This window comes from Pseudomonas citrullilanati (assembly GCF_030580855.1).
Taxonomy (GTDB): domain Bacteria; phylum Pseudomonadota; class Gammaproteobacteria; order Pseudomonadales; family Pseudomonadaceae; genus Aquipseudomonas; species Aquipseudomonas citrulli.
On sequence record NZ_JAUQOP010000037.1, the window covers coordinates 1 to 49,813 of the forward strand.

Annotated in this window: 49 protein-coding genes; 27 read left to right on the plus strand and 22 right to left on the minus strand. The window is 61.5% G+C overall.

The window, feature by feature from the left end:
• Window positions 1–702: 702 nt before the first annotated feature.
• Window positions 703–1,506, minus strand: a complete 804-nt coding sequence (locus Q6A48_RS20700; protein ID WP_304556098.1) for a SirB1 family protein — start codon at window positions 1,504–1,506, stop codon at window positions 703–705.
• 186 nt (window positions 1,507–1,692) lie between these two features.
• On the opposite strand from Q6A48_RS20700, the gene Q6A48_RS20705 reads away from it, so the two are divergent.
• Complete coding sequence (locus Q6A48_RS20705; RefSeq protein WP_304556099.1) at window positions 1,693–2,712, plus strand: Glu/Leu/Phe/Val dehydrogenase family protein; 1,020 nt, start codon at window positions 1,693–1,695, stop codon at window positions 2,710–2,712.
• 21 nt (window positions 2,713–2,733) lie between these two features.
• Here the strand turns inward: Q6A48_RS20705 and Q6A48_RS20710 are convergent, their stop codons facing one another.
• Window positions 2,734–3,939, minus strand: a complete 1,206-nt coding sequence (locus tag Q6A48_RS20710) for a benzoate/H(+) symporter BenE family transporter (RefSeq protein WP_304556100.1) — start codon at window positions 3,937–3,939, stop codon at window positions 2,734–2,736.
• A 334-nt stretch (window positions 3,940–4,273) separates the two neighbouring features.
• Here Q6A48_RS20710 and Q6A48_RS20715 point away from each other — a divergent pair, with 334 nt between their 5' ends.
• Window positions 4,274–5,662 carry an aminotransferase-like domain-containing protein gene (locus Q6A48_RS20715; protein ID WP_304556101.1) on the plus strand — a complete coding sequence of 463 codons (1,389 nt, stop codon included), beginning with the start codon at window positions 4,274–4,276 and terminating at the stop codon, window positions 5,660–5,662.
• A 72-nt stretch (window positions 5,663–5,734) separates the two neighbouring features.
• On the opposite strand, the gene Q6A48_RS20720 is transcribed toward Q6A48_RS20715, so the two are convergent.
• Window positions 5,735–5,995, minus strand: coding sequence for a YebG family protein (locus tag Q6A48_RS20720; RefSeq protein ID WP_304556102.1), 261 nt, complete (start codon window positions 5,993–5,995; stop codon window positions 5,735–5,737).
• Between the two features lie 277 nt (window positions 5,996–6,272).
• Here Q6A48_RS20720 and Q6A48_RS20725 point away from each other — a divergent pair, with 277 nt between their 5' ends.
• On the plus strand, window positions 6,273–6,773 hold the full coding sequence (locus Q6A48_RS20725; protein WP_042728243.1) for a phosphate-starvation-inducible protein PsiE: 501 nt from the start codon (window positions 6,273–6,275) through the stop codon (window positions 6,771–6,773).
• Between the two features lie 125 nt (window positions 6,774–6,898).
• On the opposite strand, the gene Q6A48_RS20730 is transcribed toward Q6A48_RS20725, so the two are convergent.
• Window positions 6,899–7,219: a DUF3509 domain-containing protein gene (locus tag Q6A48_RS20730; RefSeq protein ID WP_304556103.1), complete on the minus strand. Its 321-nt coding sequence runs from the start codon at window positions 7,217–7,219 to the stop codon at window positions 6,899–6,901.
• 490 nt (window positions 7,220–7,709) lie between these two features.
• Here Q6A48_RS20730 and Q6A48_RS20735 point away from each other — a divergent pair, with 490 nt between their 5' ends.
• Window positions 7,710–8,120 (plus strand): HPF/RaiA family ribosome-associated protein, encoded by a 411-nt coding sequence (locus Q6A48_RS20735; protein ID WP_304556104.1) that lies wholly within the window; start codon window positions 7,710–7,712, stop codon window positions 8,118–8,120.
• 72 nt (window positions 8,121–8,192) lie between these two features.
• Here the strand turns inward: Q6A48_RS20735 and Q6A48_RS20740 are convergent, their stop codons facing one another.
• A complete protein-coding gene (locus Q6A48_RS20740) occupies window positions 8,193–9,071 on the minus strand; it encodes a helix-turn-helix domain-containing protein (RefSeq protein ID WP_304556105.1) in 879 nt (292 codons plus the stop codon).
• Between the two features lie 139 nt (window positions 9,072–9,210).
• Here Q6A48_RS20740 and Q6A48_RS20745 point away from each other — a divergent pair, with 139 nt between their 5' ends.
• Window positions 9,211–10,113: a DMT family transporter gene (locus Q6A48_RS20745; RefSeq protein WP_304556106.1), complete on the plus strand. Its 903-nt coding sequence runs from the start codon at window positions 9,211–9,213 to the stop codon at window positions 10,111–10,113.
• A 56-nt stretch (window positions 10,114–10,169) separates the two neighbouring features.
• Here the strand turns inward: Q6A48_RS20745 and Q6A48_RS20750 are convergent, their stop codons facing one another.
• The 5 genes from Q6A48_RS20750 to norR all read right to left on the minus strand — a co-directional run bounded on the left by Q6A48_RS20750 (window position 10,170) and on the right by norR (window position 15,353).
• Complete coding sequence (locus Q6A48_RS20750) at window positions 10,170–11,141, minus strand: 2-hydroxyacid dehydrogenase (RefSeq protein ID WP_304556107.1); 972 nt, start codon at window positions 11,139–11,141, stop codon at window positions 10,170–10,172.
• A gap of 234 nt (window positions 11,142–11,375) precedes the next feature.
• Entirely contained in the window at window positions 11,376–12,125 is a 750-nt protein-coding gene (locus Q6A48_RS20755; protein WP_304556108.1) for a YkgJ family cysteine cluster protein, read from the minus strand.
• Window positions 12,126–12,205: 80 nt separating this feature from the next.
• Window positions 12,206–12,532: a hypothetical protein gene (locus tag Q6A48_RS20760; RefSeq protein WP_304556109.1), complete on the minus strand. Its 327-nt coding sequence runs from the start codon at window positions 12,530–12,532 to the stop codon at window positions 12,206–12,208.
• 97 nt (window positions 12,533–12,629) lie between these two features.
• Window positions 12,630–13,532 (minus strand): chemotaxis protein CheV, encoded by a 903-nt coding sequence (locus Q6A48_RS20765; protein ID WP_304556110.1) that lies wholly within the window; start codon window positions 13,530–13,532, stop codon window positions 12,630–12,632.
• Between the two features lie 264 nt (window positions 13,533–13,796).
• Window positions 13,797–15,353, minus strand: a complete 1,557-nt coding sequence (gene norR / locus Q6A48_RS20770) for a nitric oxide reductase transcriptional regulator NorR (RefSeq protein ID WP_304556111.1) — start codon at window positions 15,351–15,353, stop codon at window positions 13,797–13,799.
• Between the two features lie 144 nt (window positions 15,354–15,497).
• Between norR and hmpA the strand changes: the two genes are divergently transcribed.
• From hmpA to Q6A48_RS20810, 8 genes are all read left to right on the plus strand, one after another.
• A complete protein-coding gene (hmpA, locus tag Q6A48_RS20775; protein WP_304556112.1) occupies window positions 15,498–16,679 on the plus strand; it encodes an NO-inducible flavohemoprotein in 1,182 nt (393 codons plus the stop codon).
• A gap of 297 nt (window positions 16,680–16,976) precedes the next feature.
• Window positions 16,977–17,486, plus strand: coding sequence for a disulfide bond formation protein B (locus Q6A48_RS20780; protein WP_304556113.1), 510 nt, complete (start codon window positions 16,977–16,979; stop codon window positions 17,484–17,486).
• A gap of 777 nt (window positions 17,487–18,263) precedes the next feature.
• Entirely contained in the window at window positions 18,264–19,211 is a 948-nt protein-coding gene (gene cyoA / locus Q6A48_RS20785; protein ID WP_304556114.1) for a ubiquinol oxidase subunit II, read from the plus strand.
• Window positions 19,212–19,214: 3 nt separating this feature from the next.
• Window positions 19,215–21,245: a cytochrome o ubiquinol oxidase subunit I gene (gene cyoB / locus Q6A48_RS20790; RefSeq protein ID WP_304556115.1), complete on the plus strand. Its 2,031-nt coding sequence runs from the start codon at window positions 19,215–19,217 to the stop codon at window positions 21,243–21,245.
• Between the two features lie 3 nt (window positions 21,246–21,248).
• Entirely contained in the window at window positions 21,249–21,875 is a 627-nt protein-coding gene (locus Q6A48_RS20795; protein ID WP_304556116.1) for a cytochrome o ubiquinol oxidase subunit III, read from the plus strand.
• Window positions 21,876–22,211: a cytochrome o ubiquinol oxidase subunit IV gene (gene cyoD / locus Q6A48_RS20800; RefSeq protein WP_014340102.1), complete on the plus strand. Its 336-nt coding sequence runs from the start codon at window positions 21,876–21,878 to the stop codon at window positions 22,209–22,211.
• 11 nt (window positions 22,212–22,222) lie between these two features.
• Window positions 22,223–23,110, plus strand: coding sequence for a heme o synthase (cyoE, locus tag Q6A48_RS20805; RefSeq protein ID WP_025211928.1), 888 nt, complete (start codon window positions 22,223–22,225; stop codon window positions 23,108–23,110).
• A 180-nt stretch (window positions 23,111–23,290) separates the two neighbouring features.
• Window positions 23,291–23,605: a helix-turn-helix domain-containing protein gene (locus Q6A48_RS20810; RefSeq protein WP_304556117.1), complete on the plus strand. Its 315-nt coding sequence runs from the start codon at window positions 23,291–23,293 to the stop codon at window positions 23,603–23,605.
• Between the two features lie 219 nt (window positions 23,606–23,824).
• Here the strand turns inward: Q6A48_RS20810 and Q6A48_RS20815 are convergent, their stop codons facing one another.
• From Q6A48_RS20815 to Q6A48_RS20830, 4 genes are all read right to left on the minus strand, one after another.
• A complete protein-coding gene (locus Q6A48_RS20815; RefSeq protein WP_304556118.1) occupies window positions 23,825–24,529 on the minus strand; it encodes a hypothetical protein in 705 nt (234 codons plus the stop codon).
• A 138-nt stretch (window positions 24,530–24,667) separates the two neighbouring features.
• A complete protein-coding gene (locus Q6A48_RS20820; RefSeq protein ID WP_304556119.1) occupies window positions 24,668–25,411 on the minus strand; it encodes a DUF72 domain-containing protein in 744 nt (247 codons plus the stop codon).
• 88 nt (window positions 25,412–25,499) lie between these two features.
• Window positions 25,500–26,513, minus strand: a complete 1,014-nt coding sequence (locus Q6A48_RS20825) for a sensor domain-containing diguanylate cyclase (protein WP_304556120.1) — start codon at window positions 26,511–26,513, stop codon at window positions 25,500–25,502.
• Window positions 26,514–26,627: 114 nt separating this feature from the next.
• Window positions 26,628–27,545 (minus strand): LysR family transcriptional regulator, encoded by a 918-nt coding sequence (locus Q6A48_RS20830; RefSeq protein ID WP_304556121.1) that lies wholly within the window; start codon window positions 27,543–27,545, stop codon window positions 26,628–26,630.
• 99 nt (window positions 27,546–27,644) lie between these two features.
• Here Q6A48_RS20830 and Q6A48_RS20835 point away from each other — a divergent pair, with 99 nt between their 5' ends.
• The gene (locus Q6A48_RS20835) at window positions 27,645–28,820 is read left to right on the plus strand and encodes an aspartate aminotransferase family protein (protein ID WP_304556122.1); all 1,176 of its coding nucleotides are present in this window, start codon (window positions 27,645–27,647) and stop codon (window positions 28,818–28,820) included.
• Here the strand turns inward: Q6A48_RS20835 and Q6A48_RS20840 are convergent.
• Window positions 28,786–30,015: an MFS transporter gene (locus Q6A48_RS20840; protein ID WP_304556123.1), complete on the minus strand. Its 1,230-nt coding sequence runs from the start codon at window positions 30,013–30,015 to the stop codon at window positions 28,786–28,788. The genes Q6A48_RS20835 and Q6A48_RS20840 overlap by 35 nt on opposite strands.
• Window positions 30,016–30,133: 118 nt before the next feature.
• On the opposite strand from Q6A48_RS20840, the gene Q6A48_RS20845 reads away from it, so the two are divergent.
• Window positions 30,134–30,583 carry a winged helix-turn-helix transcriptional regulator gene (locus Q6A48_RS20845; protein ID WP_304556125.1) on the plus strand — a complete coding sequence of 150 codons (450 nt, stop codon included), beginning with the start codon at window positions 30,134–30,136 and terminating at the stop codon, window positions 30,581–30,583.
• Window positions 30,584–30,720: 137 nt separating this feature from the next.
• A complete protein-coding gene (locus tag Q6A48_RS20850) occupies window positions 30,721–31,461 on the plus strand; it encodes a YiaD family glycine zipper/OmpA-like lipoprotein (protein ID WP_304556126.1) in 741 nt (246 codons plus the stop codon).
• A 174-nt stretch (window positions 31,462–31,635) separates the two neighbouring features.
• Here Q6A48_RS20850 and Q6A48_RS20855 read toward each other — a convergent pair whose 3' ends face one another.
• A complete protein-coding gene (locus tag Q6A48_RS20855; protein WP_042728264.1) occupies window positions 31,636–32,073 on the minus strand; it encodes a Z-ring associated ZapG family protein in 438 nt (145 codons plus the stop codon).
• Between the two features lie 147 nt (window positions 32,074–32,220).
• On the opposite strand from Q6A48_RS20855, the gene Q6A48_RS20860 reads away from it, so the two are divergent.
• The 3 genes from Q6A48_RS20860 (at window position 32,221) to zapE (ending at window position 35,426) form a co-directional block, all read left to right on the plus strand.
• Window positions 32,221–32,850 carry an alpha/beta hydrolase gene (locus tag Q6A48_RS20860; RefSeq protein WP_304556127.1) on the plus strand — a complete coding sequence of 210 codons (630 nt, stop codon included), beginning with the start codon at window positions 32,221–32,223 and terminating at the stop codon, window positions 32,848–32,850.
• 24 nt (window positions 32,851–32,874) lie between these two features.
• Window positions 32,875–34,230, plus strand: coding sequence for a tryptophan--tRNA ligase (locus Q6A48_RS20865; protein WP_304556128.1), 1,356 nt, complete (start codon window positions 32,875–32,877; stop codon window positions 34,228–34,230).
• A 101-nt stretch (window positions 34,231–34,331) separates the two neighbouring features.
• Window positions 34,332–35,426: a cell division protein ZapE gene (gene zapE, locus Q6A48_RS20870; RefSeq protein ID WP_304556129.1), complete on the plus strand. Its 1,095-nt coding sequence runs from the start codon at window positions 34,332–34,334 to the stop codon at window positions 35,424–35,426.
• 61 nt (window positions 35,427–35,487) lie between these two features.
• Here the strand turns inward: zapE and Q6A48_RS20875 are convergent, their stop codons facing one another.
• The 5 genes from Q6A48_RS20875 to Q6A48_RS20895 form a co-directional block, all read right to left on the minus strand.
• Window positions 35,488–36,483 carry an asparaginase gene (locus Q6A48_RS20875; protein WP_304556130.1) on the minus strand — a complete coding sequence of 332 codons (996 nt, stop codon included), beginning with the start codon at window positions 36,481–36,483 and terminating at the stop codon, window positions 35,488–35,490.
• Window positions 36,484–36,558: 75 nt separating this feature from the next.
• Complete coding sequence (locus tag Q6A48_RS20880) at window positions 36,559–37,770, minus strand: hypothetical protein (RefSeq protein ID WP_304556131.1); 1,212 nt, start codon at window positions 37,768–37,770, stop codon at window positions 36,559–36,561.
• 16 nt (window positions 37,771–37,786) lie between these two features.
• Window positions 37,787–38,674 (minus strand): nitrilase family protein, encoded by an 888-nt coding sequence (locus Q6A48_RS20885; RefSeq protein WP_304556132.1) that lies wholly within the window; start codon window positions 38,672–38,674, stop codon window positions 37,787–37,789.
• Between the two features lie 180 nt (window positions 38,675–38,854).
• A complete protein-coding gene (locus Q6A48_RS20890) occupies window positions 38,855–40,801 on the minus strand; it encodes a flavin monoamine oxidase family protein (protein WP_304556133.1) in 1,947 nt (648 codons plus the stop codon).
• A gap of 191 nt (window positions 40,802–40,992) precedes the next feature.
• A complete protein-coding gene (locus tag Q6A48_RS20895) occupies window positions 40,993–41,889 on the minus strand; it encodes a GlxA family transcriptional regulator (protein ID WP_304556140.1) in 897 nt (298 codons plus the stop codon).
• A gap of 244 nt (window positions 41,890–42,133) precedes the next feature.
• Between Q6A48_RS20895 and Q6A48_RS20900 the strand changes: the two genes are divergently transcribed.
• Complete coding sequence (locus tag Q6A48_RS20900; protein ID WP_304556134.1) at window positions 42,134–43,270, plus strand: acyl-CoA dehydrogenase family protein; 1,137 nt, start codon at window positions 42,134–42,136, stop codon at window positions 43,268–43,270.
• 131 nt (window positions 43,271–43,401) lie between these two features.
• Here the strand turns inward: Q6A48_RS20900 and Q6A48_RS20905 are convergent, their stop codons facing one another.
• A complete protein-coding gene (locus Q6A48_RS20905) occupies window positions 43,402–44,442 on the minus strand; it encodes an NADP(H)-dependent aldo-keto reductase (RefSeq protein WP_304556135.1) in 1,041 nt (346 codons plus the stop codon).
• A 245-nt stretch (window positions 44,443–44,687) separates the two neighbouring features.
• Between Q6A48_RS20905 and rplM the strand changes: the two genes are divergently transcribed.
• From rplM to Q6A48_RS20940, 7 genes are all read left to right on the plus strand, one after another.
• A complete protein-coding gene (gene rplM, locus Q6A48_RS20910; RefSeq protein ID WP_003205365.1) occupies window positions 44,688–45,116 on the plus strand; it encodes a 50S ribosomal protein L13 in 429 nt (142 codons plus the stop codon).
• A gap of 14 nt (window positions 45,117–45,130) precedes the next feature.
• The gene (gene rpsI, locus Q6A48_RS20915) at window positions 45,131–45,523 is read left to right on the plus strand and encodes a 30S ribosomal protein S9 (protein WP_003228056.1); all 393 of its coding nucleotides are present in this window, start codon (window positions 45,131–45,133) and stop codon (window positions 45,521–45,523) included.
• A 256-nt stretch (window positions 45,524–45,779) separates the two neighbouring features.
• Entirely contained in the window at window positions 45,780–46,373 is a 594-nt protein-coding gene (petA, locus tag Q6A48_RS20920; protein ID WP_003205363.1) for a ubiquinol-cytochrome c reductase iron-sulfur subunit, read from the plus strand.
• Complete coding sequence (locus Q6A48_RS20925) at window positions 46,373–47,584, plus strand: cytochrome b (RefSeq protein WP_304556136.1); 1,212 nt, start codon at window positions 46,373–46,375, stop codon at window positions 47,582–47,584. Before petA ends, Q6A48_RS20925 begins: the two co-directional genes overlap by 1 nt.
• Window positions 47,584–48,366, plus strand: coding sequence for a cytochrome c1 (locus Q6A48_RS20930; protein ID WP_304556137.1), 783 nt, complete (start codon window positions 47,584–47,586; stop codon window positions 48,364–48,366). Before Q6A48_RS20925 ends, Q6A48_RS20930 begins: the two co-directional genes overlap by 1 nt.
• Window positions 48,367–48,518: 152 nt before the next feature.
• Complete coding sequence (locus Q6A48_RS20935; protein ID WP_304556138.1) at window positions 48,519–49,136, plus strand: glutathione S-transferase N-terminal domain-containing protein; 618 nt, start codon at window positions 48,519–48,521, stop codon at window positions 49,134–49,136.
• Window positions 49,137–49,152: 16 nt separating this feature from the next.
• On the plus strand, window positions 49,153–49,563 hold the full coding sequence (locus Q6A48_RS20940) for a ClpXP protease specificity-enhancing factor (protein WP_304556139.1): 411 nt from the start codon (window positions 49,153–49,155) through the stop codon (window positions 49,561–49,563).
• The last annotated feature ends 250 nt before the right edge of the window (window positions 49,564–49,813 follow it).

The window sequence follows — 49,813 nt, forward strand, 5'->3', positions numbered from 1 at the left end:
AATGTGATCTTTGGTCCGGTGATCCTAGGCCACGTCAACGCCAGGGACGCTAAAAACGGCTATGTTTCAATCAAAGTGTCACCTATGTGAATGCACTTTTTTGTAACCCATGTGGTTGTCCCGTACATTGCCCCACCACTCGGCACCTCGCCTATGGCTCGGTGTGCCCGAACGCCGGCATTGCTCCGTGGGCCGCCGCGAAGGGCCATCCATGGCCCAGCGCGGCTAACCCGGCATCCATGCCGGGTTGCCCACTGCGCAACACCGTCGTTCGGCCAGCGTGGTTAATGGGGCGTTCAAGATCAAAAGCAAAGCAAAAGCAAAGCTGTGTTCCGGTGGGCCTGTGTCCTTTATTGTGGGAGCGAGCTTGCTCACGATGGCGGCCTGACAGCCAACCAGTCTCTTTCCTTTATCGCCAATCCCCTGTGGGAGCGAGCCTGCTCGCGATGGCGACCTGCCAGCCAACCAGTCTCTTTCCTTTATCGCCAATCCCCTGTGGGAGCGGGCTTGCTCGCGATGGCGGCCTGACAGCCAACCAGTCTCTTTCCTTTATCGCCAATCCCCTGTGGGAGCGAGCCTGCTCGCGATGGCGGCCTGACAGTCAACCAGTCTCTTTCTCTTTTATCGCCAATCCCCTGTGGGAGCGAGCTTGCTCGCGATAGCGGCTTGCCGCCCAGCTACGCTACCAACCCCCACACCCGCTCAATGCACCACTGAATTTGGCGGCAGGTGCCCCAGTCGTTCCGTCAGTCGGATTCGCTGGATCGGATCGTCGCTGAGCAGCAGGGCATGTTCCAGGTCGAAGCGTTCGGCGTTGGGGCAGTCGAGCCGTTGGTACAGGCTGGCGCGGGCCAGGTAGTCGGCGGCGCTGGCGTTGCCCAGTTCCAGCACGCGTTCGGCGTCGATCAGGGCGGCGATGTATTCGTCGTTCGCCAGGTGCAGTTGGCGCAGGTTGCGCGACAGTCGCTGGAGCATCTGCATCGGCTCGGCATTGACCAGGTGTTCGGCCTTGAGCGGCATGTTCGCGCCGTATTGGCGATGCAGCAGGTCCCGGCAGTCGTGAGGATACAGCCGGCGTCCGCCGCAGGGGTCGAGCAGGTGGTCGGCGCCGGGGACTTTCAACAGGAAGTGCCCGGGGAAGTTGACACCGACCATCGGAATCTCCAGGCCTCGCGCCAGTTCCAGGGCAATCAGGCCCAAGGCCAGGGGTTGCCCGCGCTTGCACGCCAGGACCTTGTCGAGCAGCGCCGCCCGCGGGCGTAGGGGGGTGGCGTCGTCCTGGGCGAATCCCAGGTCGTTGAGCCGTCGCAGCAAGGGTTGGGCCAGTTCGCTCACCGGCAGCATCGGCAGGCCATGGCTGACCCGTTGTTGCAGGTCCCTGAAATCGCGCAGCAAAGCCGGCACGTCCACGTCGCGATCGTGTTCGGCGGCGATCCACAGCGCGGCTTCGAACAGGGCCGGTGGCGAGCGGTGCAGGCAGGCAAAAAAGGCTTGGCGCGGTTTCATCGACACTCTCCGGGCTATGCCCCCGTTGTAGCCCCGCCATTGATTTTCGTCCAGTCGCGGGCCTGCACAGTCACCGGTTATGCCGAAAAGACTGGCGGCCCTGGGCACTTATGCCGGTGTGTTTCAGCAAATTTCGAGGGCGCGCCTATACTGGCGAAACGAACAAAGTGATTCGGGAGCCTTTCGATGTTCGCTCTCATGCAAAGCTCCCGCCTTGAATCGCTGCACTTAAGCGTAGACCCGATAACCGGGTTGAAGGCGGTGATTGCCATTCATTGCAGCCGTCCCGGGCCCGCCCTGGGGGGGTGTCGTTACCTTGCCTACCCTGATGACGAAAGTGCCGTGGCGGACGCCGTGCGCCTGGCCCAAGGCATGAGCTACAAGGCCGCGCTGGCCGGCTTGCCGGTGGGTGGCGGGGTGGCGGTGATCATGCGCCCGGCTCATGTCGAAAGCCGCGCCGCGCTGTTCGAAGCCTTTGGCCGTTGCATCGAGCAACTGGACGGGCGCTACATCACCGCCATCGACAGCGGCACGTCGGTGGCCGACATGGATTGCATCGCCCAGCAGACCCGCCACGTCACCAGCACCACGGCCTCGGGCGACCCCGCGCCCCACGCGGCGATGGGCGTATTCGCCGGGATCCGGGCCACGGCCATGGCCCGCCTGGGCAGCGATAACCTGGAAAGCCTGCGGGTGGCGATCCAGGGCCTGGGCAATGTCGGGTATGCCCTGGCCGAACAGCTGCACGCCGCCGGTGCCGAATTGCTGGTCAGCGACATTGACCCTGGCAAGGTGCAATTGGCGATGGAGCAACTGGGCGCGCACCCGATCGCCAACGATGCGCTGCTCAGCACGCCTTGCGACATCCTCGCCCCCTGCGGCCTGGGTGGCGTGCTCAACAGCCACAGCGTGGCGCAACTGCGCTGTTCGGCCGTGGCCGGTTCGGCCCATAACCAGCTGAGCAACCTGCAAGTGGCCGATCAACTGGAAAGGCGCGGGATCCTCTACGCGCCGGACTACGTGATCAACTCTGGCGGCCTGATCTACGTCGCCCTCAAGCACCGTGGCGAAGAACTGCCCACCATCACCGCGCACCTGTCGAAGATCGGTGCGCGGTTGACCGAAGTCTTCGCCCACGCCCAGGCGGAGAAGCGCTCACCGGCGCGGGTGGCCGATGAGCTGGCGGAGCGCTTGTTGTATCGCTAGCCGTTACCAGCCCACGCGCGATCACGGCCGGCCACCCTCGGCGACGGTGACGGTTTTGCTTTCGCGGGTGCAGGTCAGTGCGAAATGGGCCACGAGGCCGAAGATCAGCCCCCAGAACGCGGCGGCCAGGCCGAGGAAACTCATGCCCGACGCCGTTACCAGGAAGGTGATCAGCGCGGCTTCCCGTTGTTTCTCATCCGCCATGGCACCAGCCAGGCCGGCACTGATCGCACCGAACAAGGCCAGGCCGGCCAGGGAGGCGATCAGCTCCTTGGGCAGGGAGGAGAACACCGACGCCAGGGTCGCGCCGAAGGTGCCCATCAGCAGGTAGAACACGCCGCAGGCAATCCCGGCGATGTAGCGCTTGTCGCGCTCCTCGTGGGCTTCGCGACCGGTGCAGATCGCGGCGGTGATGGCGGCCAGGTTGAAACCGTGGGAGCCGAAGGGGGCCATCAGGACCGAACCGATCGCGGTGACCGAAATGATCGAGCGCGCCGAGGTATCATAGCCCGAGGTACGCAGTACGGCCATGCCGGGGACGTATTGGCCGGTCAAGGTCACCAGCGCCAGTGGCAGGCCGATGTTGATGATGGCGTGCCAGTTCCATTCCGGTGCGATGAAGATCGGGTGGGCCACCGCGATGGTGATCGAACCGCCATTGAGTTCCCCCAGCGCGGCGGCCACCGCGCAGCCGACGATCAGCACCGAGAGGATCGCGTAGCGAGGTGAAAAGCGCTTGAACAGCAGGTAGGCGGCGATCATCGCCAACACCAGCGCCGGTTGCAGCTTGATGGAGGTGAACAGTTCGGCACCGAAGCGAAACAGGATGCCGGCGAGCATGGCGGCGGCAATCGCCTTGGGCAGGCGGCTCATCAGTTTATCGAAGGCCCCGGACAAGCCGATCACGGCGATGAGCACCGAGGCCACCATATAGGCGCCGATGGCCTGGGGCAGGCTGACGGTGGGCAGCATCGACACCAGCAACGCGGCGCCTGGCGTTGACCACGCGGTGATCACCGGCACTCGCAGGCGCCAGCTCAGGAACAGGCCGGTGATCCCGCTGCCGATGGAGATGGCCCAGATCCATGAAGACACCACGTCATTGGGCAGATGCGCTTCCTTGGCGGCTTGGAACACGATGATGAGCGGGCCGGCATAGGAGATCACCACGGCGATGAAGCCCGCGATGACCGCCGACAGGGATAGATCCTTTCTGAACATGTTCATGAGGTCTCGGCTTGGCGCGACGGCTACGCGCAGTGAGTAACGGATTGAGTCGATTGAATTGATTCGACATCAGTGTATTTGAATAAATTGAATTGATTCAATAGGGCGAAGAATTGACGCGAAGCATTTCGATGATTATTGAGGAGTTATTTGTATATATCTATTTGATTTATATAAAAATAATATCTACTGATTTTATTTTTTGCTTAAAGCGTGTTACCCCGTCGATCGAATCAATCGACTCAATTTGCAGAGTATATTGAATAAATAGCGTCCGAGCGCCCTGTGATATGCTCGGGTGATTCAGCATTTCTACGATGGGCAGCGGTCATTCATGTGGGTTCCCCAGCTAAGCGAGTTCAACCAGCCGATGTATCTGTCGATCGCCGATGCGTTGGCGCGCGACATCGGCAGTGGCGTGTTGAAGGAAGGTGATCGCCTGCCGACCTTGCGGGAGCTGGCCACCACCTTGAACGTCACGCCCGGCACCATCAGCCGGGCCTACAGCGAGGCCCATCGGCGCCGGCTGGTGCGGGGGGAGGTGGGACGCGGTACTTACGTGCTCAACCAGAAGCAGTCGGAGGCGTCGGCCACTCACGGCGCCTCGCCGCTGAACCTGGGGCAATCGGAATGGCTCGATCTTTCGATCATCAAGCCCTACAGCGCAACCCTGGAGCACTGGCTGCGCGATGCGCTGGTGGACATGGCCAAGAGCCCTGATTTCGCCCGCACCCTGGATTACGCACCGGATGGCGGGCACCCGGCGCATCGCGAGGCGGGTGCGCAATGGTTGCGTCATTCGTTGCCCGATGCGCAATGGCAGCAAGTGGTGATCACCGCCGGGGCCCAGCATGGCCTGATGGTCGCGATGAGTGCCCTGACCAATGCCGGCGACCTGGTGCTCTGCGAAGCGCTCTGCTACCCCGGGATCATTTCCCTGGCCCACGGCCTTGAGCGCCGCCTGCGGGGCGTGCCGATGGATGACGAAGGCATCCTGCCCGATGCGTTGCGGGAACTGTGCCTGCGGGAAAAACCGGCGATGCTGGTCTGCGTGGCGACCTGCCAGAACCCGACGGCGGCGATCATGTCCCAGGAGCGCCGGGCCCGGATCGCGGCAGTCGCCGAGGAGTTCGACTTCATCATCCTGGACGACGACATCTATGGCTTCCTCGCCACCGATCCCTCGATCAAGCCGCTCTCGGCGTTCGCACCGGATCGCTCGGTGTACCTGACCAGCCTGTCGAAGTCGATCATGCCGGCGCTGCGTGTCGGCTACCTCTACAGCCCGCCGAAGCTGCTGTCGCGGCTGACCTCGATGGTGCGCAGCAGTGTCTGGATGCCGTCGCCCCTGACCGCGCAGTTGGCCAGCCATGTGATTACCGAAGGCCTGGACAAGCAGTTGGTCCGCATCCAGCGCAACGAGGCGGCGGAACGACAGGCGATCGCCCGGGAAATCTTCGCCAATGTCGAACTCAAGACCCAGCCTCACTCGTATCACGTCTGGTTGACCCTGCCCGAGCCATGGACCAGCGACGAGTTCGCCATGCTCGCCCGCGCCAACGGCGTGCTGGTGCTCAGTGGTACCCAGTTCCAGGCTGAGCGTTCCGGTACGACCCGGTGCGTGCGGCTGGTGCTGATGTCCCCGACCAGCCAGGGGGAGTTGCGCTTCGCCCTGACCAAGCTCGCCAGCCTGATCGATTCCGACCCGCGTCGCTACTACTGAAAAAGCTCGCAGCCTCCGACGGCGCCTGCAGGTGAATTCCTGCAAGCACCGTCGGAGGCTGCGAGCTTTTGCTTATTCGTCCGACGGATTGAGCAGTTCGGACAAGGCGTCCGGCTGGCTCTTGAATGCCTTGGCGAACACATCGCGGTTCTTCGCCATGTAGATCCCGGCTTCCTCTACCTGTTGCTCACTCAGCGATGGCACCGCTTTGTGCAGCACCTCGGCCAGCAATTCAGCGAGTTCCAGCATTTTGTCATGACGGTCAGCTTCGGCTTTATCCATGAACAAGCGCTCCAGATCTCGGCTGCTGCGGTATACCACTTCGACGGCCATTCACCACCTCACATGCCTTCACATTGGTTGTCTGTATGACTACTGTATTTATATACAGGCAAAAGAATAAGCGAATCCCTGCCCTTTGGGTAGTGGCTTTTTAATGTAGACCGATTTCGGCGTTTGTCGTGAAGGCCCGTAAAGGCGATTTTCCTACTCGACGTGCCGCATGCAGGCCTGTGGCCATCTCATCGTGAGCCGCTGGCCTTTTTTCTGCATGCAGAAACGTCACGTCCAACCCGCATCATCCGGTCGAGTCGACCTAAGGAATCACATCGTGAAAATCAACTGGGCCGAGAACCTGCGCCAGAATGTGCATCAACTGGCCGAATCGTTGGGCAACCTGTTCGTCGAGACCTTCCACTACCTGGCGCTGTTCGCCATCGGTGCGGTGACCGCGTGGGCGGCGGTGATGGAGTTCCTGCAGATGATCGAGGCGGGACACATCAAGATCGATGACATCCTGCTGCTGTTCATCTACCTGGAGTTGGGGGCGATGGTGGGGATCTACTTCAAGACCAATCACATGCCGGTGCGTTTCCTGATCTACGTGGCGATCACGGCGCTGACGCGCCTGCTGATTTCCAACGTTTCCCACCATAGCCCGCCGGACCTGGGCATCATCTACCTGTGCGGCGGCATCCTGCTGCTGGCGTTTGCGATCCTGGTGGTGCGCTACGCTTCGTCGCAATTTCCTTCGGTGAAGATCGAAAACCCGCACCGCAAGGTGGGTGCGGGTTCCAGCGAGCATGCCGAGGTGGAGAAGGGCGAGATCTAGTGCCCTGTCTCGCAGATAAGCTGTTCACTTCTGGCGGCGTCTTGAGTGCCCGGCCGGCGTCGCCACCCGCCGGGCCACTCGCTAAAAGAGAACGTATTTGCGCGACAGGACACCGGCCGAGCCGCCTACTGGAGACCGGCTGCGGAGGAGGTTGCGCCCTGTGCCTGGGGAGGAGGCAGCTTGATGTTATCCCCGCCGGTCATGGCCTCGAGGATGGCCACGGCGCTGTGGCCCTGCTCGATGGCTATGCCGAACTGGATGCTCTGCACCAGGCGGCGCAGGCGTTCCGGGTCATTGCGCTGCTGGGCGCTGATCATGCGCTTGGCGACGACGCGGCCGCTCTTGGACAGGGTCAGCATGATGCTGCCGTCCAGTCCCTGGATGCTCAGGTTGATTTGATAGTGCGGCGCAAAAGCGTCGGTAATGATCTGAAAAGGGTTGTCCATGATGCGTCACCGCCTGATTGAACGTGCAGTTGTTGACCGGCCTTGATCGGGATTAGTTCGCAACACCGGACCATCGGCCATTCCTTGATCGTGTCCATCGGTTTCCCGGGCCCCACGGGTGACAACCCGGGGATCGTGACCCGTGGCGGCTCCGTCATGGGATAGCAAGGGGCATGCCGGAAAAATCGTCGGACAATGTCGGCGGGGGCCGCTATCGGGATGGGCGGGAATGAACGGGCGACACCTGCCCGTTTCGGGGCGCGATGTTCATCGGCGGTGCAGCTTCGAGGGTTTTTTTCGGGGAGGGTGTGGCGGGGCAACTCCCGACATTAACAGCGCTTTTGTCGGTTGTCCGGCTTTATTTGCAAATGAATATTTATCTTTTTTCAGGGGTTGAATTGTTCTCCCGCCAGCCCGACTCTGTATTCAAGGGGTCGTTGCACCTACCGTCGATGACCCCCGGCGAGCTAGCTGAAATAAGGGATGAACTATGCAAATCCAAGTCAACAGCGATAACCATGTTCAAAGCAGCATCCGACTGGAGGAGTGGGTACGTACTACCATCGAAAGCACGCTCGAACGTTATGAAGAAGACCTGACACGGGTTGAAGTCCATTTGCGGGACGAGAACGGCGACAAGCCGGGGCCCCATGACCTGCGTTGCCAGCTGGAAGCACGGCCAAAGGGCCATCAGCCGGTTTCCGTGACGCACAAGGCCGATTCGCTGGAGCTGGCGATCGAAGGTGCGGCCACCAAGCTTGAACATGCCCTGGAGCACCTGTTCGGCAAATTGCGCGGCAAGCGCGCTGCCAGCGCGGCGCCGACCGAATCGGTCGCCTTGGCCGATGCGCTGCTGGAAGAAGAATTCCTGGAGAACGAACGGGCCACGCTTCACGGGTGACGCCGGTTCACTTCAAACCCCATCGGAAAAAGGGCCTGCATTTGCAGGCCCTTTTGCTTGGACGTCGGTTGATCACGTCGCCAGGAACGCTTGCCGATACTCTCCCGGTGTCGCGCCCAGCGCCTGGCGGAAACGATTGGTGAAGTGACTGGCGCTGGCAAATCCACAGGCCAGTGCCACTTCGCCCAGTGGCCGCGAGGTGTTGCGCAGCAACTGCCGCGCCCGTGCCAGGCGCCGAGCCAGCAGGTATTGATGGGGTGGCAGCCCGAAGCTTTCACGGAACATTCGCGCGAAGTGATATTCCGATAACGCGCACAGGGCCGCCAGTTGTCCGAGGCTGATGGCGTCGGCCAGGTGGCTGTCAATGTAGTCCACCAGCAGGCGCCGCTGGTGCGCGGCCAGGCCGCCCTTGAGACGAAGCCCCTGGCGCTGTCCGACCTGGCTGAGCAGCAGGTGATCGAGCAGCTCATGGGCCAGGCTGGAGGTCAGCAATCGTTCGCCGGGCTCGTCCCAGTCCAGGGCGATCAACTGGCGGAAACGCCGGGCCTGTTGCGGGTCGTCGAGGAAAGTCGCTTCGCACAGTTGCGCCTGGCGAGGCTCGCGGTCCAGCAGCGTGACGCAGCCGAGGGCGAATTGTTCCGGGCTGAAGTACAGGTGTGCCAGGCGAATATCGCCGTTGATGACCCAGGCCGACTCGTGCCCGGCCGGCAGGATGCAGAGTTTGCCGGGGCCTCCGGTGGTGGCGGGCCGTTCCCGGCGAAACGTGCCGGTGCCGCCGGCGATGTAGCACGACAGCGTATGGTGGGTCGGCGCTTCATAGTCCCGGGCGTCGTGATGATTGCTCCACAGGGCCGCTGCCATGCCATCGCCCAGCTCGGCGCTATGCTCGAGCCGGGCATTCGGCGAACTGGCGAGGGCTTGGAAGACTTGCAGGGTGTGCAGTGTGGGCATGATCGGTTCTCTCCAACGCCTTGCATCCTACTCCGTCGGCCGGTCGCTGCCAGCCCGGCCGCCGACAAAACCGCAAGTTTATGCAAGTGCCCGGTGGGCCGCGCCGTGATACTGGGGGCCATTGTCAGGAGCTGCCGCCATGAACCTCTCGTTGTACCTGCTCACCGTACTCATCTGGGGCACGACCTGGATCGCACTGAAACTGCAATTGGGCGTCGTCGCCATCCCGGTATCGATCGTCTACCGCTTCGCACTTGCCGCGCTGATCCTGTTCGCGTTGCTGCTGCTCAGCCGGCGCCTGCAGGTGATGAATCGACGCGGCCACATGATCTGCGTGGCCCAGGGCCTGTGCCTGTTCTGCATCAATTTCATGTGTTTCCTCACTGCCAGCCAATGGATTCCCAGCGGTTTGGTCGCCGTGGTGTTTTCCACCGCCACGCTGTGGAACGCCCTCAATGCCCGGGTATTCTTCGGCCAGCGAATTGCCCGCAACGTGCTGCTGGGCGGCGCGCTGGGGTTGTCGGGGCTGGCGTTGCTGTTCTGGCCGGAGCTGTCCGGCCACCGCGCCAGTCCGCAGACCCTGCTCGGGTTGGCGTTGGCGCTGTTGGGCACGTTGTGTTTCTCGGCGGGGAACATGCTGTCGAGTCTGCAACAGAAGGCCGGCCTGAAACCCTTGACCACCAACGCCTGGGGCATGGCCTATGGCGCGATGATGTTGGCGGCCTGGTGTGCGTTCAAGGGCATTCCCTTCGACATGGAATGGAGCACTCGCTACATCGGTTCGTTGCTGTACCTGGTGATCCCGGGGTCGGTCATCGGTTTTACCGCCTACCTGACGCTGGTTGGACGCATGGGACCGGAGCGGGCAGCGTATTGCACGGTGCTGTTCCCGGTGGTGGCGTTGAATGTCTCGGCGGTTGCCGAAGGCTACCAATGGACGGCGCCGGCACTGTCCGGGCTGGTCTTGGTCATGCTGGGGAACGTGCTGGTGTTTCGCAAGCCGCGGCCAGCGCCCATGAGCGTCGCGCTGGGTACGCGCTGAGCCCGTCATGACCGTGGCGGGGAGCCCGCGCCCTCGCCACGGTCATGGGGTGCGGGTTATTTCCAGACTTGCGGGTTGACTAGGTTCTGCGGTCGCTCGCCCAGCAAAGCACTGCGCAAGTTATCCACCGCAAGGTTGGCCATGGCCTCACGGGTTTCGTGGGTGGCCGAGCCGATATGGGGCAGCGTGACGGCATTGTTCAATTGAAACAGCGGCGATTCGGCCAGCGGTTCCTTTTCGTAGACATCCAGCCCGGCGCCGCGAATGCGCTGGGTTTGCAGGGCGTCGATCAACGCCGCCTCATCCACCACCGGGCCACGGGAAATGTTGACCAGGATGGCGCTCGGCTTCATCAGGGCCAGTTCACGCTGGCCGATCAGGTGGCGGGTCTTGTCGTTCAATGGCACCACCAGGCAGACGAAATCCGCTTCGGCCAACAGTTGGTCCAGCTCGCGAAACTGGGCGCCCAACTGGTTTTCCAGGTCGGTCTTGCGGCTGTTGCCCGTGTAGAGAATCGGCATGTTGAACCCGAACCGGCCACGGCGGGCGACGGCTGCGCCGATGTTGCCCATGCCGACGATGCCCAGCGTCTTGCCGTGCACATCCGTGCCGAACAGTTGCGGCCCCACGGTGGCTTGCCACTGCCCGGCCTTGGTCCAGGCATCCAGCTCCGCGACGCGACGGGCGCTGCTCATCAGCAAGGCGAAGGCCAGGTCGGCGGTGCTTTCGGTGAGCACGTCGGGGGTGTTGGTCAGCAGGATCCCGCGCTCATTGAAATAGGCCAGGTCGTAGTTGTCGTACCCCACGGAGATGCTGGACACCACTTGCAGGTTCGCGGCGTTTTGCAGTTGCTCGCGCCCCAGCTTGCGACCGACCCCGATCAGGCCGTGGGCGTGGGGCAGGGCCTCGTTGAATTGGGCATTGATGTCGCCCTTGGACGAATGGGGCACGATCACGTCGAAGTCCTGTTGCAGGCGCTCGACCACTTGGGGCGTGATACGGCTGAAGGCGAGTACGGTTTTTTTCATCGTGCGAGGCTCGTCTGGCAGGGAATACCAAGCACGCTAACATTCCTGGCGCGGGTTAGGCGAGAGGCGAACGCCTATTTCCGGTACGCGACTGAGGTGCGATGGCGGTGTGGGGGCGGGCTTGCTTGTGATCGCGGGGTGGCCGGGAATATTGGGGCAGCTGACAGTGCGCAATCGCGAGCAGGCTCGCTCCCACAGTGGGCTTTGGCTCCCACAGTGGGCTTGGCCGGACGATCATGCCGCCCGCAGCGAAATGAACGCGTAGGTGAGCGGGGCTTCGGTCACGATGCGGGCGCCGCTGGCGGACACCTGGCTGGCGATGTCGTCGCCGGAGAGATGGAATTGCCATTCGCCGGCCTCAGGCGCCACGGGCTGCGACTGCACCTGGCCGATGACCGTGGCGAAGGCGGCCATGTCCGGCAGGTAGGCCGTGAAACCATCCCCCTTCAGCGCCGTGGTGCGGATGCCCAGGGCAGAGCAGATTCGCTCCTTGGTCGCGATATCCTCTCGGTCCGCCTGGCGCGAGCGTTCGATCAGGGTCGCCAGCTCTCCATCGACCAGTTGACCGCCGACGATCAATTGCGGCCCGGTCTCCCAGGATTCCGGCGGGCAGTCCTTGGCGGCAGGGTTGAGCGGGATGTGCGGGTTGATTTCCATCGGGTAGATGCGGCACACCAGCGGCCGGCGCTCGTAGATGCGGCACAGGTTGTCTGCGTCAAGGTTGCGGCAGCGGCCGGCGTTATAGGCGGCGAACGTGATCGCCACCCGCGCATCGGCGCTGCCACTGCGCACTGCCGCCGAACGCCGTTCGGCGTGTTCGCGTTGCGCGGTGGGCAGGCCGAGGCCGTTGGCCAGGAAGGCCTCCACCAGGACAATGACCTGGCCGCCGTCTTCGGCCCACATCCGGGCCTCCGCGAGGGTCAGGGGGACATGGTGGTCGGAACAGCACTTGCCGCACCCTACGCAGGAAAACCTTGTGTTCATTGAACGCCCGATCGCAAATGGCTGGAAAGCGGCGACAGAAAAACGCCGCGATGAGCCGGGCGAAGCAAGTTATGCGCCACTCACCGGTCGGGCGCCGCAGGGCGGATCGAGTCCCACTCGGTCACATGGGCCGTCTTGGTTTTCTTGCGGTAGAGACACAGCTCGGTGCCGCGGGTCCCTTTCATGTGTTTCTGCGGGTATTGGCCCCGCAGCAACAGCGCGGTGTAGCCGACGCGATCATCGAATTGCGCGGCGGTGCCCACCGGTTCGGCGTTCTTCAAGCCACTGGCCTTGATGCAGCTGGCCAGCACGGCTTTGTCGTAGGCAGCCCAGGCGTCCGGGCTGGAGGCTTGGGCCTGGGCGGCCAGGGCAGTGACGCCAAGGAAAATCAATGCGTGGGTGTTCATCGAAGGGCCTTGTTCGAGGAAGTCAGGGCAAGAGTATGCCTGAGGTTACCGGTCGATGATCGCTCCCGCGCCGCCACGCGGGAGCCGCCGCTACCACTCAGTGACCCTGTTCGGCCACGGCCTTGGCGGCCGTGATCAGGCACTTGGTCAGTTCAGGCGAGGAGAACTTGGTCAGTACGCCATTGGCCCCGGCCAGCCGCGCCTTCTCGCTGTTCATGGCGCTGTCCAGGGAGGTGTGCAGCAACACGTAGAGATGGGCGAAATCCGGTGTTTCCCGCAGGGTCCGCGTGAGGGCGTAGCCGTCCATCTCGGACATCTCGATGTCGGAGACGATCAGGTTGATCTGCCCGGCGGTGCCTTGCAGGTCCAGCAGGCATTCGATGGCTTCCTTGGCGCTGCGGGCGGTGTGGCATTGCAGGCCGAGGTTGCGCAGGGTGTGCACCGACTGTTGCAGCGCGACCTGGCTGTCATCCACCACCAGGATCCGGGCGTTGCCCAGGACTTCGGCGTCTTCCATGCTCAACTCGGTGGGCGCGGTCTCGATCTGGGCTGGCGCGATGCCGTGGATGACCTTTTCGATGTCGAGCACTTGCACCAGGGTGCCGTCGACCGATGTCACGCCGGTGATGAACGCCCGCACGCCGCCGGAGCCATAGGGCGGCGGCTTGATGTCGGTGGTCAGGCAATGGACGATCTTGCTCACCGCCTGTACATGCAGGCCCTGCTTGGAGCGGCTGACATCGGTGACGATCAGGCAGCCGCCGTCCGGATCTTCCAGGGGCCGCTCGCCGATGGCGCGGCTCAGGTCGATCACTGACAACGAGGTCCCGCGCAGGGTGGCGATGCCTTTGACGTGGGGGTGCGATTCCGGCAGCTTGGTCAGCGGCGGGCAGGGAATGATTTCGCTGACTTTGAGCAGGTTGATCGCCATCAGCTTGCCGCTGCGCAAGGTAAACAGCAGAAGCGAAAGAGAATCTGCGCGGGCTTTGTTGGAAGACATAAAAACCTTCTGTGGAAAAAGGTGGGGCGAGCGTGAAGATCGCCAAAACAGCTCGTGATATTGGGTTATCGACCCGTTGGGGGCAGGCTTTAGGGGGAAACCTGTGGCGAGGGGATTTATCCCCGCCGGGGTGCGCGGCAGCCCCCCAGGAGCGATGAGTCACGGTCCGTTCGACACTCCCAAGCGAGCCGATTCAGGATTGCTGCGCAATCCAACGGGGATAAATCCCCTCGCCACAACGGCGGTTGGCATAGCAGATGGCGGTTACTTAAGCCCCAACCGTCGCGCCATCCGCCCCAGGTTCGCGCGGTCCAGGCCCAGCTCGCGGGCGGCGCTGGCCCAGTTGTGCTGGTGGCGTTCCAGGGCCGCGTCGATCAGTTTGCGCTGGAATTCATCGACGGCTTCGCGTAGGTCGCCGGTGACGCCCGTCATGTCGGGCGAGGGGGCGAGGGCGGGAGACGCGGCGTTGTCCACCGCGACTTGGGGCAGGTCGAGGTCCTGGGCGCCGAGGCTGAGGATTTTCGGGCGCACCGGGCAACGGCCCAGGGCTTTCAAGGCGCTACGGCCGATCAGGTGCTCCAGTTCGCGCACATTGCCCGGCCAGTCGTAGGCCAGTAGCGCGGCCTGGGCATCGGCGCTCAGGCGCAGGCTGCCCAACCCCATGCGCGAACGGTTCTGCTCCAGGAAGAAGCCGCTGAGCAACAGGACATCCCGACCGCGATCGCGCAGCGCCGGCACCTGCAATGGGTACACACTCAGGCGATGGTAGAAGTCGGCCCGATAACGGCCGTTGCGCACTTCTTCGGCGAGGTCGCGATTGGTGGCTGCGATCAGCCGCACGTCGACCCGGTGTTCCTTGTCCGAGCCCAACCGTTGCAGCTGGCCGCTTTGCAGCACTCGCAACAGCTTCGCCTGGACGGTCAGCGACAACTCGCCCACTTCGTCGAGGAACAGTGTCCCGCCGTCGGCCAGTTCGAATTTGCCGCGCCGGTCGCTGGTGGCGCCGGTGAAAGCGCCCCGTACGTGGCCGAACAATTCACTTTCCACCAGCGTATCCGGCAGCGCCGCGCAGTTGAGGCTGATCAGCGGCTGCTCGGCGCGTTTGGACGCGGCATGGATGGCCTGGGCGACCAGTTCCTTGCCGACCCCCGTTTCGCCGGTGATCAGCACGGTCAGGTCGCTGCTGCCCACCAGGTTGATCTCTTCCACCAGGCGCTTGTGGGCCTTGCTCTGGCCGACCATGTCCCGAGGCTGCTGGCCGCTGGCCTGGCGGTAGACCTCGGCGCGACGGTGCTCGTCTTCGGCCTTCAAGGCCAGGCGCTCGATCCGTTCGGCCGCACTGACCGTCGCCGCGGCCAGGCTGGCGAAGGCTTGCAGGGCGCTGAGATCGATGGGTTCGAAGCGTCCCGGGTCCAGCGCATCGAGGGTCAGCAAGCCCCACGGGCGCTCGTCGACGAACAAGGGGCAGCCCATGCAGTCATGGACTTCAAGGTGTTCGTCCAGGCCTTCCACCAAGCCGTCGTACGGGTCGGGCAGGGGGCTGTCGGCCTCGAAACGGGTGGGTTCAGGGTTGGCGAGCAGCGCCTCGAAGCGCGGGTGCTCGCTGACTCGGAAGCGCCGGCCCAGCGTGTCGGTGCTCAAGCCGTCCACCGCCAGCGGCACCAGGCAGTCCCCATCCAGGCGTAACAACGCCGCGGCGTCGCAGGGCAGCAAGGCCCGAAGGGCACCGAGCAGGCGACGATAACGTTCGCCTTCAGGCAGTTCGCGAGACAGGTCGGCCACCAGGGGCAGCAGGGCGGTCAGCAGGGTAGTTGCAGTCATAATGACTCCATGTAGTCATCAAGACTATAAGTCGGGTTGTGTCCTTATGACTACTTTATTTATAAACTGTTGATAAATAACAATAAAAAAATTGGCACGGAACCTGATAAGACAAGGTATCAGTCCACATCAGGAGTCACCTTCATGCTCAGTCAAGAACAACGCGCCATCATCCGTGCCACCGTTCCATTGCTGGAAAGCGGCGGCGAGGCACTGATCACCCACTTCTATCGCATGATGCTGTCGGAGTACCCGCAGGTGCGCCCGCTGTTCAACCAGGCTCACCAGGCTAGCGGCGATCAGCCCCGGGCGCTGGCCAACGGCGTGTTGATGTATGCACGGCACATCGACCAGCTCGACCAGTTGGGCGACCTGGTGGCGAAGATCGTCAACAAGCACGTCGCCTTGCAGATCCTGCCGGAGCACTACCCGATCGTCGGGGCCTGCCTGTTGCGGGCGATTGCCGAGGTGCTGGGCGAAGAAATCGCCACCCCCGAGGTGATCTCCGCGTGGGCGGCGGCCTACAACCAGCTGGCCGATATCCTGATCGGGGCCGAGTCCGGCCTGTATGAACAGAAAGCCGCGGCCCCGGGTGGCTGGCGTGGCGAGCGCACGTTCGTCCTGGCGGCCAAGGTGCAGGAGAGTTCGGAGATCACCTCGTTCTACTTCGAGCCGGCGGACAAGGGCCCGGTGCTGGTCGCCGAGCCCGGCCAATACATCGGCATGAAGCTGGCCCTGGACGGTGAGGAAGTGCGTCGCAACTATTCGTTGTCGGCCCTGGCGGACAACGGCCAGTACCGGATCAGCGTCAAGCGCGAGCCAGGTGGGCGCGTGTCCAACTACTTGCATGACCATTTGCAGATCGGCGACAGCATCCAGCTGTTCCCGCCGTCCGGGGACTTCTACTTGACGGCCAGCGACAAGCCGCTGGTACTGATCAGTGGCGGCGTCGGTATTACCCCGACCCTGGCCATGCTTCAGGCGGCGTTGCAAACCGAGCGTCCGGTGCATTTCATTCACTGTGCGCGCAACGGTCGTGCCCATGCGTTCCGCGACTGGCTCGACGACCTGGCCAAGCGGCACCCACAGCTCAAGCGTTTCTATTGCTACGCCGAAGACGACGGCGTGAGCCCGCCGGCCGACAAGGTCGGGTTGCTGAGTGAGGCGCAACTGGCGCAGTGGCTGCCGGAACAGCGTGACCTGGATGCCTACTTCCTCGGGCCGAAGGGCTTCATGGGCGCCGTCAAGCGCCATCTCAAGGCCCTGGGCGTGCCGGATGGGCAAAGCCGCTACGAATTCTTCGGGCCGGCGGCGGCGCTGGAATAGTCGGCCGGGTGACCGGGTTGCCTGGATCGCGAGCAGGCTCGCTCCTACAGTGGGTTCGGTTTCAACGCCGGAAAACCTGTGGGGGCGAGCCTGTTCGCGACGAGGCCTGCCCGCCCAACCCTTCATCCATCCTCTCGCCCCATTAATCCGCGCTTAACCCTTCTCCTGTCTATTCCCTGCAAAGTTGCCGGCGGCCGCTCGTTCACTGTCATGGACAGCGTGTAGACTTCGGCCATCCGATGGCGCGCCGAGTGTTGCAAGGCTGCGCGTTGATCCATGTAGACAAAGGGAAACGCAATGAATGAGGAAATGACGCGGTTGGGTCGTGAGCGACGCTACCTGGTGTTGCTGGGGCTGATCTGCCTGGCGTTGATCGGCGGCGCGCTGTACCTGCAAGTGGCCCTCGGCGAGGCGCCATGCCCGCTGTGCATCCTGCAGCGGTATGCGCTCTTGCTGATCGCGATCTTCGCCTTTATCGGCGCGGCCATGCGCACCCGTCGCAGCCTGACGATCCTGGAAGGGCTGGTGGTGCTCAGCGCCCTGGCCGGCGCCGGCGTGGCGGGGCATCACGTATACACCCAGTTCTTCCCTGCCGTCAGTTGCGGTGTCGACGTGCTGCAGCCCATCGTCGATGGCCTGCCACTGGCGAAGATCTTCCCGCTTGGCTTCCAGGTCGATGGCTTCTGCTCCACGCCCTACCCGCCGATCCTGGGCCTGTCCCTGGCGCAATGGGCCCTGGTGGCCTTCGTACTGACGGTCGTGCTGGTGCCGTTGCTGGTGTCGCGCAATCGCAAGTCACTTCGCTGAATTTCTCGATCAGACGCCCCGGATGCTCACCAGCAGAGCCGGGGCGTTTTCGCTTCAGCCTGGCGGCGGCACGTCCTTGATCCGGGACAAGAATGGCCTGCGACAATGTGCGACATGTTGTCACATATCGGCGGTCCTACCGCCTTTCCGAGGCTGAATAAACACTGGCTGCTGTAACAAAAGAGAGACGTATTTTGTCCGGCGCCGCTCATGGCCAACAGGCATTTTTAACAGCGAAGCGGTGGGCGGCCCAGGCCCCGTAAATCAGGCGCTTTGCCGGCAAATAAACCTGTTCAGAACCCCTCGGCCTGTCTAAATCGGGGGCAGTAGGCCTACCTTTTTTGGGGTTCTTGTTGAGAATCGATTTCGATAAGATGCTGGCCTGTTGCAATTTCGGTGAAGGATTATTGCCGGATCGGAGAAAAATTATTTCGGGAAGAAACATGGTCTACAGCGCCTCAGCTCACTACAATCGCCCGCACCGATTTTCCGACCCCGGCTCAAGCCTTGAGCACGAGAGTGGTCGAAGGGCGCCAGCGCCCCATGCGACCCCAGGTGTCGGAGCCTCCAACTACCCGCACCAAATGGACTTGGGCTTGTACTAGGCCTTTTGACCAACGAATAAGAACTCACTGCTGGCCCGGGATGTATCGAACAGCGTCTGACGTTCGAGGGGCAGCCCTTATTCAATCCAAGAAAAATGCCAACCCTTGGCAGGGTGAAGTGTTGGCGATCAAAACCCAACTGCATTGCGCAAGCTGCTTTAGAGGTCGTGAGATGAGTAAAAACAGGTACCCCCGATTACTAGGCTTGTTGCCGTTGCTCGGCACGTTGCTGCTGGGAGGCTGCAACATGACCTTGCTCGATCCCAAGGGCCAGGTCGGCCTGGATGAGCGCAACCTGATCATCACCGCCACGCTGCTGATGCTGCTGGTGGTCGTGCCGGTTATCGTCATGACCTTCCTGTTCGCCTGGAAATACCGCGCGACCAACACCCAGGCCACGTACACGCCGAAGTGGTCGCATTCGACCAAGATCGAAGTGGCGGTGTGGACGATTCCGGTGCTGATCATCATTGCCCTGGGTTATGTCACCTACAAGTCGACCCACGCCCTGGACCCGTACCGTCCGCTGGATTCCGACGTCAAGCCGCTCACCATCGAAGTGGTTTCGATGGACTGGAAGTGGCTGTTCATCTATCCGGAACAAGGCATCGCCACCGTCAACAAGATCGTGTTCCCGGCCCACACGCCGATCAATTTCAAGGTCACCTCCGACACCGTGATGAACTCGTTCTTCATTCCGGGCCTGGGCGGCCAGATCTACGCGATGGCGGGCATGCAGACCAAGCTGCACCTGATTGCCAACCAGAACGCCGAGCTCGACGGTATCTCCGCCAACTACAGCGGCGCGGGTTTCACCGGCATGAAGTTCAAGGCAATCGCCACGACCCAGGAAGAGTTCGATGCCTGGGTCAACGATGTGAAGAAGGCACCTAAACAGCTTGAAAAAGCTGAATACGAAGCCCTTTCCAAACCGAGTGAGAACAACCCAGTCGAACTCTATTCGTCGGTCACGCCGAACCTGTTCCAGACCATCATCGACAAATATGAAGGGATGAATCCGGGCAAGCCGATGCACCACGAGAAGAAAGAGAAGGAAGTGGCTCACAACATGGAAGGGATGGACATGAGTTCGCATTCAGCTGCCGGGGCAGAGGAGTAAACGATGTTTGGTAAATTAAGTTGGGAAGCGATCCCGTTCCACGAGCCGATTGTCATGGTGACCCTCGCCATCATCGCGCTCGGTGGCCTGGCGCTGTTCGCGGGCATCACTTACTTCAAGAAGTGGACCTACCTGTGGACCGAGTGGCTGACTTCGGTCGACCACAAGAAGATCGGCGTGATGTACGTCATCGTCGCCATGGTCATGCTCCTGCGCGGCTTCGCCGACGCCATCATGATGCGTACCCAGCTGGCCATGGCCACCGAGGGTTCGCCTGGCTACCTGCCGCCTGAACACTATGACCAGATCTTCACCGCCCACGGTGTGATCATGATCATCTTCATGGCGATGCCATTCTTCACCGGCCTGATGAACCTGGCGCTGCCGCTGCAGATCGGCGCCCGTGACGTGGCATTCCCGTTCCTGAATTCCCTGAGCTTCTGGCTGCTGGTGTCCGGCGTGGTGCTGATCAACGTGTCCCTGGGCGTTGGTGAATTCGCCAAGACCGGCTGGGTCGCGTATCCGCCGTTGTCGGGCCTGCAATACAGCCCGGGCGTCGGGGTGGACTATTACATCTGGGCGCTACAGCTATCCGGGTTGGGGACGACGTTGACGGGGGTCAACTTCCTCGCCACCGTGCTGAAAATGCGTACCCCTGGCATGAAGCTGATGGACATGCCGATCTTCACCTGGACCTGCACCTGGGCCAACGTGCTGATCGTCGCTTCGTTCCCGATCCTGACCGCTACCCTGGCTTTGCTGACGCTTGACCGCTACATGGATTTCCACATTTTCACCAATGAACTGGGTGGGAATCCGATGATGTACGTGAACCTGTTCTGGGCCTGGGGTCACCCCGAGGTGTACATCCTGATCCTGCCGGCGTTCGGTATCTTCTCCGAAGTCATCTCGACGTTCTCCGGCAAGAAACTGTTCGGCCACCACTCGATGATCTACGCCAGCGGCGCGATCTCGGTGCTGGGCTTCATGGTCTGGCTGCACCACTTCTTCACCATGGGTTCGGGGGCCAGCGTCAACGCCTTCTTCGGCCTGGCGACGATGCTGATTTCGATCCCGACCGGGGTGAAGCTGTTCAACTGGCTGTTCACCATCTACCAGGGGCGCCTGCGCTTCACCAGCCACGTCATGTGGACCCTGGGCTTCATGGTGACCTTCGCCATCGGCGGCATGACCGGTGTACTGCTGGCCATCCCGGGTGCCGACTTCGTCCTGCACAACAGCCTGTTCGTGATCGCCCACTTCCACAACGTGATCATCGGCGGCGCGGTGTTCGGCTACATCGCCGGCTTCGCCTTCTACTTCCCGAAAGCGTTCGGCTTCAAGCTGCACGAAGGTTGGGGCAAGGCAGCGTTCTGGTTCTGGATCAGTGGCTTCTTCGTCGCGTTCATGCCGCTCTATGTACTGGGCTTCATGGGCATGACCCGTCGCCTGAACACCACCACCAACCCTGAGTGGGTGCCGTACCTGTACATCGCCATGTTCGGCGCAGTGATGATCGCCGTGGGCATCGCCTGCCAGCTGATCCAGCTGTACGTCAGCGTGCGTGATCGCAAGAAGCCAGAAAACATGTGCGAACACGGTGACCCGTGGAATGCCCATACCCTGGAGTGGTCGACCTCGTCGCCACCACCGTTCTACAACTTTGCCGTGCTGCCGAAGGCCGACGTCATCGACCCGTTCACCGAAGCCAAGGAAAACGGTACCGCGTACCAGGTTCCGGCCAAGTACGAACCGATCCACATGCCCAACAACACCGCCACCGGCGTGGTCATGGGCGTCCTGTTGACGGTGTTCGGTTTCGCGATGATCTGGCACATCTGGTGGCTGGCCATCGCGAGCCTGGTCGGCACCGTGACGTACTTCGTGATTCATGCGGCCCGTGACGACCAGGGCTACATGGTGCCGGTGGATGTCATCGAGCGCATCGAAGCCGAGCAGCACAAACGTCTGGTCGCGGCCGGGAAGATCCCAGCCTCCGCCACCCGTGTTGAAACCTCGTTGGAACAGGCTTAAACCATGTCGAACTTAGTGACCAATGTTGGACACGCCCATGGCCATGACCATGGGCACGATGACCATCACCACGACTCGGGCGAGATGACCGTATTCGGTTTCTGGCTCTACCTGATGACCGACTGCATTCTGTTCGCGTCGATCTTCGCGGCGTACGCGGTGCTGGTTAACAACGTCGCCGGTGGCCCGTCGGGCCACGACATCTTCGAGCTGCCTTACGTACTGGGCGAAACCGCCTTGCTGCTGTTCAGCTCGATCACCTACGGCTTCGCCATGCTGGCGTTGTTCAAGGGCAAGAAGAACCAGGTCCTGGGCTGGCTGGCCATGACCTTCCTGTTCGGTGCCGGCTTCATCGGCATGGAGATCAACGAGTTCCACATGTTGATCTCCGAAGGCTTCGGTCCTAACCGCAGCGGCTTCCTGTCGGGCTTCTTCACCCTGGTCGGCACCCACGGCCTGCACGTGACCAGCGGCCTGATCTGGATGGCGATCATGATGTACCAGGTCCAAAAAAGCGGCCTGACCGCCACCAACAAGACGCGCCTGAGCTGCCTGAGCCTGTTCTGGCACTTCCTGGACGTGGTGTGGATCTGCGTATTCACCGTTGTTTATCTGATGGGGACCCTGTAAATGGCTAACGCACATTCCCACGATGGCCACGACGCCGGCCACGGCAGCGTCAAGTCCTACGCCATCGGTTTCATCCTGTCGGTGATCCTGACCGTCATTCCGTTCGGCCTGGTGATGTACCCGTCGCTGCCCAAGAGCCTGACCCTGTGGATCATCCTGATCTTCGCCGTGGTCCAGGTACTGGTGCACCTGGTGTACTTCCTGCACCTGGACCGCTCCGCTGCCCAACGTAACAACGTGGTCGCGTTTGTCTTCGCCGCGATCGTGATTGTCCTGCTGGTCGGCCTGTCGTTGTGGATCATGTTCAGCATCCACACCAACATGATGGCGCACTGAGGAAAGTCCGGATGTCCTTAAAGCACTTTATCCAAATCACCAAGCCGGGGATCATTTTCGGTAACGTGCTTTCTGTGGCAGGCGGGTTTTTCCTGGCCTCGAAAGGGCATGTCGATCTGGCCATCTTCCTGGCGGCGATGATCGGCACGTCCCTGGTGGTCGCGTCGGGTTGCGTGTTCAACAACTGCATCGACCGCGACATCGACATCAAGATGGAGCGCACCAAAAACCGCGCGCTGGTCCAGGGCCTGATCCCGGTGCAACTGGCCCTGGCGTTCGCCACGGTGCTGGGCGTGGCCGGGGTGGCGTTGCTGTATCGCGTGGCCAACCCGTTGGCGGCGTTGTTCGCGGTGATCGGCTTTGTGATCTACGTCGGCCTCTACAGCCTGTACCTCAAGCGCAAGTCGGTCCACGGCACGCTGGTGGGCAGCCTGTCGGGGGCGATGCCGCCGGTGATCGGCTATGTCGCGGTGAGCAACAGCTTCGACATGGCTGCGCTGACGCTGCTGGTGATGTTCAGCCTGTGGCAGATGCCGCATTCCTATGCCATCGCGATCTTCCGCTTCAACGACTACCTGGCGGCCTCGATCCCGGTGCTGCCGGTCAAGCGTGGCATCCGGGTGGCCAAGAAGCACATCCTGCTCTACATCCTGGCCTTCCTCGTGGCGACCTTGATGCTGACCTTCAGCGGCTACGCCGGCATGAGCTACCTCGCCGTCGCCGCCGCCATGGGCATGTACTGGCTGTACATGGCCTGGACCGGCTACAAGGCGGTGGATGACACGGTCTGGGCACGCAAGCTGTTTGTGTTCTCGATCTTCACCATCACCGCCCTGAGCGTGATGATGTCCCTGGACTTCAAGGTGCCAAGCGAGCTGCTGCTCACCTACGCCCCTTGAACCCCACCGTTACAAAAAAGCCCCGCCTTCGAAAGAAGCGCGGGGCTTTTTTGTAACGGTGGGGTATGGATTGGCTGTCATTCGTCGCAATAGATTCTGGTTTGTTGAACTGTAGGCGATTTGCCTATAGTGATTCCTCCAAAGCGCCATAGAAGCCGAGTTGAAAGTACGAGGTACCTTATGAAGAAGCGCGATCTGTTCGCCGAGATGATGCAAGGTGTCGAGGAGATGGCCACGCATCGCAAGGGCAAGATGACCCTTCGCCAGACATCGATCGAAGATAAACCGGTTCCAGAGGTGTCGGCCCGGGAAATCGTCGCGTTGCGCGACAAGCTCCACATGTCTCAAGCCGTTTTCGCCAGGAGCATCAGGACCAGTCCCGGCACGCTCAGGAACTGGGAGCAGGAGAAGTCCAAGCCTAACGCCCAGGCGGCCTTGTTGATCAAATTGGTCGAGAAGTTTCCAGACATGGTCGAACGGCTTGGCGCCGTTTGAGTCATTGACACCCATGAAAAAGCCCCGCCTTCGAAAGAAGCGCGGGGCTTTTTCATGGGGTTGTCAATGTGTCTGCGCTGGACACATGTTCGACAAACGCTGCTGACCCATGTGTGGGAGCGAGCTTGCTCGCGATAGCGGTGTGTCAGCTTGCGAGGATATTCAGCCTGCTGGCGCCATCGCGAGCGAGCTCGCTCCCACAAGGTAAGCAACCGGGCCTTATTGCTGGGCGATGCTGTAGCCGTCGAAGGCCTTTTGTTGTTGCAGGGCGGTGATGATGCTCTTGCGGGTGACCGGTTGTTCGGTGCCGTCGTTGTCCAGGAACAGGTCGTTTTCCAGTTCGGCGTCGTCGCCTTCGCCGACGAAGCTGAAGCCGAGGAACTCGAAGGCTTCGCGGTCGACGTTCGGCTTGGAGCGCGGTGTGCGCAAGGGCAGGGTCACGCTGATGCCGTCCTTGCTGATGACAAAGACTTCGGCGTCCTTCTTGGCGCGCGAGGCCTTGCCCTTGCCACCGCTCGGGTTGCTGATGGCCTGGTGGGTCTGGTTCAGCACCTTCAATGCCAGGCCGTAGACCAGTTCCTGGAACGCCGGGTCGTCCTTGTAGCTGGAGAGGATGCGGCTGATCGGGAAGCGGCTGCTCAGGTCTTCCAGCGCGGCGAAATCGGCGGCTTCGGCGTCCTTGAGCTGTTTGAGCTGGCCCATCAGTTCGTAGGCCTTGTCATCGTCGAGCGCGTCGTGAGCCTGGCGGATGGCGGTGCGCAGCTCGCGGATCTGGTCGCTTTCGCGGTTCGACTGGAAGGCATCCAGGACCATCTCGCTGATGCTTTTGGCCTGGGGCAGATGCTGTGAAAGATTGATGGAGTTTTCGTATTCCGCTTTGGACGAGAGGGTGGCTACGGATTCAGCGGTATTGGAATCGGACATTGAAATTTCACTACTTCTGTTAGCGGGATGAGGCGAGAAAGGCGTAGAGCTTTTTCCGGCCGACTAATCTATTGGACGCGGGCAGTGTTGTCACGGCCGGACCGTTGGCCGGTGCGCATTTGTTGCCGTGCACGCGGTTCAACCGCCCATCAGCGCCATCAGGTGCAGGGCATCGGCCGTCGCGGCCCCGCTGGCGGTGTTGTCGAAGATGCACCAGGTCGGCGTGTCCGGGTCTGTCTTCAATTGCGCGGCCAGTCGTGCCAGCCAGGTTTCGTCATACGCCGAGTAGTAGATCCGTGGCGAACCGTGCAGGCGGTAGTAACGAATGCCGGGCCAGCCGGCGGGCTGGTCGCCTCCGGGCAATGGCGATGGATCGGCCGCGACCCGGCCGATGCGCTCGGCCTGCAACAGCGCCATGGCCTGGGGCGCAAGCCAGCTAGGGTGCCGCGGCTCCAGCACCACCTGGCCCTGGTAGCGGTCACGCAAGGCCTCGAAGAATGTCCGGGCAACGGCGTCATCGAAGGCCAGTGATGGCGGTAATTGAATCAACAGGCAGCCCAGCTTTTCCCCCAGTTGCGAGCACTGCCCCAGGAACTCATCCAACCGTCCGGCGCAATCAATCAGGCGCCGTTCATGGGTGATCTGCTTGGGCACCTTGACCGAAAACCGGAAATCCGCAGCGACGCTGTCGGCCCATTTGGCATAGGTGGCGGGACGGTGCGGGCGATAGAACGAGCTGTTGATCTCGACGCCGGTGAATCGGGCACTGTAGCGCTGCAGATGGGTTCCGTCGGCGGGGAACGCAGGCCAGTGCTCACGGGGCAGCGACCAGCCGGCGCAGCCCAGGTAGAGACGGGAAGGTGATGGGGATCGAGTCGGCAAGGTCGAGAACCAGATGACAAGGGATACCCCTTACGACCGCTGCACCCGCCGCAAAGCTGCATTCTTTTTTGCTGGGGTTGCTACCGGGCTATTCGCAGATCACATTCTTGCCCGCCAGTTTGGCGCGGTACAGCGCCTGGTCCGCCCGGTCCAGCAGCGCCGCTTGTTGTTCATCGTCGCGGCGCTGCACCACGCCGAAACTCATGGTGATCTGGAAGTCGCCCACCGGCAGTAGGTCGGACAGGCCCCGGCGAACGGTTTCGGCCACCAGCCGGGCGTCGGCCAGGGACGTATTGGGCAAGATCAGGATGAACTCATCGCCGCCCCAGCGCGCCAGCAAATCGCCGTCGCGCTCGCTGCGCCTGACGCTCTGCACCACTTGCACCAGGGCCGCGTCGCCGAACGCGTGGCCGTAGCGATCGTTGATCTCCTTGAAGTCATCGACGTCCATGGCGATCAGGGACAAGGGCTCGCGAAAACGCTGGGCGCGCTCGCAGGCCAGCGGCAGGGCCTGCTCCAGGCGATAGCGATTGGCAACGCCGGTCAGCGCGTCGGTTTCGGCCAGCCTGCGGTTTTCGTCAAGCTGGACCTGCAACTGCTGGTTGACCCGGGACAGCTCGCGGGTGCGCTCTTCGATGACCGCTTCCAATGACTTGTTGCGCCGTTCCAGTTGCTCGAAGAGGCGCTTCTTGTCGTCGATGCTGCGGTGGGCGCCGAGCATGCGCGCCACCGTGCCGTCGGGGTTGCGGGCGATGATGTAGCCGCGATCCTCGATCCACAGCCAGCCGCCGTCGCGCATGCGGCAGCGGTATTCGGCCTGGTAGCCGGTGGCGCGCTGTTCCAGGTAGTCGTCGAACAACGCCATCACCCGTGGATAGTCCTCGGGGTGGATCACGTTTTCCCAGGTCAGCACGGTGTTGTTGAGGGAGTGGGGCTGGTAGCCGAGCATCGTGTACCAGCCGGGATTTCGGTAGACGAAGCCGGTGTTGGCGTTCCAGTCCCAGATGCCGTCGCTGACCAGTTCCAGGATGGTGTGCAGCACGCCTTCGTCAAGGTCCGACAAGTCGAACCGAAACGCATCCATGTTCGAGGCATTTCCCATCATGCTTTCCTCAATCAACCTTGATATCAAAATGCTCGTCCGAGGAGGAAGAGTAGCCGATGGGACGGTGCGCCACTAGCGCCGCATGCCGTGCGGGCACGCCGCGCCACGAGCTCATTCGGCTCCGCTGCGGGGCTTGCCCCAGTGCTCCAGCGCAAACTCGACAAAACTGCGCAGTTTCGGCAAACGGTAGCGATCCTGCGCATACATCAGGCTCATCGGGCGATGGGGCAATTGGTAATCCTGGAGCAGGGCCACCAGGTGCCCCTCCTTCAGGTCCTGGGCCACCAGCGCATCGGGCAGCATCACCACGCCCATGCCCGCCAGCGCGGCGCGGTGCAGGCCGGCGGAGCTGTTGATCAGCATGGGCCCGTTCACCGGCACCTTGATCTCACCGTCCGGCCCGTTGATCGGCCAGTGGTCCTGGGCGAAGCGCCATTCGTCTCCCGCCGAGTAGGCGAACGATAGGCAGTCATGGTGTTGCAGGTCGGCGGGTTGCTCCGGCGTGCCTCGCCGTGCCAGATAGGCCTTGGATGCGCAGATGGTCAAGGTGTAGTCCAGCAACGGCCGGGCGATCATCTTCGGATCGGGATGGCCCAGTCGGATGGCGACATCGAACCCGTGGTCGAGCAGGTCCAGGCGCTGGTTGGTCAACACCACGTCGAGCTTGACCTGGGGGAAGCGCTGGTTGAACTGCGCCAGTGTCGGCGCCAGGCGCTCGGTGCCGAAGGTCAGCGGCGCGGTGATGCGCAGGGTGCCGGTGGGTTCGCCCTGGGTCTGCTCGGCCAGGCGTTCGGAGTCGGCCACCAGTCCGAGGACTTCCAGGCAACGCTGGTAGTAGGCCGAGCCGAACTCGGTCAGGCGCTGGCGCCGGGTCGTCCGGTTGATCAGGCGCACGCCGAGCCGCTGTTCCAGGGCGCGAAGATGATTGCCCACCATGGTGGTGGACATTTCACACGCCTGGGCAGCGGCGGTCAGGCTGCCGGTTTCCACCACCTTCACGTACACGGTCATTGCCTGGAACAGGTCCATTATCAAGCTCTGCTTTTAAATGATTGAAGTAAAGCGGCGTTTATCCAGCCTGGGTGGCTAACCATACTGGAAAAAACCCACTCGATGGAGCTCGATGCCATGACCGCTGCCTGCCTGATGTCCACTTACCAACCCCTGGCGCTGAGTTTCACCCGTGGGCTGGGCACGCGGCTGTGGGACCAGGACGGTCGCGAATACCTCGATGCGGTGGCGGGCGTGGCGGTGACCAATGTCGGCCATTCCCACCCCAGGCTGGTGGCGGCGATCAGTGAACAGGCCGGCCTGTTGCTGCACACGTCCAACCTGTACAGCATCGATTGGCAACAACGCCTGGCACGCAAGCTCACCGAGCTGTCGGGGCTGGAGCGCGTGTTCTTCAACAATTCGGGCGCCGAGGCCAACGAGACCGCGCTGAAACTGGCGCGGCTCCATGGTTGGCACCGGGGCGTGGAGGCGCCGTTGGTGGTGGTCATGGATAACGCCTTCCACGGCCGCACCCTGGGCACGCTGTCCGCCAGCGACGGCCCTGCGGTACGGCTGGGCTTCAACCGCTTGCCGGGGGATTTCATCAAGGTGCCGTTTGGCGACCTCGCCGCATTGGAGAGCGTCCAGCGGCTGCATGCCGACCGCATCGTCGCGGTACTGGTGGAGCCGATCCAGGGCGAAAGCGGGGTGCAACTCGCGCCGCCTGGCTACCTCAAGGCCCTGAGCCGACTGTGCAGCCGGCGGGGCTGGCTGCTGATGCTCGACGAGATCCAGACGGGCATCGGCCGCACCGGCCAGTGGTTCGCCTTCCAGCACGAGGGCATCGTGCCGGACGTCATGACCCTCGCCAAAGGCCTGGGCAATGGCGTGCCCATCGGCGCCTGCCTGGCCCGGGGCAAGGCTGCCGGGCTCTTCACCCCTGGCAGCCACGGCAGCACGTTCGGCGGTAATCCACTGGCGTGCCGGGCCGGTTGCACGGTGCTGGAGATCATCGAGGAGCAAGGGTTGGTCGACAATGCCCGGCGCCAGGGCGAGCAATTACTCAATCGGTTACGGGCCGAACTGGCGGACAACCCCAATGTGCTGGCGATTCGTGGCCAGGGCTTGATGATCGGCATCGAGCTCAAGCAGCCGGTCCGTGACCTGGCCTTGTGCGCGGCACGGGATCACGGCCTGCTGATCAACGTCACCCGCGGCAAGATCATTCGCCTGCTGCCGCCACTGACCCTGGACGGGCGGGAAGTGGAGATGATCGTCAGGGGCGTGGCCCGCAGCCTCGCCCAGGGCTGAGCTCGGCCCAGGCCCAGTAGGCGAGGGCCGTGGCACTGATCAGGGCACCCAACAGGCACACCGCGACCCAGCCCCACTGCGCATGGACCTGGGTCGCGGCGACCGCCCCCAAGGCGCTGCCGATGGAATAGAAACACATGTAGGCGCCCACCAATCGGCTCTGCGCGTCGGGACGGGCGGCGAAGAGAAGGCTCTGGTTGGTCACATGGACGGCCTGCACCGCAAAATCCAGGATCACCACGCCGACGATCAGCGCCAGCAACGACGCCTGGGCGAACGCCATGGGCAGCCACGACAGCGTCAACAAGGCCAGGGCGATGCCGCTGGTGCGCTGTCCCCGACCCCGATCGGCCCAGCGCCCGGCCTTTGCGGCTGCCAGGGCGCCGGCGATGCCCGCCAGTCCGAACAAGCCGATCTGCGTGTGGGTCAGCGCCAGCGGCGGCGCGCTGAGGGGCAGCACCATGGCGGTCCAGAACACGCTGAACGCGGCGAAGATCAGCAAGGCCAGGGTGCCACGTACGCGCAAGACACGCTCCGTGACGAACAATCGGAACAGCGACCCGATCAGCGCCGGGTAAGACAGCCCCAGCCTTGGCTGGCGGGTCGCGGGCACTGCCTTGGCGAGTATCGCGCCCAGCATCAGCATCAGCCCGGCCGAGACAAAGTAGACGGCGCGCCACCCCGCCAAGTCCGCGATCACGCCCGACACCAACCGCGCCAACAGGATACCCAGCACCACGCCGCTGGTGACCGTGCCCACGGCTTGCCCGCGTTGCCGTGGCGACGCGAGGCCGGCGGCATAGGCCACGACGATCTGCACCAGCACCGCCATCATCCCCACCATGATCATCGCCCCCAGCAACACCGGCCACTGGCTGGCGTTTCCCGCGACCGCGAGCGCCAAGGCGGCCAGCAGCGCCTGGCTGATCATCAGGCGCTTGCGATCGACTCGGTCACCCAGCGCGACCAGGAACACCAGGCCCAGGGCGTAGCCGACCTGGGTCGCCGTCACCACGATGCCGATCAGGCCCGGCGCGACGTGCAAGCTCGTGGCAATCGAATCCAGCAACGGCTGGACGAAATACACGTTCGCCACGGCCAACGCGCACGTGACGCAGAACAGCAGTTGCAACGGTCGGGTCAGGCGGGGCGCATGGGCCGGGGTCGATTCATCGATGTGCGCTTGTGCGGTCATGGCGGCATTCCCTTGACTGTTCAGGTTTTGTTTTGAAACCAGATTTTGATTTTCGGCGATTCTGGTTTTAATCTGCAACCGATTTTTTAACTGCTGGCACTGGCGAGGAAGCCTTGAAATGAGCGATGCATTATCCGCAGACCAGGAATGCCCGGTGGCCCGTGCGGTCGAGGTGATTGGAGATCGCTGGTCGCTGTTGATCATTCGAGACGCGTTCGATGGCGTGCGGCGTTTCAGCGAATTCCAGAAGAATCTCGGGCTGGCCAAGAACATCCTCGCCTCGCGCCTCAAGGCATTGGTGCAAATGGGCGTGTTCGAGACCCGGCCGGCGTCGGACGGCAGCGCCTACAAGGAGTACGTCCTGACTCCCAAGGGCCGCGAGGTGTTTCCGATCGTGGTATCGATGCGCCAATGGGGCGAGCGGCATCTGTTTCGCGGTGGCGAAGTCCATTCGGTGTTGCTGGATAACGAGCGCGACGCGCCAGTGGCGCCGCTCGAAGTACGCTCGGTTGACGGCCGCACGCTGGGGCCGGACGACTGCCATCGGCGTCGGGTGACCAAGCCTTGATCGTTGCCGAAAGGCGCAAGGCAACGCAGCCAGGCGAAACGCAGCGGGACGGAATTTTTGCCGATTGTCGCGTTCAAACGCCAGCCAGAGTCGATTGTCCACGGCCTGGCACTCCAGACTGAAACCAGGAGCATTCCATGTTCACCTCGCGTCGCTTGATCGTTGTCGCTACCGCCGTGGCCCTGTTGTCCGGCTGCGCATCGCCTAATCCTTATGACAACCAGGGCCAGGCCTCCACGGATTCTCCCGGCATGAGCAAGACCGCCAAGTACGGCGGCCTGGGCGCCCTGGCGGGGGCATTGGCCGGTGCGGCCATCGGTCACGACAACCGGGGCAAGGGCGCGTTGATCGGCGCGGCGGTTGTCGGCGCTTCTGCGGCCGGCTACGGCTACTACGCCGACCAGCAGGAAAAGAAACTGCGGGCGAGCATGGCCAATACCGGCGTCGAAGTGCAGCGCCAGGGTGACCAGATCAAGTTGATCATGCCGGGCAACATCACCTTCGCCACCGATTCGGCGAACATCGCGTCCAGCTTCTACCAGCCGCTGAACAACCTGGCGAACTCCCTCAAGGAATTCAACCAGAACCAGATCGAGATCGTTGGTTACACCGACAGCACCGGCAGCCGCCAGCACAACATGGACCTGTCCCAGCGTCGCGCCCAGAGCGTGGCGACCTACCTGACGTCCCAGGGCGTGAGCGGTGCCAACCTGAGCGCCCGCGGTGCCGGCCCGGACAACCCGGTGGCGAGCAACGCCGACGTCAACGGCCGTGCGCAGAACCGTCGCGTCGAGGTCAACCTCAAGGCCATCCCCGGCCAGCAATACCAGGCGCCCGCGCAGCAGGGGCAGGGCCAGACTTACCAGCAATACCCATGATCGCCTGACGGCACATGAAAACGGGGGCCTTGGAAACAAGGCCCCCGTTTTTTGTATCCCGATGATTCATCCTGTGGCGAGTGCGGTTTTCCTGTGGGAGCGAGAATTTCTGGGCCCCATGAAAAAGCCCGCCCGATCGCGTGATCGGGCGGGCTTTTTCCTGTGAGGCGGGTGTTACTTCTTCAAACCGTAGTGCTCATCGAGCATGCCGGGCGAATTGGGGGCCTTTGGCGCGTAGTCCCGGGGTGGTTCCTGGACCTCCCGGGGCGGGGTCAGGCGTTCCCGTGGAGCCTGGCCAGCGTCGGCATGCAGGGCTGCCAGCAGGCGTTGGCGAGTCTGTTCGTCCAGGGCCAGGCGATTGGCGCCCTCGGACAGGTGATCCTGGACGTCCTGGTAGCTCTGGGTGAGTTTTTTCACCAGCGAAGCGGTGCTGTTGAAGTGGGTGACCACTTCATTCTGATAACTGTCGAAACGTTCCTGAATGTCATCCAGCTGACGTTGCGTGCTGTTGGGCACCGCGTTGGGCAGCAGTCGGGCAAGCAGGAATCCAATGGCGACACCGGCGACCAGGGCAAGAGTCGGCAACAACCAAACTAAGAGCGAGTGTTCCACGAGTCCTTCCTCTATAAACGGCTTTGCTTTACGTTAACGGCTCGGACCTGCGCTGTATACCGCGAAGAACATCGCAATCATGCCAGGCACAGACTTTTAGCTAGACGAGTTGACCCTATCCGAGGTCACGGAGTTCTTTCCTTGCTTATGCGCGAAACCCCTGTATTCATCGACGGCCCGGTGGGTCAACTCGAAGCCCTGTACCTGGACAGCGAGGCCCCCCGTGGCCTGGCGCTGATCTGCCACCCCAACCCGGTGCAGGGCGGGACCATGCTCAACAAAGTGGTGTCGACCCTGCAACGCACGGCCCGCGATGCCGGCCTGGTGACGTTGCGTTTCAATTATCGGGGGGTCGGTGCGAGCGCCGGCAGCCACGACATGGGCAGCGGTGAAGTGGATGACGCCCAGGCCGCGGCGGCATGGCTGCGGGAACAATACCCGCACCTGCCCCTGACCCTGTTCGGCTTCTCGTTCGGCGGATTCGTGGCGGCCAGCCTTGGCGGGCGCCTGGAAGCCCTCGGGCAGCCGCTCAAGCACCTGTTCATGGTGGCCCCGGCGGTGATGCGCCTGGACGCGCAATCACCCCTGCCATTGGACGGCGAGCTGACCTTGATCCAGCCGGAAACCGATGAAGTCGTCGATCCGCAACTCGTCTACGCATGGTCCGACGCGCTGCAACGCCCCCATGAGCTGCTGAAAGTGGCAGAATGCGGACACTTTTTTCATGGCAAGCTGACCGATCTCAAGGATCTGCTCCTGCCGCGCCTCTCGAATTGACAGCAGTCTGACAAGCGATAACCCATGACGACTCGTACCCGTATCCTGACCGGCATCACCACCACCGGCACCCCGCACCTGGGCAACTACGCCGGCGCCATCCGTCCGGCGATCGTCGCCAGCCGCGACAGCAATGCCGACTCGTTCTACTTCCTGGCCGATTACCACGCCCTGATCAAATGCGATGACCCGCTGCGCATCCAGCGCTCGCGCCTGGAAATCGCCGCGACCTGGCTGGCCGGTGGCCTGGATGTGGACCGCGTGACGTTCTATCGCCAGTCCGACATTCCCGAGATCCCCGAGCTGACCTGGCTGCTGACCTGCGTCGCCGCCAAGGGCCTGCTCAACCGTGCGCACGCCTACAAGGCCTCGGTGGACAAGAACCTGGAGGCCGGCGAAGACCCGGATGCCGGCATCTCCATGGGCCTGTACAGCTATCCGGTGCTGATGGCCGCGGACATCCTGATGTTCAACGCCCACAAGGTGCCGGTTGGTCGCGACCAGATCCAGCACGTGGAAATGGCCCGCGACATCGGCCAGCGCTTCAATCACCTGTTCGGCCAGGGCAAGGAGTTCTTCACCATGCCCGAGGCGCTGATCGAGGAAAGCGTCGCGACGCTGCCGGGGCTCGATGGGCGCAAGATGTCCAAGAGCTACGACAACACCATTCCGTTGTTCAGCAGCGCCAAGGACATGAAGGACGCCATCTCGCGGATCGTCACCGACTCCCGCGCCCCGGGCGAAGCCAAGGATCCGGACAACGCGCACCTGTTCACCCTGTTCCAGGCTTTCGCCACGGCGGACCAGGCGGCCGAGTTCCGTAGCGAACTGTTGCAGGGCCTGGGTTGGGGCGAGGCGAAGAATCGCCTGTTCCAGTTGCTCGACAGCGAACTGGGGGAGGCCCGCGAGCGCTATCACCAGTTGATCGAGCGCCCGTCGGATCTGGAAGACATCCTGCAACACGGTGCGAAAAAAGCCCGTGCGGTGGCGACGCCGTTTCTCAATGAGCTGCGCGAAGCGGTGGGCTTGCGCTCCTTCGTGGCCCAGGCCCAGGTGGCCGCGACCACCAAGAAGAAAGCCGCCAAGGCGGCCCGCTTCGTCAGCTTCCGCGAGGAAGACGGCAGTTTCCGTTTCCGGCTGCTGGCGGCCGACGGCGAACAACTGTTGCTGTCCCGTCACTTTGCCGATGGCAAGGCGGCCGGCCAGGTGAGCAAGCAGTTGCAAGCCGGCCAGCCACTGGACGTGCGCAACAACGAGCAGGGCTTCAGCGTCTGGCTGGACGGCGAGTGTGTGGCGGACAGCCCGCCATTCGCCGACAGCACCGCTCGGGATGCGGCGATCGATGCGTTGCGCGTCGCCCTGGCGCCTGTCCAAGACTGATCCGGCGGATCACCCGACCATCGGCTCGAATAAGGGCCGATTGCCATTCCCCTGGGCCATCGCTACAGTGACGGCCCGTTTTTGTTGCCTTGCTAACGAATATGACGCCCCTAGAACGATACCAAGCTGATCTGAAACGCCCGGAGTTCTTCCACGACGCCGCCCAGGAAACGGCAGTGCGCCATTTGCAGCGCCTGTACGATGACCTGATCGCCGCCTCGAACAACAAGCCGGGCTTGTTGGGCAAGCTGTTCGGCAAAAAGGACCAGGCGCCGGTCAAGGGCCTGTACTTCTGGGGCGGCGTGGGCCGTGGCAAGACCTACCTGGTGGACACTTTCTTCGAAGCGTTGCCTTTCAAGGAAAAGACCCGCACGCACTTTCACCGCTTCATGAAGCGCGTGCACGAGGAAATGAAGACCCTGGGCGGCGAGAAGAACCCGCTGACCATCATTGCCAAGCGTTTCGCCCAGGAGACCCGGGTGATCTGCTTCGATGAGTTCTTCGTGTCCGACATCACCGACGCGATGATCCTCGGCACCTTGATGGAAGAGCTGTTCAAGAACGGTGTGACCCTGGTAGCCACCTCGAACATCGTCCCCGATGGCCTGTACAAGGACGGCCTGCAACGCGCGCGCTTCCTGCCGGCCATCGCCTTGATCAAGCAACACACCGAGATCGTCAACGTGGACAGCGGCGTCGACTATCGCCTGCGCCACCTCGAGCAAGCCGAGCTGTTCCATTTCCCCCTGGATGCCGCCGCCGAGGAGAGCCTGCGCAAGAGCTTCCGTGCGCTGACGCCGGAATGCACCCAGGCGATCGAAAACGACGTACTGATCATCGAAAACCGCGAGATCCGCGCCATCCGCACCTGCGACGACGTCGCCTGGTTCGACTTCCGCGAACTGTGCGACGGCCCGCGCAGCCAGAACGACTACATCGAACTGGGCAAGATCTTCCACGCCGTGCTGCTCAGCGGCGTCGAGCAGATGAGCGTCACCACCGACGACATCGCCCGTCGCTTCATCAACATGGTCGACGAGTTCTACGACCGCAACGTGAAGCTGATCATCTCGGCCGAAGTCGAACTCAAGGACCTCTACACCGGCGGTCGCTTGACCTTCGAATTCCAGCGGACCCTGAGTCGTTTGCTGGAGATGCAATCCCACGAATTCCTGTCGCGGGCGCATAAGCCGTAGGGGGAAGCACTAGGCTCTGTCTGAACTGTATGGGCGAGTGCGGACACTCTTCAGACAGAGCCTAGGCTTCAAACCCGGCTGGCTCGTTCAGGTAACGAGCCAGCTGTCCCTGTCGCTGGCATCCAATCAGCAGCCACAAGAGGATCCTGGCTTTGCGCGGGCACATAAAACCGGCCATTGAAGCGCCCCGACGAAGCAGATCCATCTCGCCCCCCACGAATCCATAGGTGGCGCGAGCGGTGGAGCCGGACCCGCAACGGGTGGCGATGACCACCGGGATTCTCCGGGCAATGGCATCAATCGTGTTGGCCCAGGTTTCAGGAAGATGACCTGCCCCGAAGCCGGCGATGACCAACCCGTCGTAACCCAGCCTGAGAATATTCTCCAGCAGCAATGTGTCGGCGGACAAAGATGCTTGCAGCAAAGCAACCTTTTGTGCCGTTTGTTGGGGCAGGGGCAAGACATTGCGTGGCGATGGGGGACGCAAATAGTGAACGGCTTCCTCCAGCACCAAGCCGGCCGGGCCGACGTTTGGAGAAGAAAAGGCCTGCAAGGCCATCGAGTCGGTTTTGCGAACAGCCTGCGCCGGATGAATCTGCCCGTTCATCACCACTTGAACGCCTCGCCGCCGGCTGGCCTCGGCTACGCCAACCCGGCAGGCGTCCAACAGATTCCCCGGTCCGTCAGCTCCTGCCTGGGTAGCCGCGCGCATGGCGCCGGTTAGCACCAAGGGTTCGTCGTGGCTCCATAGAAAATCGAAAAATGCAGCTGTTTCCTCCAGGTTGTCCGTGCCTTGGGTGATGACGACGCCTGCGGCACCCTGCTCGATCTCATAATTGGCCCAGCAGAGAACGCTCAATAAAAACTCGAAATCCAGGGAGGCGCTGGGCAGCAGGCCGAGTGTTTCGACGGTGGCATTGGCCAGCGTTCTCAACTCCGGAACCGAAGCCAGCAGGGTTGCGCCATTGACGGTCGGGATTATTCCGCCTCCCGGGGTCCGGGCCTGCATGCTCACGGTACCTCCGAGTGACGCGATGCTCAGTTTGGGTAGGGCCATGCAATACCTCGCTTGCTGATGTAAAGGAATGGCTGTATCCGCCGCAGGGCTGCAGTACAGCCGTGGAGTGAATGGTCAACGGGCTATCAGGAGTCCGATGAACGGAATGATGAGCAAGGTGCTGATCGCCATGGACAGGACGTTGGCGATGAAGGCGTGCATGTCGGCGGGCAGCCTTTGGGCAATCGCGCACGCCAACGGCGGCGCTATCAACGCCCCCAGCAAAGCGCTTGATCCCATCACCAGCCAGCTGCCCCCGTAGGTCAGGACCGCCGCTGGCACGACGGACACCAGTGGAATGTAGGTGGGATACCATCCGCGCGACATCCACTGTCGACGCCAGATCATGATACCCAGTGCCGAGGCCAGTGCTTGGGCACCGATCAGTTGCGGCAGCAGGCCCGAGCCATAGGCCGGGCTCAGTGGGTTCAGGGTGTAGGCCAGCAGCACGCCTGCTATCAGGCCCAGGCTCGCCCATTCGTTGCCGAAGAAAGGGGCTTCCGAAAAGTCTGCCAGCACCCGACGCAATCCCCAGGCGACACCGTAATCCTGCTTATTGGCGCTGACGGGGGCAGGTGGTGTGTCGGAGGGCGTGCCGCCGCCAGGTGATTTCATCAGGTTCGGTAGATGGCGACAGAGCAGGAATGCGCCGACACTGGCGATCGCCATGCCGGTGACATTGCCGATCACGACCGGCAATCCAAGGGGATTGCAGACGTAATTGACCATCAATAGACACGCCGGGGTTACGAGCAGCGCGCCCATGATTGCGCCATTGATCGTCACTTTCCAACCGCCGCCAAACATCAGCACCATCGCCGCCGGCAATGAAACGAACGCCGCGAAGGTGGGTTGCCAAGCCGTGGTTGTCACTGTCCAGCCCCATATCAGATTGCTCAGCAAGAGTCCCATCAGCGAGCTGGTGATGAGCCAGGGCCACAGCCCGCTGCCGTAGCTGATGGGAAAACCTTGCCAAGCCTTGGCCAGGCGATTGGCCCGATATGCCAGGTAGGCACCGGCGAGCAGGCCGATGGACGCGAATTCATGCTTGTAGAAGGCAACCTCGCTGATATCTCCCAGCACCCAGCGTAACCAGGCCCCCGGCTGCGGCAGGCTCGCTACCAGGTGGCTGTAGTCCGGCCAATGGGCGCTCCAGTGAGTGTGGTTCAGGAAAGAAAGCCAGATGACCAGCGCTGTCGCGCCGAGCAGCAGCACAATGATCGCGATATCTTGCGGTGATCGGGTGGCAGGCTGGTGTTGCGGGAGTTTTTCGCTTGTGGTTTGCATTGGGCAGGCTCCCTCATCAACGTGGCAGACAAGGGTGCTGGGTGTAGCCCAGCATCTGATCATAGAGATCGGCGCGACGATCGCGGTGCAGATCATTCAAGTTGTTCCAGATCGCCGCGCTACGGGAACTGGTCAGGTCGATATCGGCGAAAAGGATTTCTTGTCGGTCGGCGGATGCCACCCTGCCGATTGGCCAGCCGTTGGTGCCCGCAATCAATGAACACCCCAGGTAACGTGCACCTCGCTCTTCACCTATGCGACTGGCGGCCGCAATGAATACGTTGTTCACATGTGCTGCCGTCATCGTGAGGTATGACGCCATGCACTTGCCTGCTTCGTCGAACAAGGGCGGTGGCGTCCAGACCCAGTTGTTCAGGCTGCAGATGATGTCGGCGCCTTGCTGGCTGAGAATCCGCGGTACTTCCGGAAACCAGATGTCCCAGCAGATCAGCAACCCTATCCGCCCTATAGGGGTATCGAATACCGGGAAGCCCAGGTCCCCTGGCGTGAACCAGAGTTTCTCGAGATTCCATAAATGGGCTTTTCGATACTTGCCGATGAAACCGTCTGGCCCCACCAGGACGCCGGTATTGAAAAGGCGCATGCCCTCACGTTCCGTCAGGCCAGCCACCAGATAGATCTGGTGCAGGCGGGCGAAGTCGACCCAGGCCTGTGTACTGGGCCCATCGGGCACTGGCTCGGAATGTTCGAACGCATCCTGGCGGCTGTTAAAAAAATAGCCGGTGTTCGATAACTCGGGCAGGACGATGAGATTCGCGCCACCCTGCACGGCCTCCAAGGCCAGCTCAAGGCTGCGGCGCAGGTTTTCTTCACGATGCCCTACGCCGACTTGCGGATCGAATTGCACGACGGCCACACGAACGGGACTGGTTGGCTCGCTCATTTTGTTACCTCTTCTTATTGTTATTCACGCTGTTTAACGGCGTGTTCATAAGAGGTGAAACGCAGGCGGCAGTAAGTCAGGCGTTTCTGTTTGACCTGTAGGCAGTCTCCCAAGATGGCTGGTTAGGACGGTCGATCAGAAGCCGGTGCACACTGTGCACGGCTTCAGGAGCCCGGAAGGTCAACTGCCGGTTTTATAGTGGGGGTAATCGCTCATGGAGAAACCGCCGTTGAAAATCGCGTCGGTTTTGTTGCAGATGTGGATGGCGGCGTCGACGGCGCCTCGAAAACATGGCTCAGTCCAACCGGCATCCACGGAAAATGACTCGCCAGATAGATACAGCCCCGAATGTTGGCCGTATTCCCTGTTGTACTTCATCAGGCTCACGGCCTCGTAATAGGTGCCAGGACGGTACAGCTTGGCGCAACCCAGCGCATTTTCATCGGTTATCCAGCGCTGGACCACCGCTTGGTCGAGGCCTATATAAGGCGAGATTCGTTGTTGGATATTGGTGCACTTCATCAGTATCCGATCCAGTTCCCTGGCGCATTTACGCACCAGTTCCCTGTCGGTGAATGAGGCGAGTTTCGTCGCATCATCCTCCCAGGTGTAACTCAAGAGGATGCAGTCATAGCTGTAGTTTTCGTTGTAGCGGTAGGTATAGACGTCGTGAATGAAACTGTCGGTGACGATGGCCTGGGGAATTTTGTGGTTCTTTGAAAGAAATGATTTTTTTAACGGAGCGAAGACCTTGCAACTGGTTTCCCAGTGCGCCGTCTTGTACGCCTTGATTATTTCGAAGGGCAGCATCTGCACGGTGAAATCCTCAAGCTCCAGGCGCGTTTCGATCAGCCAGGAGGGAAGGGTCATGATGACTGAGTCGAAATCCTCGAAGCGCTGTTGGATGTGCTCGGGCTGGCTATGATTCCGGTTGAAATGAACGCGTATCTTTTGGTTGGTAAGTTTTTTCAGCTTGGTGACGGACGAATCCAGTAACAAGCCATCCTTTCTCGCCAAGCAGTGTTCGTAGAAGGACTTGTCGGTTTCAGCGCTGTTCATGAACAACAGACACTCGCTCAAGGCCGCGAGCCCGATGTACCTGGGAGAATCAAAAGCCAACCCCAACGAGTCCTGGACTGCCTCCTCATGCAGGTAGGGAGAGCTCAGGGGATTGCCATTGGGATCCACTCGTCCATGAATCAATTGCAAGTGGCTGCTGAATCCAAAAATGGCCGTCCGCAGGGGATAAAGGGAGCATATGTCGTAGAAGGCTCCCCAACTGCCATCACCTATTCCGATCGCGTAGAAGATGGCTGACTCCTGCGCGGACATCCCCATCCCGCCGAAGTCGCCTGGCGTGTGCTTGTCCCAGTTTTCCAGTGCCGGCATGCTCACCAGATCACGAAAGGACACGCTTTCGTACTTTGCGACAATGGCAGCCCATAGGGTTTCCCATTCGTCACTGCCATAGACCTTCGCGACCTGCCGTGTCATTCGGTCGGCAAAAGCCGTCCATTTGGCGAAGACCCCTTGCAGGTCCTTTCCGGGTGGCGGGGTCTGGCCGTCTTCATTCTTCCAGATCTGCATGTGCGGCGCGTCATCGGCGCCGAGGCTGCCTTCGCGCAGGTAGATACCTGTCGAGCGAACCGCCTGGCTTCCCGGGTTGGCAAAATCCGAAACCGATAAGTCAAAAGCCTTGGCGTAATAGGCCATCAGCGATCGCCCCTCCAATACAGGTTCGTCTACCCGGTTGAAGAAGGGCATGCGCATCGCGCCCATCTCGAAGGGCGTGTGGCTTGCGCTGGAATGCTTGCTGCCGGGCACAGTGAGATGCCTTCCGCCAATGCGCCTGGATTGCTCGATCAGCGTTATCCGGGTGAACCCGCAGCGGTAAAGTTCTCTGGCCGCGGTCAGGCCAGTGATGCCTGCGCCGATGATGCAAATTCTATGATGTGGTTGGGTCGCCCTGGCGATGCCGTCCTTCTGTTCGACCAGCGAGCGATAGTCGAAGCACAGGTCGGGTGGATTGGGGAAGCGGGCAGCCCATTTGCTTCCTGTCGAGCGCTTGGTCCGCTTGAACTCTTTGAACACAGAGGAGGGGTAGTTATAGCTTGAGCCAATGGTCATTGATGATCTTCCCTGAGACTGATTTCAGGGCAAGATATTGAAGTGCTGAGGCAAGGATGTATGCGAGCGGAATCCAACCGTGAGTTCGCTATATTCCGTTTTTTATGTAGGAATCAGGGATCGGCCCCTCCACCGGGCATCACATGTGGGCGCGAGCAGGCTCACTCCCACATGGAAAGGCGCCTGCCGCTTCACGCCGCCTGCTGGAACTGCTGCCGATACTGGTTCGGCGACAGGTCGGTGTGTTGCCGGAACAGCCGGGCGAAAAAGCTCGCGTCGTCGTAGCCGACTTCGTAGCTGATGGTCTTGATGCTTTTGCGGCTGCCCGACAGCAGGCCCTTGGCGGTTTCGATGCGCAGCCGTTGCAGGTAGTGCAGGGGCTTGTCGCCGGTGGCGGTCTGGAAGCGGCGCATGAAGTTGCGGATGCTCATGCCATGTTCGCGGGCGACGTCCTCGAAGCGGAATTTGTCGGCGAAGTGTTCTTCGAGCCAGTGCTGGATCTGCAGGATGATCACGTCCTGGTGCAGCTTCTGTCCGCCGAAACCGATGCGCCCGGGGGAATAGCTGCGCTGCACTTCGTACAGGATGTCCCGTGCCACGGCCTGGGCCACGTTGGCGCCGCAGAAGCGTTCGATGAGATAGATGTACAGGTCGCAGGCCGAGGTCGTGCCGCCGGCGCAGAACAGGTTGTCGGCGTCGGTCAGGTGCTTGTCCTGGTTGAGATGGACCTGGGGGAAGCGCTCCTTGAAGGCATTGAAGAAGCGCCAGTAGGTGGTCGCCTCCTTGCCGTCGAGCAGCCCGGCCTCGGCCAGCCAGAACACCCCGGTGGCTTCGCCGCAGAGCACGGCGCCGCGAGCGTGCTGCTCACGCAGCCAGGGCAGGATCTGGGGATAGCGCTGGCACAACGCCTCGAAATCATCCCAGAAGGCCGGAAGGATGATGACGTCGGTGTCCTCCAGGCCGCCGTCCACCGGCATGATTACATCGCTGAAGCTGTTGACCGGCTTGCCATCCGGGCTGACCAGGCGGATTTCGAACGCCGGTGTCAGGCCCAGGCCCAGCTGTTTGCCGTAGCGCAGGCTGGCCAGGTAGAAGAAATCCTTGGCTTGCATGAGGGTGAAGGCGAAGACCCGGTCGATTGCCAGGATGCTGACGCGCCGCAAGGGCGTGGAGACGTGCATGGACATAATTCATCTTTATTTTTATAGGGGAAAGTGGTCACCAAACGGCTGGATCGTCTTATTTTTTGTCGGATGTGTCCAGTGTCCTGTCATTCCTCGCAGGCTTAGGCTCTGTCGGATAACCACGTCGAACAATAACCAAAGGTGCGCCATGATCCCCAGAACCCTGTTCAGCCCCGAGCACGAATTGTTTCGTGACAGCGTACGAACCTTCCTCGAAAAAGAAGCCGTGCCCTATCACAGCCAATGGGAAAAACAGGGGCACGTGGATCGCCAGCTCTGGAACAAGGCAGGGGAGGCGGGCATGTTGTGCTCCCATCTCCCCGAGGCGTATGGCGGTCTGGAGGCCGACTTCCTCTACAGCACGGTGGTCATCGAGGAGATCGGCCGCCTGGGCCTGACCGGGATCGGCTTCTCGCTGCATTCCGACATCGTCGCGCCCTACATCCTGCATTACGGCAGCGAAGCGCTGAAGCTCAAGTACCTGCCCAAGCTGGTGTCCGGCGAGATGGTCACGGCCATTGCCATGACCGAGCCGGGTGCCGGTTCCGACCTGCAAGGCGTGAAGACCACGGCGGTGCTGGAGGGCGATGAATACGTCATCAATGGCTCGAAGACCTTCATCACCAATGGCTTCCTGGCGGACCTGGTGATCGTCGTCGCCAAGACCGACCCGAAGGCGGGCGCGAAGGGCACCAGCCTGTTCCTGGTGGAGGCGGGTACGCCGGGTTTCGAGAAGGGCAAGCGCCTGGAAAAGGTCGGCATGAAGGCCCAGGACACGTCGGAGTTGTTCTTCCAGGATGTCCGCGTGCCGAAGGAAAACCTGCTCGGGCAAGCCGGGATGGGTTTCGCCTACCTGATGCAGGAGTTGCCCCAGGAGCGCCTGACCGTCGCCATCGGTGGCCTGGCCTCGGCCGAGGCGGCGCTGCAGTGGACCCTCGACTACACCCGCGACCGCAAGGCGTTCGGCAAATCCATCGCGGACTTCCAGAACACCCGCTTCAAGCTGGCGGAAATGGCCACCGAGATCCAGATCGGCCGGGTCTTCGTCGACCGTTGCCTGGAATTGCACCTGCAGGGCAAGCTCGACGTGCCGACGGCGGCGATGGCCAAGTACTGGGGCACCGACCTGCAATGCAAGGTGCTCGACGAATGCGTGCAGTTGCATGGCGGCTACGGGTTCATGTGGGAATACCCGATTGCCCGGGCGTGGGCGGATGCGCGGGTGCAGCGGATCTATGCCGGGACCAACGAGATCATGAAGGAGATCGTTGCGCGGTCGCTTTGATGGGCTGATGAGTTCGAGGTCGCCATCGCGAGCAAGCTCGCTCCCACAGAGGATTCGTGTCTGATCGCTATTTCGTGATCAACATCGAACCCCTGTGGGAGCGAGCTTGCTCGCGAACGGGGCCTATGGAATCAAGGCGCCGGGTTCGGCTGGTCCTTGTGGATCGCCTCGATCCCCGCCAGGACGTCGTCCGACAGCTTCAGGTCGAAACTGGCAATGTTGCTGTCCAGTTGCTCCAGCGTGGTGGCGCCAATGATGTTGCTGGTCACGAACGGCTGCTGGGTGACGAACGCCAGGGCCATCTGGGCAGGGTCCAGGCCATGCTCCCGGGCCAGCGCCACGTAGCGGCTGCAGGCGGCTTCCGATTGCGCGTTGAAGTAGCGAGTGAAGCGGCTGTACAGCGTCAGGCGACCCTTGGCCGGCCGTGCGCCGCCTTCGTATTTGCCCGACAGGAAGCCGAAAGCCAGGGGCGAGTAGGCCAGCAGGCCGCACTGTTCGCGAATGGCGATTTCCGCCAGGCCGACCTCGAAGCTGCGGTTGAGCAGGTTGTAGGGGTTCTGGATCGACACCGCCCGCGGCCAGCCACGGGCCTCGGCCAGGGCGAGGAACTTCATGGTGCCCCAGGGCGTTTCGTTGGACAGGCCGATGTGGCGGATCTTGCCTGCGCGGACCTGTTCGTCCAGGGCTTCGAGGGTTTCCTCCAGCGGGGTGAAGTCCTCGTCGGCCTTGTGCTGGTAGCCCAGTTGGCCGAAGAAGTTGGTGCTGCGTTCCGGCCAGTGCAGCTGGTACAGGTCGATCCAGTCGGTCTGCAGGCGCTTGAGGCTGGCATCCACGGCCTCGACGATATGCCGGCGGTTATGCTTGAGATTCTTGTCTCGAATGTAGTCGATGGTGTTGCCGGGGCCGGCGATCTTGCTCGCCAGGATCCAGTCGGCGCGGTCGCCGCGGCTTTTGAAGTAATTGCCGATGTAGCGCTCGGTGGTGGCGTAGGTCTCGGCCTTCGGCGGCACCGGGTACATCTCGGCGGTGTCCATGAAGTTGATGCCGGCGGCCTTGGCGCGCTCGATCTGGGCGAAGGCCTCGGCCTCGCTGTTCTGCTCACCCCAGGTCATGGTGCCGAGGCACAGGGCGCTCACGTTCAGATCGGTACGGCCTAGCTGGCGATAGTCCATCGGGACCTCCTTGGGCAAAACAATCATAAAAGCAGGTTGAAAAAGTTTTCGCAATCTGCATAATTGCGCACCTCTTTCTGCAGTGGAAGTGATGCCCCGCCGCCGAAGAATCTTGCCGTTGAACGGACGCGCCGACCCGAGCCCCCGAAAGCGTCTGTATCCGGCTGCCTTTGACTTGTCAAAGTACGCACTATTCAGTAAGATCCGCCGTCTAATTTACAGGGCGGCCCCTGAGGCTATAAAGAATGAAAACTTTTACTGCTAAACCGGAAACAGTAAAGCGCGACTGGTTCGTCGTCGACGCTGCTGGTCAGACCCTGGGTCGTCTGGCCACCGAAATCGCGAGCCGTCTGCGTGGCAAGCACAAGCCTGAGTACACCCCTCACGTTGACACCGGCGACTACATCGTCGTGATCAACGCTGAGCAAGTACGTGTTACTGGCGCTAAAACCACTGACAAAATGTACTACTCCCACTCCGGTTTTCCTGGCGGCATCAAGTCGATCAACTTTGAAAAGCTGATCGCCAAGGCCCCTGAGCGCGTGATCGAGACCGCGGTTAAAGGCATGCTGCCTAAGAACCCGCTGGGTCGCGACATGTATCGTAAGCTGAAGGTTTATGCGGGCGCTGCTCACCCTCATACTGCTCAGCAGCCCCAAGAACTGAAGTTTTAACGGAATAGTTCATTATGTCGGCGACTCAAAATTACGGCACTGGCCGTCGCAAGACTGCAACCGCACGCGTTTTCCTGCGTCCGGGCACTGGTAACATCTCCATCAACAACCGCTCCCTGGATAACTTCTTCGGCCGCGAAACTGCCCGCATGGTAGTTCGTCAGCCGCTGGAACTGACCGAGACCGTCGAAAAATTCGACATCTACGTCACCGTTATCGGTGGTGGTGTAAGTGGCCAGGCTGGCGCAATCCGCCACGGCATCACTCGCGCCCTGATGGACTACGACGAAACCCTGCGTAGCGCCCTGCGCAAAGCCGGCTTCGTGACTCGCGACGCTCGTGAAGTCGAACGTAAGAAAGTCGGTCTGCGTAAAGCGCGTAAGCGTCCGCAGTACTCGAAGCGTTAATTTCGCTTCCGCTTTCAAAAGGCGCCCAGTTCCTCACGGAGCTGGGCGTTTTTTTATGGGCGAAAGAATTGCTCTGTGACAACTTGCCACATTCGTAGAACCCCTATACTACAAGGCTTAGCGGTTTGGCCGCTTGGTAATTACCTTGTCAGAATTGGGGCTTTTCATTACCATTCGGCAAAATTTTTATAAGTTCAGATTTTTACTTAGTAGACGCCTGATCTAACAGGCCACAAAGCTGATGGGAGAGGACTGAATGAGCAATGACGGCGTGAATGCAGGCCGGCGTCGCTTCCTGGTAGCAGCCACATCCGTGGTGGGTGCTGCAGGAGCGGTGGGGGCTGCGGTCCCGTTCGTGGGGTCATGGTTTCCCAGTGCCAAGGCGAAAGCCGCAGGTGCACCGGTGAAAGTGAATGTCAGCAAGATCGAGCCAGGCCAGCAGATGATTGCTGAATGGCGCGGCCAGCCGGTGTTCATCGTCCGCCGTACAGAGGAAATCCTGGGGAATCTGAAAAAGATCGAGGGTCAGCTGTCCGACCCGTCCTCCAAGAACTCGGTCCAACCGGAATACGTCAACCCTGAAACGCGCTCGATCAAGCCGGAAGTCCTGCTGCTGATCGGGATCTGCACGCACCTGGGTTGCTCGCCAACGTTCCGTCCCGAAGTGGCTCCTGCCGACCTGGGCAAGGATTGGGTCGGTGGCTATTTCTGCCCTTGCCACGGCTCCCACTACGACCTGGCCGGTCGCGTCTACAAGTCGCAGCCCGCACCGCTGAACCTGCCAGTTCCCCCGCATTCCTATGAGACCGACGACATCATTGTCATCGGCGTCGATACGGAGAAAGCGTGATGAGCAAACTAATGGATTGGGTTGATGCGCGCTTTCCCGCGACCAAGATGTGGGAAGACCATCTCAGCAAGTATTACGCTCCAAAGAATTTCAACTTCTTCTACTTCTTCGGATCCCTGGCGCTGCTGGTCCTGGTCAACCAGATCGTCACCGGTGTCTGGCTGACCATGAGCTACACCCCGTCGGCGGAAGAAGCATTCGCGTCCGTCGAATACATCATGCGCGACGTCGAGTACGGTTCGATCCTGCGCCTGCTGCACTCCACCGGCGCCTCGGCGTTCTTCATCGTGGTCTACCTGCACATGTTCCGTGGCCTGCTCTACGGTTCGTACCAGAAGCCACGCGAGCTGGTGTGGGTCTTCGGCATGCTGATCTACCTGGCGCTGATGGCCGAAGCCTTCATGGGCTACCTGCTGCCATGGGGCCAGATGTCCTACTGGGGTGCCCAGGTGATCATCTCGCTGTTCGGCGCGATCCCGGTCATCGGCAACGACCTGACCCAGTGGATCCGTGGTGACTACCTGATCTCCGGTATCACCCTAAACCGCTTCTTCGCCCTGCACGTGGTCGCCCTGCCGATCGTGATCCTCGGCCTGGTGGTGCTGCACATCCTGGCGCTGCACGAAGTCGGCTCGAACAACCCGGACGGCGTGGACATCAAGAAGCACAAGGACGAGAACGGCGTACCGCTGGATGGCATTGCCTTCCACCCGTACTACACCGTGAAGGATATCGTCGGCGTGGTGGTCTTCCTGTTCATCTTCTGTTCGATCGTGTTCTTCTTCCCGGAGATGGGCGGGTATTTCCTCGAGAAGCCGAACTTCGAACAGGCCAACGCCTTCAAGACCCCTGAGCACATTGCCCCGGTCTGGTACTTCACGCCGTTCTACGCGATCCTGCGGGCGATCCCGGACAAGCTGCTGGGCGTTATCGCCATGGGTGCCGCCATCGCCGTGCTGTTCGTGCTGCCGTGGCTGGACCGCAGCCCGGTCAAGTCGATGCGCTATAAAGGCTGGCTGAGCAAGATCTGGCTGGTGGTGTTCTGCATCTCGTTCATGATCCTGGGCGTGCTGGGCGTACTGGCACCGACACCGGAGCGTACCTTGCTTTCGCAGGTGTGCACCTTCCTGTACTTCGCCTACTTCATTCTGATGCCTTTCTATACCAGGCTCGAGAAGACCAAACCGGTTCCGGAAAGGGTGACTGGCTGATGAAAAAGCTATTTGCTGTACTGATTCTTGCTGCCATGCCTGTACTGTCCTTCGCGGCCGAACACGGTGGTCCGGAACTGGAAAAGGTCGATATCGACGTTTCCGACAAAGCAGCCATGCAGGACGGCGCGCGCACGTTCGCCAACTACTGCATGGGCTGCCACAGTGCCAAGTTCCAGCGTTACGAGCGCGTGGCCGACGACCTGGGCATTCCTCATGAGGTGATGCTGGAGAAATTGGTGTTCACCGGTGCCAAGCTGGGCGACCACATGACCGTCGGCATGCAGCCTGCGGACGCCAAGACCTGGTTCGGCGCTGCGCCGCCCGACCTGACTCTGGTGGCGCGGGTGCGTGGTACCGACTGGCTCTACGGTTACCTGCGTTCGTTCTATGAAGACCCTGCGCGCCCATGGGGCGTGAACAACAAGGTCTTCCCGAACGTCGGCATGCCTAACGTCCTGGTCGGCCTGCAGGGTCGCCAGGTGGTAGGCTGCAAGCAGGTGCAGATCGTCGAGCACGGCAAGAAGCAATTCGACCCGTTGACCGGCACTGCCTTGACTCACGAAGCCTGCGATCAGTTGACCATCGTGCCGAACAGCGGCACCTTGACCCCTGAGCAGTTCGACGAGAAGGTCAAGAACCTGGTGACCTTCCTGGCCTACTCGGCCAACCCGGTGAAGCTGGAGCACCAGCGCATCGGTACGTATGTATTGCTGTACCTGGCGTTCTTCTTCGTATTCGCTTACCTGCTCAAGCGTGAATACTGGAAAGACGTTCATTGATCGATGCTGTAAGCCGTTGCTGTTAATCGTGCGCGCCCAAGGGCGTCTCTGAAAGTGTAACGAGCCTGGTCGGCCAGGCGTTACGGGAGGCGCCCTCTGGGCGCGCTCGTTTTTCCGTTTTTCGATAATTTCAACAAGCGAGGAGGATCGCCATGGGCGTGACCAATCGGTTGGCCTGCTACTCCGACCCCGCCGACCACTATTCCCACCGGGTACGCATCGTACTGGCAGAGAAGGGTGTCAGCGCCGAGATCATCTACGTCGAAGCGGGTCGCCAGCCGCCAAAACTGATCGAGGTGAACCCTTACGGCAGCCTGCCCACGCTGGTCGATCGTGACCTGGCGCTGTGGGAGTCGACCGTGGTGATGGAATACCTGGATGAGCGTTACCCGCATCCGCCTTTGCTGCCGGTGTACCCTGTCGCTCGTGCCAACAGTCGTTTGCTGATGCACCGCATCCAGCGCGACTGGTGCGGGTTGGTGGACCTGATTCTGGATCCACGGACCAAGGAAGCGGCGCGGGTCGTGGCCCGTAAGGAGCTGCGTGAAAGCCTGACCGGCGTATCGCCGCTGTTTGTCGATAAGCCGTTCTTCCTCAGTGAGGAACAAAGTCTGGTGGATTGCTGCCTATTACCCATACTCTGGCGATTGCCTATTCTGGGTATCGAACTGCCACGGCCTGCCAAGCCGTTGCTTGATTATATGGAGCGTCAATTTGCGCGTGAGGCTTTCCAGGCGAGTCTGTCTGGTGTCGAACGCGACATGCGCTGAGGCTTAAGGAGCCGCTATGAACTCCAGTCGACCTTATCTGGTCCGCGCGCTCTACGAGTGGATTGTGGACAATGACTGCACCCCGCACATGCTGGTCAATGCCGAGTATCCGTCGGTGCAGGTGCCGCAGGGGTTTGCCAATGACGGGCAGATTGTCCTGAACGTTTCGCCGGCTGCCGTGCGCCACCTGCACATGGACAACGATGCCGTCAGTTTTGAAGGGCGCTTCGGCGGTGTGCCGCACACCCTGTATGTGCCTATTGCAGCGATTCTGGGGATTTATGCCCGGGAGAATGGCCAGGGCATGGTGTTCGAGCTCGAGGCACCGCTGGACGGCGAGGACGCCTTCGAGGCGGACGAAGACCTGCCACCGGATGACGAGCCGCCACGGCCTAGTGGTCGGCCGAGCTTGAAGGTGGTGAAGTAGCGGGGTGCCGTTTTTTTGACTGGTTGGTGTATCTCCGTTTCTTCGGTAACGGCCACTAAGGGTTCCGCCCTTACGGCGGGTCACTTTTGGTAAAAGCGCCAAAAGTAACCAAAAGCGCTTTGCCGGTATGACTCACCCACATGGGTTACAAATCAGTTCACGCACATAGGTAACAGTTTTTAACTGGCATGGTCGATTTCGCGAGGATCTGACCATGCCCTGGAGAGAGCTGAAACCTATGGACCTCAAA

What these genes read in the sequence shown, in the direction of transcription:
- Q6A48_RS20730 (WP_304556103.1), bottom strand. Translation starts at nt 7,219, where the DNA reads ATGGACAACCCTTTTCAGATCATTACCGACGCTTTTGCGCCGCACTAT.
- cyoB (WP_304556115.1), top strand. Translation starts at nt 19,215, where the DNA reads ATGTTTGGTAAATTAAGTTGGGAAGCGATCCCGTTCCACGAGCCGATT.
- petA (WP_003205363.1), top strand. Translation starts at nt 45,780, where the DNA reads ATGAGCAATGACGGCGTGAATGCAGGCCGGCGTCGCTTCCTGGTAGCA.
- Q6A48_RS20720 (WP_304556102.1), bottom strand. Translation starts at nt 5,995, where the DNA reads ATGGCCGTCGAAGTGGTATACCGCAGCAGCCGAGATCTGGAGCGCTTG.
- Q6A48_RS20710 (WP_304556100.1), bottom strand. Translation starts at nt 3,939, where the DNA reads ATGAACATGTTCAGAAAGGATCTATCCCTGTCGGCGGTCATCGCGGGC.
- Q6A48_RS20850 (WP_304556126.1), top strand. Translation starts at nt 30,721, where the DNA reads ATGTTCACCTCGCGTCGCTTGATCGTTGTCGCTACCGCCGTGGCCCTG.
- Q6A48_RS20815 (WP_304556118.1), bottom strand. Translation starts at nt 24,529, where the DNA reads ATGTCCGATTCCAATACCGCTGAATCCGTAGCCACCCTCTCGTCCAAA.
- norR (WP_304556111.1), bottom strand. Translation starts at nt 15,353, where the DNA reads ATGACTGCAACTACCCTGCTGACCGCCCTGCTGCCCCTGGTGGCCGAC.
- Q6A48_RS20830 (WP_304556121.1), bottom strand. Translation starts at nt 27,545, where the DNA reads ATGGACCTGTTCCAGGCAATGACCGTGTACGTGAAGGTGGTGGAAACC.
- Q6A48_RS20860 (WP_304556127.1), top strand. Translation starts at nt 32,221, where the DNA reads ATGCGCGAAACCCCTGTATTCATCGACGGCCCGGTGGGTCAACTCGAA.
- Q6A48_RS20835 (WP_304556122.1), top strand. Translation starts at nt 27,645, where the DNA reads ATGACCGCTGCCTGCCTGATGTCCACTTACCAACCCCTGGCGCTGAGT.
- Q6A48_RS20845 (WP_304556125.1), top strand. Translation starts at nt 30,134, where the DNA reads ATGAGCGATGCATTATCCGCAGACCAGGAATGCCCGGTGGCCCGTGCG.
- rplM (WP_003205365.1), top strand. Translation starts at nt 44,688, where the DNA reads ATGAAAACTTTTACTGCTAAACCGGAAACAGTAAAGCGCGACTGGTTC.
- Q6A48_RS20795 (WP_304556116.1), top strand. Translation starts at nt 21,249, where the DNA reads ATGTCGAACTTAGTGACCAATGTTGGACACGCCCATGGCCATGACCAT.
- Q6A48_RS20840 (WP_304556123.1), bottom strand. Translation starts at nt 30,015, where the DNA reads ATGACCGCACAAGCGCACATCGATGAATCGACCCCGGCCCATGCGCCC.
- Q6A48_RS20875 (WP_304556130.1), bottom strand. Translation starts at nt 36,483, where the DNA reads ATGGCCCTACCCAAACTGAGCATCGCGTCACTCGGAGGTACCGTGAGC.
- Q6A48_RS20925 (WP_304556136.1), top strand. Translation starts at nt 46,373, where the DNA reads ATGAGCAAACTAATGGATTGGGTTGATGCGCGCTTTCCCGCGACCAAG.
- Q6A48_RS20745 (WP_304556106.1), top strand. Translation starts at nt 9,211, where the DNA reads ATGAACCTCTCGTTGTACCTGCTCACCGTACTCATCTGGGGCACGACC.
- Q6A48_RS20810 (WP_304556117.1), top strand. Translation starts at nt 23,291, where the DNA reads ATGAAGAAGCGCGATCTGTTCGCCGAGATGATGCAAGGTGTCGAGGAG.
- Q6A48_RS20755 (WP_304556108.1), bottom strand. Translation starts at nt 12,125, where the DNA reads ATGAACACAAGGTTTTCCTGCGTAGGGTGCGGCAAGTGCTGTTCCGAC.
- Q6A48_RS20750 (WP_304556107.1), bottom strand. Translation starts at nt 11,141, where the DNA reads ATGAAAAAAACCGTACTCGCCTTCAGCCGTATCACGCCCCAAGTGGTC.
- Q6A48_RS20825 (WP_304556120.1), bottom strand. Translation starts at nt 26,513, where the DNA reads ATGGGAAATGCCTCGAACATGGATGCGTTTCGGTTCGACTTGTCGGAC.
- Q6A48_RS20930 (WP_304556137.1), top strand. Translation starts at nt 47,584, where the DNA reads ATGAAAAAGCTATTTGCTGTACTGATTCTTGCTGCCATGCCTGTACTG.
- Q6A48_RS20935 (WP_304556138.1), top strand. Translation starts at nt 48,519, where the DNA reads ATGGGCGTGACCAATCGGTTGGCCTGCTACTCCGACCCCGCCGACCAC.
- zapE (WP_304556129.1), top strand. Translation starts at nt 34,332, where the DNA reads ATGACGCCCCTAGAACGATACCAAGCTGATCTGAAACGCCCGGAGTTC.
- Q6A48_RS20940 (WP_304556139.1), top strand. Translation starts at nt 49,153, where the DNA reads ATGAACTCCAGTCGACCTTATCTGGTCCGCGCGCTCTACGAGTGGATT.
- hmpA (WP_304556112.1), top strand. Translation starts at nt 15,498, where the DNA reads ATGCTCAGTCAAGAACAACGCGCCATCATCCGTGCCACCGTTCCATTG.
- cyoA (WP_304556114.1), top strand. Translation starts at nt 18,264, where the DNA reads ATGAGTAAAAACAGGTACCCCCGATTACTAGGCTTGTTGCCGTTGCTC.
- Q6A48_RS20905 (WP_304556135.1), bottom strand. Translation starts at nt 44,442, where the DNA reads ATGGACTATCGCCAGCTAGGCCGTACCGATCTGAACGTGAGCGCCCTG.
- Q6A48_RS20740 (WP_304556105.1), bottom strand. Translation starts at nt 9,071, where the DNA reads ATGCCCACACTGCACACCCTGCAAGTCTTCCAAGCCCTCGCCAGTTCG.
- cyoD (WP_014340102.1), top strand. Translation starts at nt 21,876, where the DNA reads ATGGCTAACGCACATTCCCACGATGGCCACGACGCCGGCCACGGCAGC.
- Q6A48_RS20765 (WP_304556110.1), bottom strand. Translation starts at nt 13,532, where the DNA reads ATGTCTTCCAACAAAGCCCGCGCAGATTCTCTTTCGCTTCTGCTGTTT.
- Q6A48_RS20890 (WP_304556133.1), bottom strand. Translation starts at nt 40,801, where the DNA reads ATGACCATTGGCTCAAGCTATAACTACCCCTCCTCTGTGTTCAAAGAG.
- rpsI (WP_003228056.1), top strand. Translation starts at nt 45,131, where the DNA reads ATGTCGGCGACTCAAAATTACGGCACTGGCCGTCGCAAGACTGCAACC.
- Q6A48_RS20760 (WP_304556109.1), bottom strand. Translation starts at nt 12,532, where the DNA reads ATGAACACCCACGCATTGATTTTCCTTGGCGTCACTGCCCTGGCCGCC.
- Q6A48_RS20865 (WP_304556128.1), top strand. Translation starts at nt 32,875, where the DNA reads ATGACGACTCGTACCCGTATCCTGACCGGCATCACCACCACCGGCACC.
- Q6A48_RS20885 (WP_304556132.1), bottom strand. Translation starts at nt 38,674, where the DNA reads ATGAGCGAGCCAACCAGTCCCGTTCGTGTGGCCGTCGTGCAATTCGAT.
- Q6A48_RS20780 (WP_304556113.1), top strand. Translation starts at nt 16,977, where the DNA reads ATGAATGAGGAAATGACGCGGTTGGGTCGTGAGCGACGCTACCTGGTG.
- Q6A48_RS20705 (WP_304556099.1), top strand. Translation starts at nt 1,693, where the DNA reads ATGTTCGCTCTCATGCAAAGCTCCCGCCTTGAATCGCTGCACTTAAGC.
- Q6A48_RS20880 (WP_304556131.1), bottom strand. Translation starts at nt 37,770, where the DNA reads ATGCAAACCACAAGCGAAAAACTCCCGCAACACCAGCCTGCCACCCGA.
- Q6A48_RS20715 (WP_304556101.1), top strand. Translation starts at nt 4,274, where the DNA reads ATGTGGGTTCCCCAGCTAAGCGAGTTCAACCAGCCGATGTATCTGTCG.
- cyoE (WP_025211928.1), top strand. Translation starts at nt 22,223, where the DNA reads ATGTCCTTAAAGCACTTTATCCAAATCACCAAGCCGGGGATCATTTTC.
- Q6A48_RS20900 (WP_304556134.1), top strand. Translation starts at nt 42,134, where the DNA reads ATGATCCCCAGAACCCTGTTCAGCCCCGAGCACGAATTGTTTCGTGAC.
- Q6A48_RS20700 (WP_304556098.1), bottom strand. Translation starts at nt 1,506, where the DNA reads ATGAAACCGCGCCAAGCCTTTTTTGCCTGCCTGCACCGCTCGCCACCG.
- Q6A48_RS20735 (WP_304556104.1), top strand. Translation starts at nt 7,710, where the DNA reads ATGCAAATCCAAGTCAACAGCGATAACCATGTTCAAAGCAGCATCCGA.